Origin of the sequence: Xanthomonas sacchari (assembly GCF_040529065.1) — a bacterium.
In the GTDB taxonomy this organism is placed as follows: Bacteria; Pseudomonadota; Gammaproteobacteria; order Xanthomonadales; family Xanthomonadaceae; genus Xanthomonas_A; species Xanthomonas_A sacchari.
Genome location: NZ_CP132343.1, coordinates 1,766,596 through 1,824,266, shown reverse-complemented (window position 1 = coordinate 1,824,266; position 57,671 = coordinate 1,766,596). Strand labels below are relative to the sequence as shown.

At 69.8% G+C, this 57,671-nt stretch carries 39 protein-coding genes and 1 tRNA gene (1 of these 40 running past the window's edge); 10 read left to right on the top strand and 30 right to left on the bottom strand.

The genetic code is table 11. The annotated features are described in order from the left end of the window. The 18 genes from RAB71_RS07695 to RAB71_RS07610 form a co-directional block, all read right to left on the bottom strand. Positions 1–700, bottom strand: the beginning of a protein-coding gene (locus RAB71_RS07695; RefSeq protein ID WP_029562147.1) for a glycoside hydrolase family 127 protein. 1,715 nt of this gene lie to the left of the window's left edge; the window shows 700 of its 2,415 coding nt (coding positions 1–700); it begins with the start codon at positions 698–700; its stop codon lies off the left edge, out of view. 327 nt (positions 701–1,027) lie between these two features. Next, entirely contained in the window at positions 1,028–2,836 is a 1,809-nt protein-coding gene (locus tag RAB71_RS07690) for an Svx/AvrXca family virulence/avirulence protein (RefSeq protein ID WP_081481984.1), read from the bottom strand. A gap of 427 nt (positions 2,837–3,263) precedes the next feature. Further along, positions 3,264–4,859 (bottom strand): family 43 glycosylhydrolase, encoded by a 1,596-nt coding sequence (locus RAB71_RS07685; protein ID WP_040902078.1) that lies wholly within the window; start codon positions 4,857–4,859, stop codon positions 3,264–3,266. Continuing rightward, entirely contained in the window at positions 4,856–9,196 is a 4,341-nt protein-coding gene (locus RAB71_RS07680; protein WP_029562149.1) for an Ig-like domain-containing protein, read from the bottom strand. Before RAB71_RS07680 ends, RAB71_RS07685 begins: the two co-directional genes overlap by 4 nt. A gap of 5 nt (positions 9,197–9,201) precedes the next feature. Further along, a complete protein-coding gene (locus tag RAB71_RS07675) occupies positions 9,202–12,030 on the bottom strand; it encodes a TonB-dependent receptor (RefSeq protein ID WP_010343398.1) in 2,829 nt (942 codons plus the stop codon). A 332-nt stretch (positions 12,031–12,362) separates the two neighbouring features. Beyond that, entirely contained in the window at positions 12,363–14,729 is a 2,367-nt protein-coding gene (locus RAB71_RS07670; protein WP_104609481.1) for a Tat pathway signal protein, read from the bottom strand. A gap of 150 nt (positions 14,730–14,879) precedes the next feature. Continuing rightward, a complete protein-coding gene (locus tag RAB71_RS07665) occupies positions 14,880–15,188 on the bottom strand; it encodes a flagellar basal body protein (RefSeq protein WP_010343400.1) in 309 nt (102 codons plus the stop codon). A 718-nt stretch (positions 15,189–15,906) separates the two neighbouring features. Then, complete coding sequence (locus RAB71_RS07660; RefSeq protein ID WP_029562151.1) at positions 15,907–18,219, bottom strand: S9 family peptidase; 2,313 nt, start codon at positions 18,217–18,219, stop codon at positions 15,907–15,909. 148 nt (positions 18,220–18,367) lie between these two features. Beyond that, positions 18,368–19,939, bottom strand: coding sequence for an APC family permease (locus RAB71_RS07655; protein WP_010343402.1), 1,572 nt, complete (start codon positions 19,937–19,939; stop codon positions 18,368–18,370). Between the two features lie 513 nt (positions 19,940–20,452). Continuing rightward, on the bottom strand, positions 20,453–22,282 hold the full coding sequence (locus tag RAB71_RS07650) for a DUF885 family protein (protein WP_010343403.1): 1,830 nt from the start codon (positions 22,280–22,282) through the stop codon (positions 20,453–20,455). After that, on the bottom strand, positions 22,279–24,111 hold the full coding sequence (locus tag RAB71_RS07645) for a DUF885 family protein (protein WP_010343404.1): 1,833 nt from the start codon (positions 24,109–24,111) through the stop codon (positions 22,279–22,281). The genes RAB71_RS07650 and RAB71_RS07645 overlap by 4 nt, the downstream gene beginning before the upstream one ends. An 82-nt stretch (positions 24,112–24,193) precedes the next feature. After that, positions 24,194–25,402, bottom strand: a complete 1,209-nt coding sequence (locus tag RAB71_RS07640) for a Xaa-Pro peptidase family protein (RefSeq protein WP_010343405.1) — start codon at positions 25,400–25,402, stop codon at positions 24,194–24,196. Further along, positions 25,399–26,991, bottom strand: coding sequence for an aldehyde dehydrogenase family protein (locus tag RAB71_RS07635; RefSeq protein ID WP_010343406.1), 1,593 nt, complete (start codon positions 26,989–26,991; stop codon positions 25,399–25,401). The genes RAB71_RS07640 and RAB71_RS07635 overlap by 4 nt, the downstream gene beginning before the upstream one ends. A gap of 1 nt (position 26,992) precedes the next feature. Then, the gene (locus RAB71_RS07630; protein ID WP_010343407.1) at positions 26,993–27,898 is read right to left on the bottom strand and encodes a dihydrodipicolinate synthase family protein; all 906 of its coding nucleotides are present in this window, start codon (positions 27,896–27,898) and stop codon (positions 26,993–26,995) included. Then, positions 27,895–29,265, bottom strand: coding sequence for an FAD/NAD(P)-binding oxidoreductase (locus RAB71_RS07625; protein ID WP_104609480.1), 1,371 nt, complete (start codon positions 29,263–29,265; stop codon positions 27,895–27,897). Before RAB71_RS07625 ends, RAB71_RS07630 begins: the two co-directional genes overlap by 4 nt. Continuing rightward, on the bottom strand, positions 29,258–29,506 hold the full coding sequence (locus RAB71_RS07620; RefSeq protein ID WP_010343411.1) for a (2Fe-2S)-binding protein: 249 nt from the start codon (positions 29,504–29,506) through the stop codon (positions 29,258–29,260). The genes RAB71_RS07625 and RAB71_RS07620 overlap by 8 nt, the downstream gene beginning before the upstream one ends. Continuing rightward, positions 29,503–30,603 (bottom strand): FAD-binding oxidoreductase, encoded by a 1,101-nt coding sequence (locus RAB71_RS07615; protein ID WP_010343412.1) that lies wholly within the window; start codon positions 30,601–30,603, stop codon positions 29,503–29,505. The genes RAB71_RS07620 and RAB71_RS07615 overlap by 4 nt, the downstream gene beginning before the upstream one ends. Beyond that, a complete protein-coding gene (locus tag RAB71_RS07610) occupies positions 30,600–31,541 on the bottom strand; it encodes a 4-hydroxyproline epimerase (protein WP_010343413.1) in 942 nt (313 codons plus the stop codon). The genes RAB71_RS07615 and RAB71_RS07610 overlap by 4 nt, the downstream gene beginning before the upstream one ends. A 172-nt stretch (positions 31,542–31,713) precedes the next feature. On the opposite strand from RAB71_RS07610, the gene RAB71_RS07605 reads away from it, so the two are divergent. The 6 genes from RAB71_RS07605 to RAB71_RS07580 all read left to right on the top strand — a co-directional run bounded on the left by RAB71_RS07605 (position 31,714) and on the right by RAB71_RS07580 (position 36,526). Further along, positions 31,714–32,421 carry an AraC family transcriptional regulator gene (locus RAB71_RS07605; RefSeq protein ID WP_029562152.1) on the top strand — a complete coding sequence of 236 codons (708 nt, stop codon included), beginning with the start codon at positions 31,714–31,716 and terminating at the stop codon, positions 32,419–32,421. A 358-nt stretch (positions 32,422–32,779) separates the two neighbouring features. Further along, positions 32,780–34,147 carry a signal recognition particle-docking protein FtsY gene (ftsY, locus tag RAB71_RS07600; protein WP_104609479.1) on the top strand — a complete coding sequence of 456 codons (1,368 nt, stop codon included), beginning with the start codon at positions 32,780–32,782 and terminating at the stop codon, positions 34,145–34,147. 241 nt (positions 34,148–34,388) lie between these two features. After that, the gene (gene mutY, locus RAB71_RS07595; protein WP_010344223.1) at positions 34,389–35,447 is read left to right on the top strand and encodes an A/G-specific adenine glycosylase; all 1,059 of its coding nucleotides are present in this window, start codon (positions 34,389–34,391) and stop codon (positions 35,445–35,447) included. Positions 35,448–35,488: 41 nt separating this feature from the next. Next, complete coding sequence (locus RAB71_RS07590) at positions 35,489–35,767, top strand: oxidative damage protection protein (RefSeq protein ID WP_010344222.1); 279 nt, start codon at positions 35,489–35,491, stop codon at positions 35,765–35,767. Positions 35,768–35,911: 144 nt separating this feature from the next. Next, positions 35,912–36,118, top strand: a complete 207-nt coding sequence (locus tag RAB71_RS07585) for a CopG family transcriptional regulator (protein ID WP_010344221.1) — start codon at positions 35,912–35,914, stop codon at positions 36,116–36,118. A gap of 42 nt (positions 36,119–36,160) precedes the next feature. Next, positions 36,161–36,526, top strand: a complete 366-nt coding sequence (locus RAB71_RS07580) for a hypothetical protein (protein WP_040902301.1) — start codon at positions 36,161–36,163, stop codon at positions 36,524–36,526. A gap of 27 nt (positions 36,527–36,553) precedes the next feature. On the opposite strand, the gene RAB71_RS07575 is transcribed toward RAB71_RS07580, so the two are convergent. From RAB71_RS07575 to RAB71_RS07565, 3 genes are all read right to left on the bottom strand, one after another. After that, a complete protein-coding gene (locus tag RAB71_RS07575; protein WP_010344219.1) occupies positions 36,554–37,000 on the bottom strand; it encodes a DUF6491 family protein in 447 nt (148 codons plus the stop codon). 119 nt (positions 37,001–37,119) lie between these two features. After that, positions 37,120–38,028: a M48 family metallopeptidase gene (locus RAB71_RS07570; RefSeq protein WP_010344218.1), complete on the bottom strand. Its 909-nt coding sequence runs from the start codon at positions 38,026–38,028 to the stop codon at positions 37,120–37,122. 56 nt (positions 38,029–38,084) lie between these two features. Continuing rightward, on the bottom strand, positions 38,085–39,950 hold the full coding sequence (locus tag RAB71_RS07565) for a formylglycine-generating enzyme family protein (RefSeq protein ID WP_234006646.1): 1,866 nt from the start codon (positions 39,948–39,950) through the stop codon (positions 38,085–38,087). Between the two features lie 139 nt (positions 39,951–40,089). On the opposite strand from RAB71_RS07565, the gene rnd reads away from it, so the two are divergent. Next, complete coding sequence (rnd, locus tag RAB71_RS07560; RefSeq protein ID WP_010344216.1) at positions 40,090–41,175, top strand: ribonuclease D; 1,086 nt, start codon at positions 40,090–40,092, stop codon at positions 41,173–41,175. Between the two features lie 66 nt (positions 41,176–41,241). On the opposite strand, the gene RAB71_RS07555 is transcribed toward rnd, so the two are convergent. Further along, positions 41,242–41,646, bottom strand: a complete 405-nt coding sequence (locus RAB71_RS07555; protein WP_010344215.1) for an H-NS family nucleoid-associated regulatory protein — start codon at positions 41,644–41,646, stop codon at positions 41,242–41,244. Positions 41,647–41,881: 235 nt separating this feature from the next. Between RAB71_RS07555 and RAB71_RS07550 the strand changes: the two genes are divergently transcribed. Next, positions 41,882–41,957: transfer RNA gene (locus RAB71_RS07550), tRNA-Ala, on the top strand. Positions 41,958–42,146: 189 nt separating this feature from the next. On the opposite strand, the gene RAB71_RS07545 is transcribed toward RAB71_RS07550, so the two are convergent. From RAB71_RS07545 to RAB71_RS07525, 5 genes are all read right to left on the bottom strand, one after another. After that, on the bottom strand, positions 42,147–42,329 hold the full coding sequence (locus RAB71_RS07545; protein WP_010344214.1) for a hypothetical protein: 183 nt from the start codon (positions 42,327–42,329) through the stop codon (positions 42,147–42,149). A gap of 84 nt (positions 42,330–42,413) precedes the next feature. Next, positions 42,414–42,935 carry a chemotaxis protein CheW gene (locus RAB71_RS07540; RefSeq protein ID WP_010344213.1) on the bottom strand — a complete coding sequence of 174 codons (522 nt, stop codon included), beginning with the start codon at positions 42,933–42,935 and terminating at the stop codon, positions 42,414–42,416. Between the two features lie 11 nt (positions 42,936–42,946). Then, positions 42,947–44,629, bottom strand: a complete 1,683-nt coding sequence (locus tag RAB71_RS07535; RefSeq protein WP_010344212.1) for a methyl-accepting chemotaxis protein — start codon at positions 44,627–44,629, stop codon at positions 42,947–42,949. Positions 44,630–44,711: 82 nt separating this feature from the next. Further along, entirely contained in the window at positions 44,712–46,379 is a 1,668-nt protein-coding gene (locus RAB71_RS07530; RefSeq protein WP_010344211.1) for a methyl-accepting chemotaxis protein, read from the bottom strand. A 434-nt stretch (positions 46,380–46,813) separates the two neighbouring features. Next, positions 46,814–51,157 (bottom strand): DEAD/DEAH box helicase, encoded by a 4,344-nt coding sequence (locus RAB71_RS07525; RefSeq protein WP_041500061.1) that lies wholly within the window; start codon positions 51,155–51,157, stop codon positions 46,814–46,816. Positions 51,158–51,700: 543 nt separating this feature from the next. Here RAB71_RS07525 and RAB71_RS07520 point away from each other — a divergent pair. Beyond that, positions 51,701–52,021: a DUF3175 domain-containing protein gene (locus RAB71_RS07520; RefSeq protein WP_010344208.1), complete on the top strand. Its 321-nt coding sequence runs from the start codon at positions 51,701–51,703 to the stop codon at positions 52,019–52,021. 108 nt (positions 52,022–52,129) lie between these two features. Next, the gene (locus RAB71_RS07515) at positions 52,130–53,473 is read left to right on the top strand and encodes an EAL domain-containing protein (RefSeq protein WP_010344207.1); all 1,344 of its coding nucleotides are present in this window, start codon (positions 52,130–52,132) and stop codon (positions 53,471–53,473) included. Between the two features lie 362 nt (positions 53,474–53,835). Here RAB71_RS07515 and pnp read toward each other — a convergent pair whose 3' ends face one another. From pnp to truB, 3 genes are all read right to left on the bottom strand, one after another. Then, positions 53,836–55,944, bottom strand: a complete 2,109-nt coding sequence (pnp, locus tag RAB71_RS07510; protein WP_010344206.1) for a polyribonucleotide nucleotidyltransferase — start codon at positions 55,942–55,944, stop codon at positions 53,836–53,838. A 164-nt stretch (positions 55,945–56,108) separates the two neighbouring features. Then, complete coding sequence (gene rpsO, locus RAB71_RS07505; RefSeq protein ID WP_003467392.1) at positions 56,109–56,369, bottom strand: 30S ribosomal protein S15; 261 nt, start codon at positions 56,367–56,369, stop codon at positions 56,109–56,111. Between the two features lie 204 nt (positions 56,370–56,573). Next, positions 56,574–57,500: a tRNA pseudouridine(55) synthase TruB gene (gene truB / locus RAB71_RS07500; protein WP_010344205.1), complete on the bottom strand. Its 927-nt coding sequence runs from the start codon at positions 57,498–57,500 to the stop codon at positions 56,574–56,576. Positions 57,501–57,671 lie beyond the last annotated feature (171 nt).

The following is a 57,671-nucleotide window of genomic DNA, read 5'->3' as shown; positions in this document are numbered from 1 at the left end:
GCAGGAGCACCTCGAGCGCCTGCTTGCTGCCGGCCAACGCATGCGCGTCGAGCAGGCCGGCGAACAGCTTGTGCTGGGTGTACAGCGGCGACCAGCTGCCGTTGAGGTTGAACTTGCTGCCCTTGATGATGCCGCGGCGCACATCCTCCAGCACCGCCTTGCCGCCCTCGATCTCGCCCTTGTCGTTCTTGCGGGTGAAACCGCCGACGTAGCCATCGGGATCCTGCGCCTGTGCACGCGCCAGCTCGGCGACGATGTAGTCGATGCGTTCGCGCAGCACCGGGTCGCGGGTCTGCGCATGCATCTTCGCCAGTGCGCTGAGGTAGTGGCCCAGCGTGTGGCCGGCGATGGTGTCGCCCTCCCAGCCGCCGTACACCGCGCCCTTCGGCGGTAGGCCGGCGTACTGCAGGAAGTTGTGCAGCAGACGGTCCGGCTCCAGTTCCAGCAGGTAGCGGCGGTTGGTCTGCAGCGAGTCCAGGAACAGCGAGGGTTTCAGCGTGACCTGCTGCAGGGGCAGCGCCTGCACCCGCCCGGGCGTGGACGCGGCGGCGTCCAGCGGGAAGCGCAGCAGCCCGGCGGCCACCGCCAGTGCGCTCCATTGCAGGAAGCGGCGCCGCGAAGGATCCAGCGCGGCCCCAGCCGCGTCGGCAGCAGCGTGCGCGCAGGCGGTGCCATGCCGATGCATGCCCTGCCCGCTCATCGCCGGCCTCCCGCGTGCGAGGCGGCATGCGGGAAAGAAACGCATCGAGGCATGGACTGCTCCTGTGTGAGATGTCGGGACGCCGACGCCGCAGGGCAACGACCAGCGGATCCATGGTCACTGTGTCATCCGGGTGACAGCGCGTCTTGTCCCCACTGATGCGTGCAGATGCGGATTTCTGCCGAATCACCCGCATCGCCTGCCGCAGGCGACCACGCCCTGCGGGCAGCGCCTGCGAACGCGAACGGCGCAGGGAAACTGCGGCAGTGTCGCAGCGGATGCACCGTGCATCCGCCACGACACCGCCTGGCAGTCATTGCCGGTCGATCATTGCGGCTTCGCCGTGACCTCTGGCACCGCGTCGGTCAGGTCGGCGCCATAGTCGGGGTTGGTCACCGTATCCGCATCGACGTATCCATAGAACACGCCCTTGCTGGCCGACGCGCCGCGCTGCTCGACGTCGCCACGCAACTGCGCGGAGCCGGACAGCGTGAACCCGCCGAACGCCCCCGCCGGCTTGAACACCGTATGCAACTGGGCGCGATCCTTCACCGTCACCCCGTCCTGCAGCAGGCTCAACCCGCCGACCACGGCGCCGTCCTGCACCTGCCCGCCCAGGATCGTCGCATGATCCTCGATGCGCGCATCGCCCAGCACCTTGCCCCCCAGCACCCGCGCATGCGGGCCGACATAGGCCGTCGACGCGACGTACGCGTTCTGGGCGACCCAGCCACCGCCGTTGGGGTGACGGCCGCCCACGCGCGTCGGCGTCGGCGCCCCGGGCTGCTGGCCCGACGGATACGCGTTCTCCAACGTGACGCTCCACGGGTAGCGGTAGACCGAATAGTAGGACTGATCCCACTTGATCTTCTGCATCTTGCTCGGCGTCCCCATCACCACCAGATACAGGTCGCTGTCGCCGCTGCGGAGCTGGAACGACAGCGCGGCCTCGGCGCCTTGCTGCAGCGCGCTGTAGCGCGGCTTGCCGTTGGCATCGATCGCGACCAGGCCCCAGCGCCAATCCGAGTCCGGCGCGCCGATGCGATCAGGATCGTTCGCCAGCCCAGGCAAGGTGTCGACCGCCGACGCCTGCTGCACGTCGCCATGGAATCGCACCACGACCGCCTCGGCGCCCTGCGCGGGAATCAGCCGGACCAGGTTGTAGCCCCAACGCTGCGGCGCCCAGTCGAACGGCACTCGGTAGACGCCTGTCTGGCCCTGCACCGGATCCAGCTGGGTCAGGCGCAGTGCGCGATCGCGATTGGTCTCATCGGCCAGGTTTTCCGGATCGAACGCGGTATTGCTGCCGTATTGCTGGCGCATCACGGCGCCATGGTCGCGGCCGTCCGGGTCGGTGTAGTCCCACTGCACGTTGTGCATGGCCCAGTCGCCGAGCACGTCGTTGAGCTGCGACTGGCTCCAGCCCATGTTGTCGCGAATGATCGAGAACGGATCGGCATCGGCCTGGCGCGAATCGCCGGGCTTGGGCGCCTTGGCCCACAGATCGTTGATGATCGCGTAACCGAAACGATCCTTGAGGTACTCCATGAACTGCCAGTTGCAGTAGCGGTCGCGGGTCGAGCCAAGATAGAGATACGGGTAATTCACCAACATCTCCGAGCACTGCACGTCGTCGTGGAAATACTGATGCGCCATCCAGTTGGCATGCGATTCCCAGATCCAGCCGACGTACGGCGAGTCGCGCAAGCCGCCGGTGCTGCCCTGCAAGCCATGGGTCAATTCATGCGCCAGGCCCCAGTGATAGCCCAACTGGTCCGGATTGATCCACATGCCCATGCCGCCGCTGGCGGAGGTACCGCCGTTCAGGCCGAAGCTGTGGTCCAGGTAGACGCTGACCTTGTACTTCGTTGCCGTATTGCAATACGGCTCGGGAAACCCGACGCGCCTCATGTAGTCGTCCCAGATCAGCTCCAGCTCCTTGGCTGCGGACGTCACGTCGTCCTGCGAAACCGCTTGTCCGTCCTTCCAGCGGAACGCGAAGTGCTGGGTTTCGTAGCGAACGGCCGGCATGTCGGTGTCGTCGGGATTGGCGATCCATTGGCCGGCGGTGCATGCGGCCGCAGCCGCCGCATGCGCATACTGCGCAGCCAGCGCCAAAACGGCCGACAGGCACACCGTGGACACCAGACGCACGAATCGAGAAGCAGCAATTTTCACGGCTCCACACTCCTCTTGTTCGATGACAGTGGATGAGTTGGGCGAGCGACACGCGATGCGCTGCAACAGCGTGCCTTGATGGATGATCCGCCATCACCCCGATGGCATGCCGGTAGAGGAACGCGGCCGGCGCAACGCCGACAACAGCGGCGTCAGCCACGCGCATATCGCTAGCCCGTGGGCAGACTAATGCAGTGAAACGCAATCCACCTTACGGTTATCCCCACGGAATCGGGCTAATTCCGCACACATTGCGAAAATCAAACTGACGTCACGACAGGAACATGATGCGGCCGGCAACTGCGGCCGATGTCTGCAGCGGGCTCGCCACTGGAACGCATGCGAAGGTCGGCGAAGTTGGCGCAATCGGCATCCCCGCTTCGCCTCAAGGCGTGTCGCAGCGCTGCGCATCCGCCGCGGTGGCCTGCGGCAGGCGCTGCGCCTGCGGCGCCAGCATCTCCCACTCCTGCACCGCCAGCGCCGCGTAGCGCTCGCCGCCGCCGGCGGCGTCCAGCACCGCGCGCACGCAGCGCGTGGTCACCGGCGTGAAGCGCAGCGTCTGCCAGCGGCCGGCGACGGGTGCGCGCGCACTTTCTGCCAGCGGCCACCAGCGGCCGTCGCGACGGTACTCCAGCCGCCAGCGCGCCGGCGGCGCCACGCCGCTGTCCGCGCCCGGCGGATGATCGGCCCAGAACAGGATGCGACTGCCCTGCAGCGTCACCGGTTGCGCCCAGCTGTACTGCAGCCATTGCTGCGGTGGGTTGTGCGGCGTCCAACTGCCCCATAGCTGCGGCGGCAACGGATTGCGCTTGACCCGGCCGTCGTTGAGCGCGGCGATCCAGTACTGGTGCGGGATGTCCGGGCCATTGGACGCGCTGGCCTGCGCATAGCGGGCGAGGTTGCGCTGCGGCGGCAGCGGCGGTTGCGGCCGCCGCGTGGCCACCACCGGCAGGATCCGCGCCGGCTGCCGGGTGTCGTCCCACTGCAATCGGTCGATCGCCACGCTGCGGCGGAAATGCCCGCCGCCCTTGGCGTCGGCGGTGTGATAGACCAGGTACCACTGTCCCTTGAACTGCACGATGCCCGAGTGCGAGGTGGTCGAGGACACCGGCGGCAGAATCACGCCGCGGTAGGTCCATGGCCCCAGCGGCGACGGCGCGCTGCCGTAGGCGAGGCACGCGTGGTACAGCGTCGGCGTGCAGTCCGAATCCGGACCGGCATGGTTGCCGGCGTAGGCCATGTAGTAGGTACCGTTGCGCTTGAACAGCCACGGCGCCTCGAAGTAGCCGTCCAGCGTGGTCACCGCCACCGGCTGCCCCTTCGGCGTCACCATGTCGCGTTCCAGTTCGATGCCGAACAGCTTGCCGAAGGTGCCCCAGTACACGTACACGCGCCCGTCGTCGTCGACCAGCACGGTCGGGTCGATGTTCTGGATGGCGTTGGGCGTCGGCAGCGATTGCGACAGGATCGGTCCCTGCGGATGCGCGTCGCGCCACGGCCCCACGGGGCTGTCGGCCACCGCCACGCCGATCGCGAACGGGTCGGCATTGCGCGACTGCGCTTCCTGCACCGGCGCATACAGGTAGTAACGCCGGTCCGGGCCCTGCACGATCTGCGCGCCGTAGGCATGCCCGGGCGCGGCCCAGGCGAACACCTGCTGCGGACGCAGCAGTGCCGGGTAATAGGTCCAGCGACCGCTGCCGACGTCGTCGGTGACCAGCAGTTGCCAGCGGTCCATGACGAAGTCGTTGAGCTCCGGCGGCGCCTCGTCGCGGCCGGCGATGATGTAGAGCTTGCCGTCGGCGACCAGCGGCGCCGGATCGGCCGCATAGTCGCGGCCGTCGGCCAGGATCGGATTGCCCGGCGCCTGCACCTGCCGCGACCGCGGCACTGCCGGTGCGGCAGCCGCGACCAGGCCGATGCAGCCAACGCATGCCAGCAACAGACACACAGCGGCTCTGCGCAACGGCTGGCGACTCATGGCGCCTCCGCCTCGATCACCAGTTCCAGCCGCACCGGCAGTTCGCCGCTGCCCTCGCGCCCCTGCGCCTGCCCGACCACGCTCAGGCGACCAGGTTTGGCATAGGCGGCCGACGCCAGCGGCGCCCAACGTACCGGCACGCGCTCGCGCGAGCCGTCGTTGTACTGCACGGAGACCAGTTCCGGCAGCACCGGCGTCTGCCCGGCAGGCACATGCAGCGGCGGCGGCGCCTGCACGGTGGTGAGTTGGCCCGGCGCGGTCGCGCGGACCCAGATGCTGGCCGTCACCGGCACGCCGCCGTCGGCCAGGCCCCGCACCTGCACGCGGCCCTCGCCGGCCAGCGCCGCCGCATCGACCTGCGACCAGCGCACGCCCAGCCAGGCCCAGCTGCCGTCGGCGAAGTAGCCGGCAATGCGTGCCGGCAGCGTCGTCGCCTGCCCGGGCGCGATACGCACGTCCACCGCTTCGGTCGCCACCGCGCGCTCGGCGAACACCTGCCATTCGTCCAGCCCGACCGCGTAGTGACCCTCGCCCTGCGCCGCGGTCTGCAGCACCGCGCGCAAGGCCGTGGTGACCACCGGCGCGAACGTCACCCGGCTCGGCGCGCCATCGCCCTGCACCGGATAACCGCCGCGCACCGCGATGTCGCGCCACTGCGTGTCGTCGCGGTATTGCAACGTCCACGCGCGCGGCAACGCCACCCCGCCCTGCGGCTGGTCGTCCCAGAAATACAGCGCCGCCGCGTTCAGCCGTTGCGGTTGCGGCCACTCGTACTGCACCCACACCGAGGCCGGCTGCGCGCGCCCCCAACTGCCCCAGCGGCGGTCGGCGGCCGGCACCTGGCCCGGCGCCGGCAGCAGCCCATCGTTGAGCGCCTGCAGGCGGTGATGGCCGGCGGTGAACTGCGCGCTCGGCGTGGCCTCGCCCTGCACCTGCAGGGTCTGCCCGGCCGGAGCCGCCGCCGCGATCACCTTGACCTCGGCGTGCCCTTGCAACGCGCCATCGGCGGCCTGCAACTGCAGGGTGTAGGCGCCGGGCGCGGTGAAGCGCACCTGCGTGGTAGCCGCCTGCGGCTGCTCGAACAACGCCGCGCCACCGGGCGGTGCCTGCAGCATGCGCCAGTGCAGGGAAAGCCTGCCGTTCGGCAGCGCGTCGTCGCCGACCCGCCCGGCCAGGCGCACCACGCCGCCGGCACTGCTGCCGTCTTCCTGCCAGACCTCGACCTGCGGCGCCTGGTTGCCGTGCGCCGCCGGCGCCGGGACGCCGCTGGCATAGGCCTGGATCTCCTTGATGCCGGTGCGCAGGGGGCCGGCATGCGTGACCTGCACGCGCCAGCGCTGCGCGCGCAGCGGCGGGAAACGGATGCGGTTGCGGTTGCCCTGTGCGATCGGCGCATCGCGCACCTGACCCGGCACGGTCTTCCACACGCCGGCGTCGAAGTACTGCAGCACGTACAGCCACGGCGGCGCGTAGCCCGCGCGCGTGCCCGACGGGAAACCATGCTGTTCGCCGGGCGGCGAGGAACTGCGATAGAAGTACACGCGCACGTCGTCCAGGGTCTGCGGGCGCTGCAGATCCAGTTCCAGCCAATCGCTGCTGCTGCTCGAACCGGCGGTGCCCCAGAACGGCTCGTTGGAGGTGCTGCCGTCGACCGCGGCCGTGGCCGGAAATCCGTCGACCGCATAGCTCGCGCTGACCGCCGCACCCTGCGCCAGATTGCGCGCGCCGTGCGGCAGCGCGATGTCGAGCCCGGCATCGGCGAGTACCGCACCGATCCGCGCCTGGCCTGGAAACCGCACCTGCTGCGGCGCCTGCAGCGCCAGCCGATGCGCGGCCAGCACCTGCATCTGCGCGGCACCGGCATTGACCACATCCGGCAAGGCCTGCACGCGGCCGCTGGCCGGGTCGTACAGCACGTGCGCCAGGCGGTCGACGGTGAAGGCCAGGTGGCCGTCCAGGTACAGCGAATAGCCCTTTGGCGCCGCTCCGCCGTAGCGGCGGCCGTCGCGATCCCAGACGATGCTCAGGTCGCGATCGCGATAGCGCAGGCGGTCGGCGGCGAAATGGTCCCAGCCGATGTCGATGGGATACAGCTCGATCAGGGCATCGCTGCGCGGGCGCAGGCCCATCGCATCCTCGATCACGGTGAAGTTGGTGGCGCCGAGCTGGGTGTGGTGGATCCACGAGCGATAGCCGATGTGGCCGCCATCGGCGGCGCTGCCCTGCGCCCAGAATTCGTTCTGGTCCGGGTAGCGGTTGTCGCCGTCGATGTAGTGCGCCCACGCGTTCCAGTACAGCAGCTTGCGGTAGCTGGACGCATCCAGGTACGGGCTCGGGTAGTCGCGCAACACGCTGCCGAGCAGGCGGAACGCCACGGTGGAATTGATCACCGAAAAATTGTTGCTGCCGCCGGCGCCGCGCGCCTGCGCATCGGTCTGGTTGGCGGTATAGAACGGAAACAGCGGGAACTGCCGCGCATCGGCGAACAGGCGCAGCGCGCGCACGTACTTGGGGTCGTCGTCGGCATCGCCGTGCTTGGGCATCAGGCCGACGCTGAAGGGGTAGTAATTGTTGGTTTCCTTCCAGTCCACCGGCAGGCGCGGCCCGTCGGCCTGGCGCTGCTTGAGCAGGTCGCCGTGCAGGCCCATGCCGTCGGCCTGTGCACTGTGGTCCTGCCACAGCACGTCCAGCACAGCGCGGCGGATCTTCGTCGCCAGCGCCTGCATGCGCGTGGCCGTGGCGGCATCGCCGGCCAACTGCGCGGCCTGCGCGGCGGCCAGCGCATTGGCGTACACGTACGCGCTCTCGCTGCGATCCATGCGCGGCGCGCCATGCCGCTTGGCCCAGTCGAAGGACACCGCGTCGGCGTCGTTGCCGGTCATCGCCGCCCAGTCGTATTCGATCAGGCCGTTGCCATTGTGGTCGTAGGCACGCAGCAGCGCGTCCACGTCGTCGCTGGCGTAGCGCGCCAGTTGCCCGGCGATCGCCGGCGGCCCGCCGTGCACCTGGTAGGCGCGCCAGGCGGCAGCGCTGAGGTACTGCGCGTAGGAATTGGACCAGTTCTCCGGCGCGCCGGGATTGTCCACGTATTTGCCGCCGCCGGCGGTCTCGCCGGCGCCGAGCCAGGAGCCGTAGGCGTAGAGCGGATCGCGCAGGTACTTGAGGTCGTCGATGAACATGCCGGTGGTGAGCACGATGGCGTTGTCGTAGCCGAGCACGCCTTCGATCGCCACCGGGAACTGGTAGTCGTTGCCGGGTACCGCCGCGTCCAGGAAATTGAAGCGCAACAACCACCAGCGGTAGAACAGGGTCTTGTCGAGATTGTCCTCGGGCGTGTCCAGGTACGGCAGGTTGTCGGCCCACCAGCGGTTGTAGGCGACGACGTGGTCGCGGTAGGCCTGCTGCGGCGACTGCGCGGCGATGCGCCGGTATTCCTGCTGTGCGGCCGGCAGTTCGCGCGCGATCAGCCCCAGTTGCACCTTCAGCGTCGGCGCGGCACCGTGCGCCGGCACCGCCAGCGGCCGCGCGATGCTTGCGCCATCGACCGCGAAGCCGTCGCCGGAGAGCCGCGGGAACAGCGTGGTGATGGCGTTGTGGGTGACGAAGGCGCCAGTCAGCTCGGCACCGTCGGGATGCGTAGCCATCGGCGAGACCGCGCGCACGGTCAGCGCATGCGCCGCGCCGTCAGTGCTGGACACGGTGAGCTCGGCCACCGCCACGTTCTGCTCGCTGATGAACTTGACCAGTTGCAGGCGCACGCCGCCGCCTGCGTACACGCTGCTGAAATAGCTCGGCGTCTGCCGCCGCTGCGCACTGTCCTCGACCAGCGCGATCGGCACGCCGTCGCGCTCCAGTTGCAGGCGGAACAGCGCGTCGTGGCCGGTCTTGTGCACGTAGGCCACGTCGCCGACGAAGCCGGGCTCCTCCGGCTTGTGCGTGTACAGGTAGGTGGCACGGCCGCGGGTGAACAGCCAGTTGTTGCTGTCGCCGAAGCCGCCGCCGGTGCCCTGCCGCGCCAGCAGGCGGTCGATCCAGAAATCACGGCCGGGCGCGCGGCCGGCACCCGCCGCCAGGTCGGCGGCGAACACGCGCTGCAACTGGCCCTGCGCCTGCCCCGGCGCGAACGCCACGCCGCTGTCCGGCAGCGGCTGCGCATCGCCGCTGAAGCGCGGCATCCCGATCGCGGCATTGCTGGGCTGCAGGCCTTCGCCATCGCGGTCCAACCGATCGCCAGCGTTGGCCGCCGCCGCCACCGCGGCAGCGACGCACAGCAGCCCCCCCAGGAGAACGGCAGCGCCGCGCCGCACGCGCGATGCGGCGCCACCGGGGACAGGCATGCGACTCAAAACTCGGTCCTGATCCGTGCCCAGAAGTAGCGCCCCAGCGTGTCGTAGGTGAACGCATCGGTGTTGGCCGCGCTGGCATAGCCGTAGTAGCGCGGCGGCGTGCGATTGCCGAGGTTGTTCACGCCCAGCGCCAGGGTGGTATGCAGGCTCTCGAACTTCCGGCTCACGCTGGCGTCGTGATAAGTCACCGCGCCGACCGGGAAGTACACGCAACTGCCGTCGGCGGCGGTGTTGACGCAGAAGTCCTCGTAGGCGCTGCCGACGGTGGTGCGCCCGATCAGGCGCGTGTTCCAGCTCGCGTGCCAGGGGCCGTTGTCCCAGTCGAGCGTGAAGTTGGCGCGCCAGCGCGGCATGTTGCCGTAGCTGGATTGTTCGCCCACGTAGTTGTGCGGATCGCCGCTGAACTTGTAGCTGGACAGGTAGGTGGCATCGACGCCGGCGCGGAAGCGGCCCCAGGCCGTCTCCGGCAAGGCGTACTTGATGCCGACGTCGTCGCCGCGGATGTCGACCTTGCCGCTGTTGATCGCGAACGGCACGGTGACGCTGACCAGTTGGCCGGTGGGGCCGCGCTTGATCAGCGGGCAATAGGCGCTCTGGCCGTCGTAGCAGTTCTGCAGCACCTGATCCAGGCCGGTGCCGTTGATCATGTCGTCCAGGGTGACGCGCCAGCTGTCCAGATTCAACGACAGGCCCTCGGCCCAGCCCGGGTCGTACACCGCGCCGATGTTGTAGGAGCGGCCCTGCTCGGGCTTGATCGCGAAGCCCGCGTTGGCCGAGCCGGTGGTGAGCACGGTGAAGGACGAGCTGTTGACGAAGCTGCCGTTGGTCGGCACGTTGGCGCAGGCCGCGGGGTTGCCGCCGCCGGTGTAGCCGTTGCACGGATCGGTGTAGGTCCCGGCGTCGTCGACCACGCCGTTGAACGGCGAGCCGTACAGATCGCCCAGCGCGGGCGCGCGGAACACCTGCGAGCCGGTGGCGCGGATCAGCAGGTTGTCGATCGGCCGCCATTCCAGCGCCACCTTGCTGTTGGTGGTGCTGCCCCAGTAGTCGTAGCGCGAGTAGCGCGTGCCCAGGTTGAGGTTCAGCGCCTGCGCGCCGGTCACGCCCTTGAGCAGCGGCACCAGCACTTCGGCGTAGGCCTCCTTGATGGTTTCGTCGTGGCCCTGGTTCATGATGCAACCGTCGTTGTAGTCGCAGTTGCCTTCCGCATCGGCCGCCGCCACCGGGTTGCTGGTGCCCTGCGAGAAGCCGTTCTTGCGGAACGACAGGCCGAACGCCGCCTGCACCGCACCGGCCGGCATCGCGAACAGGTCGCCGTTGACGCTGGCCTCGGCGAATTTCATCGTGCTCTCGTCGATCAGGTCGACCGCGCTCTGGGTGGCCTTGATCGCGGCGATGGTGGCCGGATCGTCCGGGTTGAACACGTTGATCGGGGTACAGCCGGCGATGACGTTGCCGGGCGTGCCGCACTTGATGGTGCCGTCGGTGTCGCGGAACGAGGCGCCGACCGCGTTGTTCAGTGCCGAGGTGATGGAGAAGCCGTTGCGCACCAGGGTGTCCTTGTAGTGCGCGTAGCCGGCCGCCGCGTCCCATTGCCAGCTGCTGTCGCCGAACTTGCCGCGCAACCCGGCGACGATGTTGGTCTGGTACATCGTCGAGGTGTAGACGCGGGTGTTGGCCGGCACCGAGCGCAGCAGGTAGCGGCTGAGCTGGCTGCCGAAGGGGTTGTAGTAGTTCTGCGCGGCGTTGGGCAGTTCCAGGCCGTAGGCGGTGAGCTGCGAGGTGGTCTCGCTGCGGGTCCAGAACATGTCCAGGTAGCCCTGCACGTTCGGGGTGAAGTCGAAACTGGCGTGCGCCGAGGCGTTGGTGCGCTGCACCGGGGTGATCAGGTACTGCCCGGTGTAGGAGTTGTAGCCTTCCACCGCCTGGCTGTAGGTGTGGAAGTCGCTGGCGGTGACCTGGCCCGGCGGCAGGTCGGCATTGGGGGTCAGCACGCTGCCGTTGCTGAGGAAGGCGCGGGTGCCGTTGCCGCGGCGCTCGACCACCTGGCCGTTGAGGTAGTTCTGCGCGGTGCGCGCGTAGTCGCGATCGCTGTCGTACAGCGCGTTCATCGAGCTGCGGCTCACGCCGAGGATCAGCCCGCCGCGCTCCCAGGTCTTGCCCCACTCCAGCCCGAGCGAGCGGCGGTTGCCGTCGCCGTGCGTGCTCAGGCCGTAGTCGGCGGTGGCGGCGAAGCCATCGTACTTGTCCTTGAGGATGATGTTGACCACGCCGGCTATGGCGTCGGAGCCGTACACCGACGAGGCGCCGTCGGTGAGCACCTCGATGCGCTCGACCATCGCCGCCGGAATCGCGTTGACGTCCACGCCGGGCGCGGCCGAGACACTGCTGGCCGGCCCGGCCATGCGGTGGCCGTTGACCAGCACCAGGGTGCGCTCGGGGCCGAGGTTGCGCAGCGACACCAGCGCGCGGCCATGGCTGAAGCCGGAATTGAGCGAGACGTTGGGCATGTTGCCGGCCATCGCCGGCAGTTGCTGCAGCAGCTGGCCGAGGGTGTCCTGGCCGCTGTCCTCGATGCGCTGGCGGTCGATGGTGATGACCGGGCTGGCGGTCTCCGCATCGACGCGGCGCAGGTGGCTGCCTGTGACGCTGATCCGTTCCAGGGTGGTCGCCTGGGTGTCCTGGGTCTGCGCCTCCTGCGCCTGCGCTGCCGGCGCGAGCAGGGCCAGGGCGGTGCAGATGGCCGCGGCCAGCGGACCGGGCTGCGGCGCGGCGCGCCAGGAACACGGGAGCAGCGGCGCAACGCGTTCGAGCAAAGACGGCATCGGAAATCTCCTGAGCGGCAGCCTGGCGTTCGTCGGAGCGCCGCCCTTCCCCAGGCGGGGCCCCGTCGCCAGCGCGTGTGGCGGATACGAAAACGGACGTGTCCACGCATGCGCCGCCGGACGGGACGATCCCGACGCCGCCTGCACGGCGACGCGCACGACCCATGCGCTGCGTCCCCGGTGACGTGCAACGAATCTCCCCCTGGACATTCACTGCACGGTCACAATGTGCGCGTAGGACGCGCGCGGCGTCTTGTCGTATTTATCGGGAAAACGTGCGGAATACCGCACTGCCCCGCGGGCCGGCGGGACGTTTCCGACTTTTTCGCCACTCAGCCGTAGACGGCCGAAATCGCCACCGTCGCCGCGCTGCCGGCCGGCACCAGTACGCGCTCGTTGTGCGGCCCGGACAGCACCGCCGGCTGCCCGTCCAGCCGCACTTCCTGCAGGCGAGTGCCGGCCGGCACGCGCAGGGTCAGCCAGGTGCGTGCCGGCCGCTGCGCCGGCAGCGTCACGCTGCCGTCGATGCGCTTGCGCGCCGGATCCGCGTGCAGCGCCAGCGACACCCTGCCCCAGCGCGTCGGCGCCGCGTCGATCGCGATCGTCTCGCCGCTGCCCAGCCAGTCGCGCGGCACCGCCCGCGCCAGGAACAGTTCCTCGCCGGTGCTGTCCTCGAACACCAGCATCCAGCGCAGCAGCAGCGGAATGGTCAGCTGCGCCGGGATGCAGAACAGCGGCATGCCGCCGGTGATGCCGCTGACCTCGCCCGCGGTCCAGCTGCCGCGGGTATGCACGTGGAAGCGGTGCGCGTACAGGAACAGCAGGTATTCCTCGATCCGGTCCAGGCGCAGCAACTGCTGCGCGTAGCCGTAGGAGATGAAGCCGAGCAGGTCGCGCGCCTCCGGGGTCGGCGCGGTGATGTTGCCGACCACACCGAGGCTGGTGCCGCCGTGGCCGCGTACGCAGTCGATGACCAGGTGCGCCAGGTCGTCGGGCAGCACGTCGGCCTGCAGCAGTTCGGCATAGGCGCGGTGCGGCCAGCCCTGCTCGCTGGGATGCTCCTGCTGCAGCGACTGGCGGAACGTCAGCTTCACCCCCGGCAGCGGGCCGATGTAAGGCGGCTGCAGATCGCGGCGGATGTTGCCACGCAGCGTGCGCAGCAGCTGCGCAGAGAGTTGCTGCGCACGGCGCTGCCATTGCGCCGCGGCGGCCTGCCCGCCCGGCCCGGCGATGTCGCTCCACACCGCCGCCAGGTCCTGCCAGCCGCGCACCGTCAGCGCGCTGTTGGCGTAGTACGGCTTCCACCACACCTGCGGATCGGGGAACAGGCAGGCATCGGATTCGTTCCAGCCGTGGAGCAGGCCATGCCCCGGTGCCGATGCCGGCAGGCGCAGGCTGGCATCGTGCAGTTCGACCAGCACCTGCGCGGTGGCGGCGATCTTGTCGCGGTGCTTGCGCAGCAGCGCGGCATCGCCGGTGTAGCGCAGGTAGCGCGCCAGCAGCGACAGGGTCAGCCCGAACTGCCCGGTCTCCGGGCCGCGCATGTTGACCATGCCATCGGCCTGCACGAAATCGCTGAAATACCCGTCCAGCACCGCCGCGGCCTGGGCGAAGCGGCCCCACTCCAGGTTGGCGTACAGCGAACTGGTGAAGGTGTCCTGGAAACCATCGTACTCGTTGCCGTAGTAGTCGCGGTCCACCGCGCCGTACTTGGGATAGGTTCCGCCCGGGCGCACCACCAGTTCGCGGGCGAAGGCGAAGCGCGCCATGTCGCGCCAGCTCGCATCCGGAGTCTGCGCCTGCACGGTGTCGGCGAGCTGCGCCTGCCAGTAGCCGGCGAAGGCGAGCAGGCCGCGGTAGAAATCCTCGGCGCTGCGCGGGCCGCGCCGCGGCGGGTAGTCGGGATAGCTGTAGCCGTACACCACCTTGCTGACCTTGCCGTGCTCGACCAGCGCACTGCGGTGCCAGGTCTGCACCACGAAGCGATCCTCGGCCAGCACGTCGGCGAACAGCAGGATGTCGTAGTAGCGGCCCTCGCCGGCCGGCACCACCTTGCGCACCGCCGGCATCCAGCCGCCGAGCAGGCCTTCGCTGCGGCGCCGCACCAGTTCGTCCTTGCCCAGTTCCGGGAACGCCTGGATCGCGCGGTAGCAGCGGGTGCGCCCGTCCGGGTACACCGGCATGGTGTCGGCGCATTCGCGGGTACCGACGAAGGTGGTCCACGGCAGGCGCCCGTTGTAGTCCTTGGGATCCAGTTGCGAGGCCGGCGGCGGCGCCACGTCGCGCACCTCGTCGGCGCGCGGATCGCCGTCGCGCAGCAGGCGGTCGGCGAGCAGGTCGGCATCGGCCATCGCCACCTCGGCCAGGGCCATGCCGAAATACGGCGCCTGCGCCGCCGGGAACACCGCTTCGGTGCGCTTGCCCAGCACCAACGCCCCACCCGGCCCGCGCAGGGTCAGATCGCCGTCGGGCTGGCGCAGGTCTTCGTACACCTCCCAGGTCGCGCCGGCCTCGACGAAACGGCATTGCAGGGTATGCCCGGCCAGCGCGTCGGCCGCCAGCGGCTGCAGTTGCGGCGGCGCAGGCGCACGCGCGGCGCTGGCCGCTATGGGTGCCGCGGCGGCACGCCCGGCCAGCGCTTCCACGCCGGCAACCGCGCCAACGGCCAGGCCCTGCCGCAGGAAATCTCTCCGATCCATCTACCGTCCCCGATGCAATGCGATCGTCGCATCGTGCGCTGCGCGCGCCGCAGCGTCTTGTGCGCTGTGCCGAGGATGGATGCGGAAAACCGCACAGCCGCGGGGTCGCGCCGATGCTGCGTTGCGGGAGCCCGGCGCGTCAGCGACGGCTTAGGCGAGCACGTCGAGCAGACTGCCGATGCTGTCGTCGGCCGCACGCAGCACGCGCGCGTTGGCCTGGAACGCGGTGCGTTCGGTCAGCGTGCCGACCATGTCGTCGACCAGATCGCTGCCCTGCCCGTCGGCCTGCTGCACCTGGCCGACCACGCCACCGCCGGCGCTCGCCTGGTTCACCGGCACCGAACGCTGGAACCCGTCGGTGGCGAGATTGGCGATGTTGTTGGCACGCACCTGCAAGCCGGACGTCGCCGCGCGCATGCCGGACAGCGCGATCGAGGAACTGGGAGCGATGGCGGTCATGGCGGGCCGGGGCGCAGGGAGACTTGCCGGGTTATCGGCGGAGTTGGCGGTGGCTTTAGGGTGGGATTGGGGAGTCGGGATTGGGATTGGTAAGAGCGGGCGCGTCTGCGCTGACAGCGAAAGCCCCTCTCCCCCCGGGAGGGGGTTGGGGTGAGGGTACGGAGCCGCGCGATGCCCCAGAACCTGGCGCATCTCCCGTACCCTCATCCGCCCCTGCGGGGCACCTTCTCCCGAGGGGAGAAGGGAAAAGCCAAAGCCCCTCTCCCCTCGGGAGAGGGGTTGGGGTGAGGGTACGGAGCCGCGCGATGCCCCAGAACCTGGTGCATCCCCCGTACCCTCATCCGCCCCTACGGGGCACCTTCTCCCGAGGGGAGAAGGGAAAAACCAAAGCCCCTCTCCCCTAGGGAGAGGGGTTGGGGTGAGGGTACGGAGCCGCGCGATGCCCCAGAACCTGGTGCATTCCCCGTACCCTCATCCGCCCCTACGGGGCACCTTCTCCCGAGGGGAGAAGGGAAGAGCCAAAGCCCCTCTCCCCTCGGGAGAGGGGTTGGGGTGAGGGTACGGAGCCGCGCGATGCTCCAGAACCTGGTGCATCTCCCGCACCCTCATCCGCCCCTGCGGGGCACCTTCTCCCGAGGGGAGAAGGGAAAAGCCGAGTCCTGCGGGAACAAGAGCCACCGCGTCTTTACGAATCCCCAATCTCAAATCCCGGCCCCACCTACAACCGATTCCACGCCGGCGTCGGCTCCCCCAACAGATGCCGCACGAAGAAGTCGTACTGGCGACGCTGCACATAGTCGATGGGGCCGGTGGAGCGGCCGACGGTGTGTTCGCCGCCGGGCACGACCAGCAGGTCGAAGTCCTTGTTGGCCTTGATCAGCGCGTCCACCACCTGCCCGGTCGAGGCCGGGTCGACGTTGCTGTCCTGCTCGCCGACGATCAGCAGCAGGTCGCCACGCAGCTTGGCAGCATTGTCCACGCCGGAGGCGCGTGCATAGCTGGCGTCCACCGGCCAGCCCATCCATTGCTCGTTCCAGCTGATCTTGTCCATGCGGTTGTCGTAGCACCCCGCATAGGCCACGCCCACCTTGTAGAAATCCGGATGCCGCTCCAACGCGCCCAGCGTGCTCTGTCCGCCGGCCGACGCGCCGTAGATGCCGACGCGACCGATATCGTAGGACGGATCCTGCGCGGCCATCGCCTTGTGCCAGGCGATGCGGTCGGGGAAGCCGGAATCGCCGAGGTTCTTCCAGGCCACGTCGTGGAAGGCCTTGGAACGGTTGGCCGTGCCCATGCCGTCGATCATCACCACGATGAAGCCCAGGTCGGCCTGCGCCTGCATGCCGATCTGCTTGTCGCCGCCGGAGTGGTAGCCGAACGGCCAGAAGGTCTTGGGCACGAAGGAATCGTGCGGGCCGGCGTAGATGTTCTCGATCACCGGATACTTCTTGTGCGGGTCGTAGTCGCGCGGGCGCACCACCATGCCCCAGATGTCGGTCTTGCCGTCGCGGCCCTTGGCGACGAAGGTCTGCGGCGCGCGCCAGCCGGCGGCCTGCAGCTTGCGGATGTCGCCGCGTTCCACCACCTGCAGCAGGCGCCCGTCGATGGCATGCAGTTCCATCACCGGCGCCATGTCCGGACGCGAGTACACGTCCACGTAATGGCGTCCGTCGTCGGCGATGGCCACGTCGTGGTCGGCATCGGCCTGGGTCAGCCGGGTCAGGTGGCCGCCGTCGAAATCCACCGCGAACAGTTGCCGGTAGTACGGATCCTTGCCCGCATCCATGCCGCTGGCGGTGAACCAGATGCGCCGCTGTGCATCGTCCACGCGCAGCACGTCGCGCACGATCCACTCGCCCTTGGTGATCTGCGTCTTGATCCGGCCGCTGGCACCGTCGAACAGGTACAGGTGGCGCCAGCCGTCGCGCTCGGAGATCCACAGGATTTCCTGGCCCAGGCCATCGACATCGTGGTGGTAGCTGCGGTCGGCGTACACGAAGGTCTTGGCGTCCTCGCCCACCGCCACATGCGCCTTGCCCGTGGCCGCGTCCACCGCGATCGCGCGCATGCGCTGGAAGCCGCGCTGTACGTAGTCGAACACGAAGCTGGCGCTGTCGCGTCGCCACTGGATCGGCGAGAGCTGGTACGGGTTGGCGAACAATGCATCGTCGATGTCCACACGCCTCGGCGCACCACCGCGCGCCAGCGCGCCGAGGTCGAACAGCACCGGTCGCTCGATGTCCACCGCATCGCCGGGCTTGGGATACAGCTGCGTGCGCACGATCGGCTGGCCGCCGCCGGGCGGCGCCGCCTCCACCCGGGTGACGCGGCGGGGAAAGCCGGGCTTCACCCGGTACAACGCCAGCCGCTGCGAATCCGGCGACCACGCGATGGTTTCCGGATCGTAGAAATCGTCGCTGCGGCCATCGTCGGCCAGGCGCAGCGTGCGCCCGTCGGCCACCGCGCGCAGCATCACCGCGTTGCCGTCGACATAGGCCTCCCAGCGCCCGTCCGGCGAGCGCCGCGGGGTGGCGTCGGCCGGCACGCTGAGATCGCGCACCACGCCGAACCCGCGCGGCCGCGGCTGCGGACCGCTGTCGGCGCGCGCACAGACGTAGGTGGTGAGGGTGCAGCGCCACGGCAGTTCGTCGAGCTCGAAGACGATCGCCGCCTGCGCCTTGCCACCCTCGGCGACGTAGGCGAAACGCACGAACGGCAGGCGCAGCGCCGGGTAGGCGGTGCCGGTCGCCGCGCTCAGCGCGCGCGCCAGCCGCTGCTGGTCGAACGCCGGCTGCTTGCGCTGGCTGGCCACGTCCTCGACCACGAAGGCGAAGCCGCCCGGCACGGTCTTGCGGTAGTAGAACGCGCCGTCGTCGCGCCACTGCGCCGGCCAGGTCACGTTCTCGGTCAGGCCGATCCAGGCCTCGCGCAGGCCCAGCGAGCGCTGGTAGTCGGCGACGCTGGGCGCAGCGTGGGCGGCGCCGGCGCAGCAGGCCAGTGCCATGACGAGAGACACAAAAAACTTGTTCATGCGGTTTCCAAAAAATTTCATGACGTGCTTGGTTTCCGTAGGAGCGGCTTAAGCCGCGACGGGCGTTCCCGATAACGTCTGTCACAACCAATCACAACAAAGGGGACAAGCGCCGCTCCTACGCACACGCACACACACACGCGGCCGGCTACTCCCCGTCATCCTCTTCCAGTGCCAGTTCCTCCGGACGCAGGCCGCTGCGCGCGCCCCAGTGGTAGCAGCCCAGCGCGATCGCGGCCACGCACAGCGTGTCCCAGGGATGCGCGATCCAGCCGCTGCCGCCGAAGGTGCCCAGACGCGACACCACCAGCACCAGCGCGAAGAACACGATCAGCCACAGCACGCCGCGCACCTGCCGCCACAGCCGCGCGCGGCCGGCCGCGTTGGGCAGGCGGTACAACACGTACAGGGCGAACATCGCGATCTGCAGGCCGAGCAGCCACGACAGCGTGTTCCAGGTCGACCAGTACACGATCAGGCCTGCGACGATGAACGACAGTGGCCCGAGCACCGCCATGCCGCGCAACCGGAACGGCCGCGGCAGCTCCGGCGCGCTGCGCCGCAAGGCGGCCACGGTCACTGGCGCCACCGCATAGCTCAGCACCAGCGCCGCCGACACCACGTTGATCAGCGCCTCCCACGAGGGGAACGGCAGGGTCCAGAACACCGACAGACCCAGGCTCAGCCACAGCGCCGGGCGCGGGATGCCGGAGGTGGCGTCCACTTTGGTCAGCACCGGCAGGAAACCGCCGCTGCGCGCCCAGCCGTAGACCACCCGCGGCGTGGCGTTCATGTAGATGTTGCCGGTGCCGCTGGGCGAGATCATCGCGTCGCAGATCACCAATGCCGCCAGCCAGCCCATGCCCAGCGCCAGGGCGATGTCGTGATATGGCAGCGAGAACGCCTTGTCGATGCCGCCCCAGCCGTTGGCCAGATGCTGCGCCGGCACCCCGCCGAGGAAGGCGAGCTGCAGCAGCACGTAGATCACCGTGGACAGCGCCACCGACAGGATCAGCGCGATCGGGATATTGCGTTGCGGATCGCGCACCTCGCTGGCCACCGACACGATCGGCGTGAGTCCGAGGTAGGCGAAGATGATGCCGCCCGCGGAGATCGCCGCCTCCACCCCGGCCGCACCGAACGGCGCGAAGCCCTGCACGTGCAGGTTGCGCGCATCGAAATGCGCCATCAGCAGCACGATCACCAGCACCGGCACCAGGAACTTGAACACGCTGACGATGTTGTTGGCGGTGGCGAAGGTCTTGACGCTGTAGTAGTTGAGCAGGAAGAACGCGACCAGCAGCGCCAGTTGCAGCAGCCAGCCGGCGACGCTGGGATGGGTGCTGCCGGCCTGGTTGAGCCAGGGGAACCACGCTGCGGCGTATTGCCGTGCTGCTTCCACTTCGATCGCGATCAGGCTGGAGAAGGCGATCAAAGTGATGAAGCCCATCAGCCAGCCGAGCAGCACACCGTGCGAGTACTCCGGGTAGCGCACCACGCCGCCGGCACGCGGCAGGGCGGCGCCCAGTTCGCAGTACACCAGCCCCAGCAGCAGCACCGCCACGCCGCCGGCGATCCACGAGACGATGCCGGCCGGCCCGGCGATCGCCGAGACGTGGCTGGCCGAGAACAGCCAACCGGAACCGAAGATCGAGCCCAACCCGATGAAGGTCAGATCGGTGAGGCTCAAACGCTTGTGGAACTTGCCTTGTGCGGCCATGGCGTCTCCCGCTGGATTGGTGTCACTGGCGATTCGATGATCTGCGCGTTCCCTACTCTCACCCCAACCCCTCTCCCGGAAGGAGCGGGACTCGGCGTTTCCCTTCTCCCCCGGGAGAAGGTGCCCCGAAGGGACGGATGAGGGTCCGAGCGAAGCCTCATGCAGCTGAAACACCGCACGCGCTTCGCGCCCCGACCCTCACCCCAACCCCTCTCCCGGAGGGAGAGGGGCTTAGCACTCCCTTCTCCCTCCGGGAGAAGGTGCCCCGAAGGGGCGGATGAGGGTCCGGGCGAAGCCTCATGCAGCTGAAACACCGCATGCGCTTCGCGCCCCCACCCTCACCCCAACCCCTCTCCCGGTGGGAGAGGGGCTTTTACGTCCCCTTCTCCCTCCGGGAGAAGGTGCCCCGCAGGGGCGGATGAGGGTCCGGGCGAAGCCTCATGCAGCTGAAACACCGCATGCGCTTCGCGCCCCGACCCTCACCCCAACCCCTCTCCCGGTGGGAGAGGGGCTTTACTTCGCCGCCTCCTTCGACCAAGGCGATTTCCCACCCTCGGCAATGAACCGGTCGATGCGCTGCTCCAGCACCGGCAGCGGCACCGAACCGGTTTCCAGCACCGCGTCATGGAACGCGCGGATGTCGAACTTCTCGCCCAGCGCCTGCTCCGCCTTGCGCCGCAGCTCGAGGATCTTCAACTCACCCAGGTAGTACGACAGCGCCTGTCCGGGCCAGGCGATGTAGCGGTCGACCTCGGTGGTTACCTCGTGCTCGCTGAGCGCGGTGTTGTCGCGCAGGAACGCCTGCGCCTGTTCCCGCGTCCAGCCGTCGTGGTGGATGCCGGTATCGATCACCAGCCGGCACGCACGCCACATCTGGTAGGTCAGGTAGCCGAAGCGGTCGTACGGGGTGTCGTATATCCCCATCTCCTGCCCCAGGTATTCCGAGTACACCGCCCAGCCCTCGCCATAGGCGGAAATGAAGGTGTAGCGGCGGAAATCCGGCAGGTTGTCCTGCTCGGCCGCCAACGGCATCTGCAGCGCATGGCCAGGCGAGGACTCGTGCAGGGTCAGCGCAGCGAGGTTGTACAGCGGCCGCGACGGCAGGTCGTAGGTGTTGACCAGGTAGATGCCGGGGCCACCGCGCCCGCCCGTATAGAACGGCGCCAGGTCCGCGGGCACCGGCTCGATCGCGAAGCGCTGCCGCGGCAGCCGGCCGATGTAGTCGCCGATCTTGCCGTCCACGCGCTTGGCGATCCACGCCGCGTCCTTGAGCAGTTCCTCCGGGGTCTTGGCGTAGAACTTGGGATCGGTGCGCAGGTAGTGCAGGAACGCCGGGAAGGTCTGCTGGCCGGGCGGGGTCTTGAAGCCGCTGTCGACGATCGCCTGGTCCATCTCCTTGCGCAGCCGCGCCACTTCCTCCAGCCCCACCGCGTGGATCTGCTCGGGGCTGAGATCGAGCGTGGTGTATTCGCGGATCTGCGCGCGGTAGTACGCCGCGCCGTCGGGCATCGATTCGGCGGCCAGCGCCGGGCGTGCCTTGGGCAGGTATTCCTCGCGCATGAAACGCAGCAGCTTGGCGTAGGCCGGTACCACCTGCTGGGCGATCGCCGTGCGCGCCTGCGCGCGCAACTGCGCCTGCAACGGCGCCGGGATCGTCGCCGGCATCTGCTTGAACGGGGTGTAGAACAGATTGGTCTCGCCCGCCGCCTGCGCGACCTCAGCGATCGACTGGTCGCGGCCCTGCAGGATCACGCTGGGCTGGGCGAAACCGCGCGCCAGGCCGGCGCGCATGTTGGCGATCTGCTCGTCGAAGTAGCGCGGGATGTCGGCAAGCTGCCCGAGGTAGCGCTGGTAGTCCTCGCGGTTGCGCAGGGTGGCGCGCGCAGTGAATCCCAGGTCGCTCCAGAACGCGGAATCGCTGTTGAACGGCATTTCCCAGACGCGGAAACGCTGCTGGTCGAGCAGCACCTGCAACTGCTGGCGATAGACCTGGTAGTTCACCTGGTCCTGCGCCGCCAGCTGTGTCGGGTCGATCGCGTCCAGGTCGCGCAGCACCTGCTGCCAGTACGCGGTGCGCTGCGCCTGGGTGGCCGGATCGACCTTGGGCAGGTGATCGGCTGCCTGCCCTTGCGCGTCTTCGTCGTCGGCGCCGGCGAATTGCTCCTGGCGCCATTTCCACTCGCGTTGGTACAGCGCCTTGAAGCGCGCACCGGCATCGTCGGCAGGCGCGGCGGCCGCTGGCGCCGCGCTCTTTGCCGGCGCGGCATGGGCGGCCCCCTGCCAGGCCAGGGTGCAGGCGATAGCCAGGGCCAGCGCGGTGCGCAGTCGGGAATGAGCGGTCATCGCGAAGTCTCCGGAGTGGCGGGAGCGCCGGTCTGGACCTGGGCGATCCAGGCATCGATGCGCGCGTCCAGCAGGTCCAGCGGCATCGCGCCGCCGCCGAGGATGGCATCGTGAAAGGCGCGGATGTCGAAACGATCGCCCAGCGCGCGCTTGGCCTTCTCGCGCAGCGCCAGGATGTCCAGCTCGCCGAGCTTGTAGCCCAGCGCCTGGCCCGGCCAGACGATGTAGCGATCGGTCTCGGCCTGGATGCTGGGTTCGTCGTCGGACGGATGCGCGTGGAAAAAGTCGATCATCTGCTGGCGCGTCCAGCGCTTGTAGTGGACGCCGGTATCCAGCACCAGCCGGTTGGCGCGCAGCAGTTCGCCGGCCAGGCGGCCGTAATCGCTGTACGGATCGCGGTAGAAGCCCACCTCCTTGCCCAGCCGCTCGGCGTACAGCGCCCAGCCTTCCACATAGGCGTTGTAGCTGGATTGCTGGCGGAACGGCGGCAGCGGCAGGGTCTGCGCCAGCGAGATCTGCAGGTGATGACCGGGCACGCCCTCGTGGTAGGCGGTGGCTTCGATGTTGACCAGGGTACGGTGCGCGTAATCGCTGGTGTTGACCATCACCAGCCCCGGCTTGCTGCCCTGCGCATCGCTCTGCCAGTACTCGGCACCAGGCGCGGTGGCGCGGAACGCGGGCATCGCGCGCACCTCCAGCGGCGTCTTTGGCAAGGTGCCGAACAGCTTGGGCAACTGCGGCTGCATCTGCGCGATGTCGTCCCGGTAGCGCTGCAGGATCTGCTCGGACGAACTGGCGAAGAACTTGCGGTCATGGGCCACCGCCTGACGCAACGCCGGCAGGTCGGCGTAGCCGAGCTGCTTGGCGATCACGCCCATCTCGCCCTCGATGCGCGCAACCTCGGCAAGGCCGGTCTGGTGGATCTGCTCGGGCGACTGATCGGTGGTGGTCTGGGTGTGGATCGCGTAGCGGTAGCGGCGCTCGCCATCGGGCAGCGACCACAGGCCTTCGTGGACGCGGCCCTGCGGCGCATATTCGTTGGCGACGAAATCGGCGAGCTTGCGATAGGCCGGCCGCACCTGCTGGTCGATCGCCGCGATCATCGCCGCGCGCAGCCGCGGCCGCTCGGCCTCCGGCACTGCCGCGGGGAACTGCTGCAGCGGAAGCGCGAACGGACTGTCGGCACCGGCCGGTGCGGCGATCTCGCGCACCTGCGCGGGAATACGCTCTAGCAGGTATTTCGGCTGCACCAACCCGTCCCTGGCGCCGGCGCGCGACAGCGCCACCACCTGGTCGAGCAGCGCCGGGATCGCCTGCAGGCGCTTGATGTAGTCCTCGTAGTCCTTGACGCTGGCGAACGGAAACGCCTGCGCATAGCCCGGCAGCGCCACCTGGATGCCGCCGACCGGCTCCAGCGGCATCTCGTCGTTCTTCAGCGCGATTGCCTCCAGCCGGTCGCGCAACTGCCGCTGCATCATCTGCAGGCTCAACTGCTCCTGCGCCGACAGCGCCTTGGCATCGACCGCATCGAAGCGCGCCAGGAACCCGACGGTCGCCTGGCGTTCGGCTTCCAACGCGGCCGGCGCATAGTCGGTCCAACGGTCGTTGTAGCGGCTGTCGCCGATGATGCTGGCGAACTCGGGATGGTGTTCGAGCTGGTACTGCCACTGCGCATCGAGCAGCGCGGCGAAGGCCTGCGATGGCGAGGTGGACGCCTTGTCCGGCGCCGTTGCCGCCGGCGTGGAAGGCGCCGACGGTGTCGACGGCTGACAGGCGCTCAGCAGGGCCAGCGCCAGGATGCTGGCGACGGGCAGACGCATGTGCTTCATCGTGGAACTCCGCAGGGCGACATGCACCCGTGACACACCGCGGCGGCCGCCGCGCAAACGTGGCAGGCGGCCGCCCTGCGCATCAGGCGAACGGCCGGTCGATCGCCGGCGACGGCGGCGTGAACCACTGCGCGCCGTCCTCGGTGACGTAGAAATGATCCTCCAGGCGCACGCCGAACTCGCCTGGCACCACGATCATCGGCTCGTTGCTGCAGCACATGCCCGGGGCTAGCGCCAGCGCATTGCCGCGCACCAGGTACGGCGCCTCGTGGATGCTCATGCCGCAGCCGTGGCCGGTGCGATGCGGCAGTCCCGGCAACTGGTAGTCCGGGCCGAGCCCGGCGCGCTGCAGCACCTTGCGCGCGGCCTCGTCCACTACGGCGCAGGCCACGCCCGGCCGCACCGCGGCGAAGGCCGCCGCCTGCGCATCGTGTTCCAGCTGCCAGATGCGTCGCTGCTTCTCGCTGGGCTCGCCGAAGATGTAGGTGCGGGTGATGTCGGAGTGGTAGCCCTGCACCGTGCAGCCGGTGTCGATCAGCACCAGCTCGCCCGGGCGCAGCGCCTGCACGCCGGGAATGCCGTGCGGATACGCGGTGGCGTGGCCGAACTGCACGATGCAGAAGGTCGAGCCGTTGTCGGCGCCGAGCGCGCGGTGCGCCTGGTCGATGAAGCGGGTCAGTTCCGCGGTGGTGATGCCCTCGCGGATCAGCCCGGCGGCCAGCCGCTGCACCTGCAGGGTCATGTCGCAGGCCTGCTGCATCAGCGCCAGTTCCGCCGGCGACTTGCGCATGCGGCAGCCGTCGACGATCGCCGCCGCATCGCGGATCGCGATCCTGCCCAGCACCGCCGTCAGCCCGGTGTGCACCGCGAAGGCCACGCCCGGGTCCAGCGCCAGGCTCTGCGCGTCCAGTTCCAGCAAGGCCTCGGCGACCAACGCGTGCGGATCCTCGTGTTCCTGCCACAGGCGCTTGCGCACCGGCACCGACAGCACCGCGTCCAGCGAGCCTTCCTCGAACGCCGGGCAGATCAGCAGCGGATCGCCTTCGGCGGTGAGCAGCATCGCCACCAGGCGCTCGCTGGCGCCCCACGGCACGCCGGTGAAGTAGCGCAACGAAGCGCCGGCACCGATCAGCAACGCGTCGGCGCCGTGCGCGCGCATCAGCGCACGCGCGTTGGCCAGGCGCTGCCGGTACTCCTGCTGCTGGATCGCCGGCGCGCGGTGCGGCCACGGCGACAGTTGTGCGTGCGCCTGCTCCAGGGTCAACCCGCCGATCTGGGCCTGCTCGCTCATGCGCGCGGCTCCACGTCGGCGGTGCTCCAGCTGCCGTCGATCAAGCGCTGCACGCCGCCGGGATTGCGATCGCGCAGCAACGGCGGCAGCAGCGCGTCGGGCACGCCGTCGTAGCTGTGCAGCGCGGCGAAGCGGCGGATCGCCGCGGGCATGCCGACGGCCGTGAAGCCCGGATGGCCGGTGCTCGGATACGGGCCGCCATGGTTCATTGCCGGGCTCACCGCCACGCCGGTCGGCATCTTGTTGCAGATCAGGCGACCGACACGCGGACGCAACGCCGCGGCCAGCGCGGCGAAGGCCATGTCGTCGCTGCCATCGGCGGCGCGATAGAGCGTGCCGGTGAGATTGCCCTCGAAGCTGCGCGCCAGGGCGGTCAATTGCCCCAACCCGCCGCCGCGCACGATCAGACTGACCGGGCCGAACGCCTCGGTCTGCAGCGCCTCCGGCTGCTGCAGGAAGGCCTCGGCCGACACTTGCAGCAGCGTCGGCGCATGCCGATAGCCGGGCCCCTTGTCGGCCTCGCCACCGGCCAGCACCGTGGCGCCGGCATCGCGCAGCATGCCCACGCTGCGCTGCAGATGCTCCAGCACGCCGCGCGAGAACAGCAGCGCCGGCGCGGCCGCAGTGAAATGCGCGGTGGCTGCGGCAACGAAGGCATCGCCGGCCTCCCCCTCGGGCACCACCACGATGCCCGGGTTGGTGCAGAACTGGCCGCTGCCCATGGTGCAGGAGGCGAAGAACTCCTGCGCCAGCGCGGTGCCGCGTTCGGCCAGCGCGCCCGGCAGCAGGAACACCGGATTGACGCTGGACAGTTCGACATAGGCCGGCACGCCAGCGCGGTCGGCGGCGGCCTTCAGCGCCAGCCCGCCGGCACGGCTGCCGGTGAAGCCGATCGCGCCCAGCCGCGGATCGCCGGCCAGCTCCAGGCCCAGCGTGCTGTCGAAGTGGTAGAGCAACTGCACCGTCGCCGCCGGCAGGTCATGCGCCAGCAGCGCCTGGTGCGCGAGCTGCGCCAGGCGCTGGCTGGTGGCCGGATGCGAGGGATGCGCCTTGGCGATGACCGGGTTGCGCGCGGCGATGGCCGAGGCGAAATCGCTGCCGGCCACCGCGTTGAACGCGAACGGGAAATTGTTTGGCCCGAACACCAGCACCGGCTTGTGCAACGGCCCCAGCTGCGCGCGCAGCCCCGCCGCGGTGTCGATCACCGGCTGCGCCCAGCTGTGGCTGCGCACCGCCTGCGCGGCCTGGCGCAGCTGCCCGCTGGCGCGCGGCAGTTCCACCTTGGCCAGGCGCGGCTCCACCGGCAGGCCGGTTTCGGCATGCGCCAGCGCCACCAGCCGCTCGACGTCGGCGTCGATCGCGTCCGCGTACGCATCCAGGAACCCGGCGATGCGTTCCGGTGCGGCCGCGGCCAGCGCATCGGCGCTCAGCGCCGCCGCGCTCAGCGCCGCTTCCAGATCGGCGGCGCCGCTGATCGGGAACGACGGGCCGAACTCGCTTCCGTCGCGCGGATCCTCGGCGCGGAAACTGCCGCGCTCTTCCAGCGAGGCCTGCCAATGGCCGGCCAGCAACAGCGGTTGCGTACTCATCTCAGTGCCCGGGGTGGGTGGCGATGGCGTGGTCGATGACCTTCAGCGCGGCCTCGCGCTCGGCGCCTTCCAGCACCAGCCGCGGCGCGCGCACGCGCTCGCTGCCCAGGCCGACCTTCTGCTGCACCAGCTTGATCAGCTGCACGAACTTGGGCACGGTGTCCAGGCGCAGCAGCGGCAGGAACCAGTCGTACAGCGCCTTGGCCGCCGGATAGCCGCCGTCGCGGGCCAGCTCGAACAGCTTCACCGACTCCTTCGGATACGCGTTGACCAGGCCGGCGATCCAGCCCTTGGCGCCCATGCTCAGACCTTCGACGATCGCATCGTCCATGCCCACCAGCAGCACCAGGCGGTCGCCGAGCAGCTCGCCCAGCGCGGCGAAGCGGCGCACGTCGCCGGAGGATTCCTTCACCGCCTGCAGGTTCGGGAATTCGGCCGCCAGTTCGGCGATCTGCGCCGGGCTGAAGTCGGTCTTGTAGGCGATCGGGTTGTTGTACAGGATCGCCGGCAGGTCGGTGGCGGCGATCACCGCGCGCATGTGCGCGCCCATCTCGCGCCAGTCGGTGGAATACACGTACGGCGGCAGCACCATGATGCCGCCGCAGCCGACCTGCTTGGCCGCCTGCGCCAGGCGCACGGCTTCGTCGGTGGACAGCGCGGCGATGCCCGGCACCACCGGGATGCGGCCGTCGACCGCCTGCACCAGGGTCTTCAGGATCGCCAGCTTGTCGTCGAAGCTCAGCGTGGCCGCTTCGCCCAGCGAGCCCAGCGGCACGATCGCGGTGCAGCCGGCGTCGACCATGAGCTGCGCATGCTTGGCCAGGAACGCGTGGTCGATGCTGCCGTCGGCGTTGAACGGGGTGGTGATGGCCGGCAGCACGCCGTACCAGAAGGAAGCCTTGCTCATGGAAGTACACCTTGTGGAGAGTTGCGAAGGGAGGCCGCGCACGAGGGCGCGGCGGAAGCGGCGTCCGGACCGGGATCCGGACAGGGATGGGCCAGCGCGTCCAGACGCGCCGGGAACAGCGGCGGCCGGCGGCCGTCGTCGGAAAAATCGGCGGCGCGCGCGGCCAGCCCCAGCTCGGTCAGCGCACTGCCGCAAATGCGGCCCTGGCAGGCGCCCATGCCGCAGCGCGAGGCCAGCTTGGCGTCGCGCAGGTCGGCATGGCCCTGCAACGCGGACAGCGGCACGTCCTCGCAGCGGCACACCAGCGTATCCGGCGCGGCCAGCGCATGGATGCGCGGGTCCAGCGCGAACTGCCGCTGCAGCAGTGCGGCAAAGGCGCGCGCGCGGCGCCGCTGCGGTTGCAGCGCCTGCGCATCGGCGTCCTGGCCGGCGGCCAGATGGCCGGCGATGGCACCTTCCACCCGCGCGCAATCGCGCCCGCCGATGCCCAGCGCCTCGCCCGCGGCATACACGCCGTCGACGCTGGTGCGCAGTTGCGCATCCACCGCCACGCACGGATGCGCGCCGCTACGGCCCAGGCGACAGCCCAGCAGTTGCGCCAGTTCCACGTTCGGTACCAGGCCGTAGCCCACCGCCAGTTGATCGCAGGCGAGACGGCGGCGGCCGCGCGGGCCGTCGATCTCCACCTCCTGCACGCGGCCCTCGCCATACGCGGCCAGCACCACGCTGCCGGCGTGGTAGCCGACCCCGGCCAGTTGCGTGCGCAGCGCCAGCGCCTGCAGCGCCTTGTCCGGCCAGCGCAGCGGCAGCTGCGCGGCGAACGCGGCCAGCGCGCGCCACGGCGCCTGTTCGACGATGCCCAGCACCTGCGCGCCGTGGCGATGCAGCGTCGCCGCCGAGGCCAGCAGCAGCGGCCCGCTGCCGGCGACCAGCACGCGCCGCCCGGTCAGCGGCCAGCCCTGCTTGGCCAGCGCCTGGGCGCCGCCGGCGCCGGTCACCCCGGGCAAGGTCCAGCCCGGGAACGGCAACAGCAATTCGCGCGCGCCGGTGGCCAGCACCAGCGCGTCGTAGCCCAGCCAACGCGGGCCATCGGGTCCATCGGTGAGCAGTTGCCGGTCCTGCGCCAGCAGCACCTGGGTCTGCGGCAGAAAGGTCACGGCGCTGGCCGCCAGTTGCGCCAGCGCGCGCGCGGCCAGGCGCGGCGGTGCCTGCGCCACGTCGTGGCGCCAGATCTGCCCGCCGGCACGCGCCTGCAGATCGACCAGGCCGACCCGGCGGCCATGCCCGGCCGCCGCCAGCGCCGCCGCCAGCCCGGCCGGGCCGGCGCCGATCACCAGCACGTCGTAATGGGTGCGCGGCTCAGCCATCGGTCCACACCTGCATGCCGTCGCGCGCCGGGGTGATGCAGGCGCGCAACTGGCCGACGCGGTCGATGCGCACCCGGCACTCGGCGCACACGCCCATGCCGCATAGCGGCGCACGCGGCTGGCCGCTGCGCGAGCGGCGGAAATGCGTGGCGACCTGCGCCACCGCCGCGGCCACGCTGCTGCCGTCGAGCACTTCGACATCGCGGCCGTCGACCTGCAGGCGCAGCATGCGCGCGCTCATGCCAGCGCCCGCGCCGGCGCGTACGGCGCCGGGTCGATGGCCGCAGGCCGCTGCAGCAACTGGTCCAGCAGCAGGCGCGCACTGCCCAGCGCGGTGGTCACGCCCAGGCCCTCGTGGCCGGCCGCGACCCACACGTCGCGCCGCTCCGGCACCGCGCCCAGGTAAGGGCGCCCGTCCGGGGTGGCCGGACGCAGGCCGGTCCACACCCGAATCGCCTGCAGTTGCCGCAAGCCCGGCAGGAACGCGAAGGCGCGCTCCAGCATCCGCTGCAGCATCGGCATCGACACCGCACGGTCGGTCGCATCGAATTCGCGCGAGGAGCCGATCAGGATCTGCCCGGTCGGCCGCGGCTGCACGTTGAACGCCACGCTGCTGCCGTCGCTGCCGTGCGCGCTGTCGGCATAGCCCAGTTCCAGCAATTGATGGGCGACGAAACCCGGGTAGCGGTCGGTGATCACCAGTTGCCCCTTGCGCGCGCGCATCGGCAGCTCCGGCAACAGTTCCGGCACCGCGCAGCCGGTGGCGACCAATACCGGGCCATGCAGCGCGCTGCCGTCGTCCAGGCGCACGCCGGCATCGGCCAGCGCGGTGGCGCGACGCCCGGCGTACAGCTGCGCGCCGGCGGCGCAGGCGCGCTCGACCAGGTAGCGCGCCATCCGCGGCGGATACACCACCGCCTCGGCGGCCACGCGCATGCCGCCGGCCAGGCCCGGCACCAGCGCCGGCTCCAGTTGGTACAAGCGCTGCGCATCGAGCGCTTCGGCGTGCACGCCGGCTGCGGCCAGGCGCTGGATCTTGGCCGGAATCGCCTCCAGTTCGCGCGCCTCGCGCGCCACCCACAGCGTGCCGCAACGGCTGAACTCCGCCTCCGGCAGCGGCGCGAATTCTTCCCACAGGCGCAGCGAGTACGCCGACAGCGCCAGTTCCGCAGGATCGTCGTCCATCGCCACCAGATGCCCCATCGCCGCGGCGGTGGAACCGCCGCCGATGCTGCCCGACTCGACGATCGCCACGCGCAGGCCGGCGGCCGCCGCTGCATCGGCGCAGGCCGCGCCGACGATGCCGGCGCCGACGACGATCAGGTCGAAACCGCTCATGCGGCGCCGATGCCCCAGGCGAACGGGTCCTGCGGATCGATCAGCAACTGCGCGCGCGCAGTGATGTAGGCCTGCCCGGTGATGCGCGGCAGTACCCCACGCGATCCGGCCGTGTAGCTGCCCTCGAACACGCTGCCGAGGATGCCCTGCTGCCGCCACACCTGGCCCGGCGCCAGCTTGCCGTCGGCGGCCAGGCACGCCAGCTTGGCGCTGGTGCCGGTGCCGCAGGGCGACCGGTCGTAGGCCAGGCCTGGGCACAGCACGAAGTTGCGCGCATCGGCGCTGGCGTCCGGCGCCGGCCCGTTGATCTCGATGTGATCGATCTCGCCGCCGTCGGCGCCGCGGATGCCCGCCGCCTCCAGCGCAAGCCGCACCGCCTCGGTGTAGGCGGTCAGCGCGCGCTGGTGGCGCAGCTCCAGCGCACACGGCGTCTGTTCGGTGATGAAGAACCAGTTGCCGCCCCAGGCCACGTCGCCACGCACGCGCCCGTACTCGGGCACCTGCACTTCGACGCCGGTGGCATGGCGGTAGCTCTCGACGTTGTCGACCGAGACGCGGCCGTCGGCGTGCAGTTCCACGCCGACCGTGCCCACCGGCGTCTCGATGCGGTGCGTGCCCGCGCTCAGCCGGCCCAGCTCGGCCAGCGTGCGTACCAGGCCGATGGTGCCGTGGCCGCACATGCCCAGGTAGCCGACGTTGTTGAAGAAGATCACCGCCGCGCACGCATCGGCGGCCACCGGCGGCAGCAGCAGCGCGCCGACCATGGTGTCCGAGCCGCGCGGCTCGCAGGCGATGGCGCTGCGCCAGGCGTCGAAGCGCGTGCGGAACAGCTCCCGGCGCTCGGCCAGGGAACCGGTTCCCAGATCGGGGAAGCCGGAGACGACGACACGGGTCGGTTCGCCGGCGCTGTGCGAGTCGATGACATCGAGTGTATGCATGGAGCCATGCTCACATTCGGCACCGCCGCCGGCTAGCAGCGTTTGCCTGTCGCCAATGCGGAAGTTCGCACAACCCGGCGACGCCCGCCGGTGCCGACTTAGGCTAGCATCGGCATTCGGGGGACGCGCGGCGGCGCGCCCGCACCGCCGCCCACTTCCGCAGGTGAACGCCATGGACACTCTGATTTCGGCACTGGAACTGCAGACGCTGTTCGACGCCCTGCCGGACGTGGTGTTCTTCGTGAAGGACCGCGACGGCCGCTACACCCACGTCAACCTGACCCTGGTGCGGCGACTGGGCAAGAAATACCGCGCCGATCTGATCGGCAAGTCGGCCGCGGACGTGTTCCCGCTGCCGCTGGGCGGCAGCTACCTGATGCAGGACCGGCGCGTGCTGTGCGGCGAGGTGATCGAGAACCAGTTGGAAGTGCACCTGTTCCCGAACCGCACCCCCGGCTGGTGCCTGACCTTCAAGCGCCCGCTATGCGAGGGCGAGGACGTGATCGGCGTGGTCGGCATCTCCCGCGACCTGGGCCAGCCGGACAGCCGCCATTCCGCCTACGAGCGCATCAGCCGCGCCATGGAACACATGCAGGCGCACTACGGCGACAACCTGCGCGTGCAGACCCTGGCCGACCTGGCCGAACTGTCGGTGGCGCAACTGGAGCGGCACTTCCGCCGCGTGTTCCAGCTGACCCCGCAGCAACTGCTGACCAAGATGCGCATCGAAGCGGCGATGCGCCTGCTGCACGGCGACGACAGCATCGCCAGCATCGGCCAGCTGTGCGGCTTCGCCGACCAGAGCGCCTTCGCCCGCCAGTTCAAGGCCACCGTCGGCATGACCCCGCGCGACTATCGGTCCATGAAGGGCAAGCTGTGAAGAGCTGGGAATGGGGAATGGGGATTGGGGAATCGTTTTTTGCTGAATGCGGGCGTTGAGATCGCGGCGCTACGAATGCAGAGCCCCTCTCCCCCCGGGAGAGGGGTTGGGGTGAGGGTCCGGCGCAGCCGATCGCATCGAAATGCCATGAAACTTCCGCACCTACGCTGTGACCTTGCCGCACCAGAGATGCCCGGTCGCAGCTGATCCGGTGATGGGGCAAGCGCCGCGCCAATGCACGCGCACACGTTCACGGCGCACAAAATCCCACCCCGCCAACCACCCCAGCCAGCCCCGCTGCACCGGCCGCTCAGGTCGCAAGTGGTAGCATTCTTTGTTTCCGGTCCACGCGTCATCCATGGTCAGCCTATTCCGCCGCAACAAGCCCCAGGACAACGCCGGCGAGAGCCGCACCCAGCGCTACAGCATCGAGGAACTGGCCGCCGCCTTCCCCAAGCCGGCAAGCGCCGAGCCCGCTGCGCCTGCGCCGTCGGCGCCGCCTGCCGCTGAGGCAGCGCCCGCCGCTCCCGCACCCGCCGCCACACCGCAGCCGGCGTCCGCGCCGGTCGCCGAACATCCCGTGCAGGCGTCGGCCCCGGTCGCGGTCCCGCAGCCGCAACCGACGCCGCTTCCGCCCGCAGCGCCCACGCCGCCGCCGCAGGCCTATGTGCCGGCGCCGGCCGCCGCACCGGCACCGAGCGTGCCGACGCCAACGCCCGCCCCCGCGGCTCCAGCACCGGCCACCGCGTCCGTACCCGCCGCCGACGCCGACCTGGTCCGCAGCGACGCGCTGCCTGCCGCGCCGGCCGGCAAGCCCGGTTGGCGCGAACGGCTGCGCAACAGCAGCTTCGCGCGCAGCGTCGGCAGCCTGTTCTCGCGCAATCCCAAGCTCGACGATGACCTGCTCGACGAGATCGAGACCGCGCTGATCACCGCCGACGTCGGCATCCCCGCCACCACCGCGCTGATCGAGAGCCTGCGCAAGCGCATGAAGGCGCGCGAGTTCGCCGATGCCAGGGCGCTGCAGCAGGCGCTGCGCGCCGACCTGCTGGCGATCCTGCAGCCGGTGGCCAGGCCGCTGCAGATCGACCGCAATGCCAAGCCGTTCGTGGTGCTGACCGTCGGCGTCAACGGCGTCGGCAAGACCACCACCATCGGCAAGCTGGCCAAGCGCTTCAAGGACGAAGGCCACAGCCTGATGCTGGCCGCCGGCGACACCTTCCGCGCCGCCGCGGTGGCGCAGCTGCAGGCCTGGGGCGAGCGCAACGGCGTCACCGTGATCGCGCAGGGCCAGAACGCCGACGCCGCCTCGGTGGCCTTCGATGCGCTGCAGGCCGGCAAGGCGCGCGGCACCGAAGTGCTGATCGCCGATACCGCCGGCCGCCTGCACACCCAGACCGGGCTGATGAACGAACTGGGCAAGATCCGCCGCGTGCTCGGCAAGCTCGACGCCAGCGCCCCGCACGAGGTGCTGATGGTCATCGACGGCACCACCGGCCAGAACGCGCTCTCGCAACTGCGCCAGTTCCATGCCGCAGTCGGCGTCACCGGCCTGGTGGTGACCAAGCTCGACGGCACCGCCAAGGGCGGCGTGGTGTTCGCCCTGGCCCGCGAGTTCGGCATCCCGATCCGCTTCGCCGGCATCGGCGAGCGCCCCGAAGACCTGCGCGTATTCGACGCCGAGGCCTTCGTCGACGCGTTGCTGCCCGACGCCCTGGGCGCCTGAGATTGAAGCCCCTCTCCCTCTGGGGCGACAGGGCACGGCTTGCGCGCCACTGGCGCGCGTGCCCTGGAGCGCCCGCGCCGCAAGCGCGGGCCGGGGCGCGGAGCGGGGGTTGGGGTGAGGGTACGGCGAAGCCCGCCATGCCGGCATGCGCACTACCCAAACCGCACCAGGCTTCGCCCGTACCCTCATCCGCCCCTTCGGGGCACCTTCTCCCGAAGGGAGAAGGAACTCAGATGCCAGCATGCGCCAGCCCGACACCTTCCCCACCCGCCTGCTCGCCTGGTTCGACCGCCACGGGCGCCATGACCTGCCCTGGCAGCATCCGCGCAGCCCGTATCGGGTGTGGCTGTCGGAGATCATGCTGCAGCAGACCCAGGTGGCGGTGGTCATCCCCTACTTCCTGCGCTTCCTGCAGCACTTCCCGACCCTCCCCGACCTGGCCGCCGCCGACAACGACGCAGTGATGGCGCAATGGGCCGGGCTGGGCTACTACGCCCGTGCGCGCAACCTGCATGCCGCCGCCAAGCGCTGCGTGGAACTGCACGATGGCGACCTGCCGCGCGATTTCGAGGCCCTGCACGCGCTGCCCGGCATCGGCCGCAGCACCGCCGGCGCGATCCTCAGCCAGGCCTGGAACGACCGCTTCCCGATCCTCGACGGCAACGTCAAGCGCGTGCTGACCCGCTACCACGGCATCGCCGGCTACCCCGGCCTGCCAGCGGTGGAAAAGCCGCTGTGGGCGCTCGCGCACGACCACGTGGCCGCCGTGCCGGACGGACGCATGGCCGACTACACGCAGGCGCAGATGGATTTCGGCGCCACCCTGTGCACCCGCGCCAACCCGGCCTGCGTGCTGTGCCCGTTGCAGGACGACTGCGTGGCGCGCCGCGACGGCCTGGTCGAGGCGCTGCCCACGCCCAAGCCGGGCAAGACCCTGCCCGAGCGCGAGGCGCTGGCGCTGCTGCTGGAGAACGCTGCCGGCGAACTGCTGCTGCAGCGGCGTCCGCCGACCGGCATCTGGGCCTCGCTGTGGACCCTGCCGCAGGCCGAGACCGACAGCGAACTGCGCGCCTGGTACGCGCGCTGGATGCGCGGGCGCGCCTACGACGACGCCGAAGCACTGCCGCTGATCGTTCACACCTTCAGCCATTACCGCCTGCACCTGCAGCCGCTGCGCCTGCGCAAGGTCGCCATGGGCGATGCCCTGGGCGACAATGCCGACCTGCGCTGGGTGGCGCGCGCCGACCTGTCGGCGCTGGGGCTGCCCGCACCGATCCGCAAACTGCTCGACGGCCTCTAGCGCGCCAGCGCGCGCCGCCGCACGCACCGCCAGGAATTGCCATGTCCCGCACCGTCTTCTGCCAGTACCAGCAACGCGACGCCGAAGGGCTCGACTACGTGCCGTATCCCGGCGAGCTCGGCAAGCGCGTGTTCGCGCATATCGGCAAGGCCGGCTGGCAGGCCTGGCTGGCGCACCAGACCATGCTGATCAACGAGAACCGGCTGTCGCCGCGCGACCCCAAGCATCGCGCGTTCCTGGAAACGGAACTGGAGAAGTTCCTGTTCCAGGGCGGCGCCGACAAGCCCGACGGCTACGTGGCGCCCGACCCGCAGGGCTGAACGAGCGTCGCGCGCCAGGCCCGACGCAGGGACCGGTCGCCAGGCCGGCGCCCCCGCTCCCCGTTCATGCCGCATATGGTTGAAATACGGCATTTCGCCACCTACGATGGTCGGGACACCCCGTCATCGGCGTGCGGAACGACCATGAGCGACTTCAAGAAAATCACCGTCAACCTGCCGACCGAGCAGGTCGAGTTCCTGCAGCAACTCGCGACCAAGGAAAAAGTCTCCGTGGTGGACGTGCTGCGCCGGGCGATCAACGCGGAGAAGTTCTTCGCCGACAACGAGGCGGCCAACCGCAAAATCCTGATCGAGGACGGCAGCCGGATCCGGGAAGTCATCCGCAGATAGGCCCAACGCGACAATCGCTGACGTCGCACAAGGAAGCGCACCATGTCAGACCCGCAACGCCAGGACGCGGCAGCGCAAGACCGTATTTCCGCACAGGCAGTCCCGGCCATGCCGGAGGCCAGCAGCGACACGCTGGACCTGACCGATCCCGACGCAGGCGACACCGCGGTCGTCGCGCCGCGACTGGGCAACGACTACGATCCGCGCCCGCACGAGGACCAAGCCAGGCGCCACATCGCCTACCTGCTGATCGGCCTGCTGTGGATCGTGGTCGCTGGCCTGCTGATCCTGATCGCCTGGGGCGGCATCCGGGTGCAGGACATCAAGGACTTCGCCGTGCTGCTCGGCCCGGTGGTCACCCTGGTCTCGGCCGCCACCGGCTTCTACTACGGCACCAAGTCGAAATAGGACCAGGCCGGCGCAGCCGCGCCCGGCTCATCCACCGGCCCGCTCCTGCACCTTGGCCTCGCGCAGTTCCTTCTCCGAGGTGCGCAGCGCCTTGACGTCGAGCGGGCGGATGCTGTCGATGCGGCACGGCAGGCGGATCGCGCCGGGCCCGCCGCCGAGCACCAGCACGTCGTCGAACTTCGCCGAGACCTGGCTGCCGAAATGGGTGATGGCGATGCTGGGCGCGAAATCCAGGTCCTGGCAGGGGCCGGCGAATTCCAGCAGATAGGCCTGGTTCGGCCGCGTCCACACCGCCAGTGCGCTGTCGCCGAGCGCGGTCCAGCCGCTGAGCCGGTTGAAGTACTGGAAGTCGCGCACCGGCGCACCGGCGTGGGCGCGGTACAGGGTCAGGCGTTCGTCGTCGCTGAGGCGATTGGTGGCGCAGCCGGCCAGCATGGCCGTGGCGAGGAGAGAGGACAGCAGCAGGCGTTTCATGACAGCGCTCCTGATGGTGTGGAGCGCATCATGCGCCCGCTGCCGTGCACGCGAACACACGCGCACGCACGGCGTTCAGCGCCAAGGCAGCCAGCGCCGCGCAGTGACGGCGCGCACCGTCACTGCGCGGCACCGCGCGCCGATTCGCAGAAGCGCTGCCGGTACTCCAGCGCCTTGGGCATCAGCGCCTGCAGGTTCTGGATGCGGGTGCCCGGATTGGGGTGGGTGGAGGCGAACTCCGGCGGGGCCTGGCCGCCGCTGCTTTCGCTCATCCGCTGCCACAGCGGCACCGCTGCGCGCGGGTCGAAACAGGCCGCCGCGGCCAGCATCAGCCCTACTTCATCGGCCTGGGTCTCATGGCTACGCGCGTACGGCAGCAGGTAGCCGTAGCCCATCGCCGCCATCGCCATCTGCTGCTGTTGCGGGTCCAGGCCGCCGGCGGCGCCGGCCATCTGCCCGATCTGGGTCAGCTTCTGCTGGGCCATGCGCTGCGCGCCATGCCGCAGCAGCGCATGCGCGATCTCGTGGCCCATCACCACCGCCATCGCATCGGCATTGCCGGCGACCGGGAACAGGCCGGTATAGACCGCCATCTTGCCGCCGGGCAGGCAGAACGCGTTGGCCTGCTCGGACTCGATCACGTTGACGTCCCAATCGAAGCCGCGCGCGTAATGCTTGGCCTGCATGCCGTGCTCGGCCGCCAGTGCGTCCTCGACCACGTCGACCTTGGCGATCAGCCGCTGCGCGATCGCGCGCACTTGCTGCGCCTGCGGCGCCTGCGGGTCCAGCGGCCGTTCCTGCGCCAGGATCTCCTGATAGGCCTGCAGGCCGAGTGCTTTCTCGTCCTCCACGTTCAACGAGCGGTCGATCAGCACCTGCTCGCCGGTATACGGATCCTCGCTGCGGTTGGAGAACCAGTAGTACCCGGCATAGACCGCAAAGCCCAGCAGCACCAGCCAGCGCACCCCACCCAGCGGCCCACGGCGGCCGCCCGGTTCGCCGCCCTGGCGGCCGAAGACGTCATTCATCCCACTCCCCTCCCTGACTGGTGAGGCAATCTAGCGTCGGCGCCGACGCGGCGGCGTCAAATGCCGCGGACCAGGCGGAAACCGACGCGCGCGCTGGTGCTGTCCGAATCCTGCATCAGCCGCCACGCCGCACGGGTCTGCTCGGGCGCGTTGGCCCAGTTGCCGCCGCGCACCACCCGCGAGCGGCAGCCCGGGTTGTACCAGGCCGCGCCGTCGGCCGGTGCGCGCCGGTAGCTGGCATGCCAGCAGTCGGCGACCCATTCGCTGAGGTTGCCGGCCATGTCGTGCAGGCCCCAGGCATTGGCAGAAAAACTGGCGACCGGGGCCGGCCCCCAGAAGCCGTCGGTGTAGCCGACGAAGGCGTTGCGCCAGTGCCGACCGCTGGGCGAGACGTCGCCGCCGCCGGTGAAGTTGCCGCTGCCGCGCGGCGGCGTGCCGGCATTGCCCCAGGGGTAGCGGCCGCGGTTGCCGGCGCGCAGGGCGTACTCGAACTCGGCCTCGCTGGGCAGCCGGTAATGGCGCCCGGTCTGCTGCGATAGCCAGGCCGCATAGGCCTCGGCGTCGCGCACGCTGACGTGCATCACCGGACTGTTGGGCGCCGCCCGCGCGCCCTGGTAATCGGACTGCCAGTCCACGCCGTTGCGGCGCACGAAGTTGCCGCTGCGCTCGTCGTAGACGGTGGAATGGCCGCGGCGGGTGGCGCGCGGGCGCGCATTGGTCGCCTCCACGAAGCGGCGGAAGTCGGCCACGGTGACTTCGGTGATCGACATGGCGAAGCCGCGGTCGAAGCGCACGTAGTGCTGCGGCATCTCCGCCGGCGAGGCGCCGGGTTCGCTCTCGGCCGCGCCCATGCGGAAGCCGCCGTGCGGCACCACGATCATCTGCGGGCCGCGCCCGCCGTCGTGCATGCCGTCGGTGAATACCTGTCCGGGGCGGAAACTGCCGTAGTGGGTGGCCAGATCGATGCGTTCGCGCAGCATCGCCGCCACCGGATCGCCGGGATCGGCGATGCGCAGCACATCGCCCAGGCGCTCGCGCGCCGACTTCAATCCCGCCGGCGTGGCCAGATCGCGCAGGCCGGCATCGCGCAAGGCGGCGATGCGCGCCACCCGCACCTGCTCCACCCGCACGCGCGCATCGCGCACCGTGGGCGCGTCCTCGCGGACCCGCGCCGCGCGTGCCAGCCAGCTGCCGGCGGCGGCGAAATCCGAGGCCGCCGCCGCCGTCTCGGCGCGGCGGATCAACGCGCTCTCCACCGCCGCCACGCCCTGGCGTGCGCGGTCGTCGTCCGCATCCAGCTGCAGCGCCTCGCGGAAATTGGCCAGGGCGCCGTTGCCGTCCTCGCCCAGGCGGCCGCCACGCAGGTCTTCCTCGCCGGCGCGGTTGTAGGCCAGTACCCGCGCGGCGGTCTCCACCCGCTGTTGCAGGCGCCGCACCGCCGGATCGTCGGCATCCAGCCACAGCGCCACCATCGCGATGCGCGTGGCCTGCTCGAGCGTGCGTTCGGAAAGATCCGGATCGCCCAGCGCCTGCGCGCCGAGCTGCAGCAACCGCCGCCGCGCCTTGCGCAGGCCGTCCTGGGCGGCGCGATCGTTCGGCGCCAGGCTGCGGATCGCCAGGTACAGCGGTATCGCCGATTGCGCATCCTCGAACAGGCGATCCTCGGCCAGCGCGCGCGCCGCCTCGCGTCGTGCCTGCGGCAGGCCGCTGCGGCTGAGGCTCGGCAACGGCGGTTGCCAGTGCGCCACGGTCTCGGCCGCATCTTCGCCGCCGATGGTGACGCTGGGCGCCTGCACCGGCCTGGCCGGTGTCGAATGCGCCGGGGCAATGGCCGTGGCGGTCGCAGGCGCGGTCTCGGCGGCAGGCGCCGGCGGCTGCCGCGCACAGCCGACCAGCGCCGCCGCGAGCATGCTCCAGACCATCACAACGCCGCTGCTGCGCACTTTTCCTCCGAACCATGGACCTTGCGACGCCATCCCGTCCGGCGCGCCGTGCGGCCGGCGGAGCGACGTTAGGCTATTCTCGCCTGCCTGAGCAAACCCTGCAGTCAACGGAAATCACGTGCCTTATTGGATCAAGCAACCCGCCGAGCTGAGCGAACGGCTGGCGCAGCGGCCGGCCCGCATCGGCCTGGACACCGAATTCGTCCGCGAACGCACCTACTGGCCGCAACTGGCGCTGGTGCAGATGGCGGTGGGCGACGAAATCCTGCTGATCGACCCGCTGATCCCGGGCATGCCGCAGGCACTGGCGCCGTGGCTGAGCGATCCGGGCATCCTCAAGATCATGCACAGCGCCAGCGAAGACCTGGTCGCCTTCAAGTGTGCCTGCGGCACCCTGCCGCGGCCGCTGTTCGACACCCAGATCGCCGCCGGCCTGGCCGGGCTCGGCGCCGGCATGGGCTACCAGAAGCTGGTGCTGGAGATCACCGGCGTGCACCTGGCCAAGGGCGAGACCCGCTCGGACTGGCTGCGCCGCCCGCTGTCGCCGGCGCAACTCGAATATGCCGCCGACGACGTGCGCCACCTGTTCGCGCTGCACGACGCGCTGCAGGCGCGGCTGCAGACCCTGGAGCGCAGCGACTGGCTGCACGAGGACGGCGAACGCCTGCTCGGCACGGTCGAACAGGACGACGGCGAGCGCTGGCCGCACCTGGGCATGCGCTCGGCGCAGTTCATGGACCGCCCGGCGCAACTGCGCCTGCTGCGTCTGTTGCGCTGGCGCGACGCGCAGGCCCGGCACAGCGACAAGCCGCGCAGCTGGATCCTGGACAACGAACTGGCCGCCACCCTGGCGCGGTTCCCGCCGCAGGACCCGCCGGCCATGCTGGCGCTGTTCGACAAGCACCCCAAGGCGCCGCGCAAGCTCAGCGACGCGCTGTGGCAGGCGCTGACCACGCCGCTGGCCGACGAAGCCGACGCGCCGCAGGCGCTGGCCGCCAGCGACGACAACAAGGCCGCGCTGAAGCGGCTGCAGGACGCGGTGGCCGCGCGCAGCGCCGAACTCGGCCTGCCCGACGGCCTGCTGGCCTCGCGCAAGCACCTGGAAGCCCTGCTGGAAAGCGCGCAATGGCCGCAGCCGCTGGCCGGCTGGCGCAGGCGCGAGCTGGAACCGCGGCTGCAACCGCTGCTGGCGGCCGCGCGCTGAGCGGGTGAGCCCGGGCCGCGATCGGAAATGAAAAAAGGCCAGGAATTCCTGGCCTTTTTCGTTCGCTCAGTACTTGAAGAGCGGGAACTTCAGATCCGGGTGGCGCGCCTTCCACTCGTTGTAGGCGGCGGTGCCTTCCCAGGCGGCGAACGCCTTCGGGGTGCGGCCGCGGCCGGACCAGGTTTCGCCGGTATGCGGCAACTGGTACTTCGGCTTGACCTCGCTGCGGCCACCGGCGGACTTGCTGCTGGCCGGCTTGGGCGCCGCGCTGGTCACGTACGCCGCGATCTCGTTGCGCTGCTTGGCGCTGAAGAACTCGGCGAACTGCTCCAGCAGCGACAGCACATTGGCGTGCGCCGCATTGGTTTCGCCCTCGCGCGCCTGCCGCTCCTGCTCTTCCAGCTTGCGCATTTCTTCCTGCAGCTTGGCCTTGGCTTCGGCGATCTGTTGCAAGTTGCGAACTTCCGTCATGTGTAAAAGACCTGTCTTTAGGTAAAAAGGTATGAGGCGGACGGTATATTGCGTCCGGAACGAAATCACTGCGGGAGATTTCGGCCGCCGAGTATATCGACTCCATGCGAGCGCTGTAGACAGCATGCTGAGCGCGTTTGCGATGGTGCCCGACCGGCCCCCGCCCCGGCGCGGCGATGTTGCACTGCCCTCTTGGCACGCGGCCCCGTGCCCAGTTACACTACGCGCCTGATGTGGGGCGGTAGCTCAGCTGGGAGAGCGTCGCGTTCGCAATGCGAAGGTCGAGGGTTCGATCCCCTTCCGCTCCACCATCTTGCCGTCTTCGACGGTGCAAACGAGGTCAGACAGCCATCAGGCTTTCTGGCCTTTTTTGTTGGCCGGTCTTGCACTTGGATGCGCTCGATCGCGCGACGTCGGCCATGTGTCGTGTGGCAGGGAATCCCGCGCCTTCGTCCTGACGGACGCGAAGCGGGAGCACTGCGCTCCCGCCGCCACATCGCTCAGTCCTGCGCGCCCTGCCCCGGCTCATCCTGGCCGGAACGCGGGCCGCGCTCGTGCGCCTCGCGCAGTTTCTGGTCTTCCAGGCCGGGTCGCTGCTTGGCGGTGTCGTCCTGGGCACGGTCCTGCCGGCCCTCGTGGATGCCCTGCTGCTTGCCGGACTGGGTGGTTTCGTCTTTTGCCATGGTCTGCACCTCGCTGGGGCGGATGCCCGTTTCAGGCCACCCTAACGAGGCCTCCGTGATGCATGGATCACGGCGTGGCGGGCCTCACGCCGCCAGCGCCGCTGTGCCGGCCTCGACGATGTCGTCGCTGCGCAGCAGCCGCGCGCGGTCCAGCAGGATCACCAACCGATCCTCCAGCTTGCCCATGCCCTGCAGCAGGTCGCGGCGGATATCGCTGCCGAAGGCCGGCGGCGCCTCGATCTGCTGTGGCGGCAGTTCCAGCACCTCGTTGACCGCGTCCACCAGCAGGCCGAAGGACTGCGCGCCGCCGCCCTCGTCGGTGGCGGCGGTGGCGATGACGATGCAACTGCGCCGGGTGACCTGGCTGGGCGCGCGGCCGAGCCGCGACTGCAGGTCCACCACAGGCACCACCGCCCCACGCAGGTTGATCACCCCGCGCACGCAGGCCGGCATGGTCGGCACCGGGGTCGGCGTGCGGTACTCGATGATCTCGTGGATGCCGGCGATGTTGAGCCCGAACAGTTCGCGATCCAGCTGGAAGGTCAGGAACTGGCAGCCGCTCTGCGGCGTGTCTCCGGCCGCGGTCTCGTAGCGATTGTTGTGCATGGTGTTCCCCTTCAGAAGTTGACGAACTGGCCTTCGTCCGGCGCATCCGCCAGCGCGTAGGCCGGCACCGGCCGCGCGCGCGGGCGCAGGCCCTTGCCGGCGTTGCGCAGCGGCCGGGTGGCGGCCGGCCTGGGCGTCACCGGCGCAGCGCGGCGTGGTGCGGCCAGGTCCTGTTCGCGGTTGAGGCGGAAGAATCCCATCGCCTGCTGCAACGATTCGGCCTGGGTGCTCATCTGTTCGGCGGTCGCCGCCAGTTGCTCGGAGGCCGCGGCGTTCTGCTGCGTGGCCTGGCTGAGCTGGGACACCGCCAGGTTGATCTGGGTGACGCCGGAGGACTGCTCCTGCGAGGCCGAGGCGATCTCCTGCACCAGATCCGAGGTCTTCTTGATGCTGGGCACGATGGTGCCGAGCAGGTTGCCGGCGCGATCGGCCAGGCCCACGCTGCTGGCGGCGACTTCGCCGATCTCCTGCGCGGCGACCTGGCTGCGCTCGGCCAGCTTGCGCACTTCCGCCGCCACCACCGCGAAACCCTTGCCGTGCTCGCCAGCGCGCGCGGCCTCGATCGCCGCATTCAACGCCAGCAGGTTGGTCTGGTAGGCGATGTCGTCGATGATGCCGATCTTCTGCGCGATCTGCTTCATCGCATGGGTCGAGGCCAGTACCGCCTCACCACCCTCCACCGCTTCCTTGGCCGCCTGCGCCGACATGCCCTCGGTGACCTTGGCGTTGTCGGTGTTCTGCGCGATGGACGCGGTCATCTGCTCCAGCGACGCACTGGTTTCCTCCACGCCGGAGGCCTGCTCGGTGGCGGCCTGGCTCAGCGACTGTGCGGTGGCGCTGACTTCCTCGGACGAACCGGCCAGCGATTGCGCACTGGTATTGACCTCGCCCACCACGTCCGCCAGACGCTCGACCATCGTCTGCAGCGCCACCATCGCGCTGGTGGTGTCGTTGGGGCGGGTCGGCACCTGCACGGTGAGATCGCCGCGGGCGATCCGCGAGGCCACTTCCATCACCGTGCTCGGCTCGCCGCCGAGTTCGCTCATCAGCGACCGCGCGATCAGGAAACCGATCGCCGACGCGCACAGCGCCGCGATCAGACTACCCACGATCAGGGTGAGGTTGGTGCGCTGCTGCAGTTGCTCGGCCTCGGCCGCGCGCACGGCCAGCAACTCGCTCTCGGCGCGGCGCACTTCGGCCATGCGGTCGCGCATCGCGTCCATGTAGGCCTTGCCCTTGGAAGCGCGCACCGAAGCGGCCAAGGCCTCCATCGTGGCTTGGCCCTGGTTGACGTCCTTGCGCAGCGCGATCTGAGGATGCACCGCCTGGCTGAGCCATTGCGCCTGGGTCTGCTTCAGCGCGTTCAGGCGCTCCTGCTGCTTGGGATTGTCCGCGGTCAGTTCCTGCGCGGTGCGCAGGTGGCTGTCGAAGCTGGCGACGCCGTCGCGGTAGGGCTGCAGGAACGCGTCCTCGCCGGTCAGCGAGAAGCCGCGCGTGCCGGTCTCGATGTTGATCAGGCTGCTGAGCGCAGCATCGACTTCGGCGATCACCTTGTAGGTGTGGGTGTTCCAGTAATTGGCCTGCGACAACGCGGACACGTTGAAGTAGGCCACGCCGGCCAAGGCCAGCAGGATGCACAGGACCACGGCGAAACCGCCGTAGAGTTTGGTGGCGATCTTGAGATTCTTCAGCACGGCACTCTCCCGACAATGGGGCAGTTGTGACAACGACAGCGACACGGAACTGGCGGCGCGACCGGCGCCGCCAGGGAATGGATCAGGCGCGGCCCAGCAACGCTTCGCCGCGATCGCGGCTGCTTGCGCCCGGGCGACGCGCGGTAGCGGAGGTGGCACGCGGCGCCCAGCGCGAACCGGCCGCGCGCAGCGGCAGCGGCGCTTCGCTTTCGTCCAGCGTCTGCGTGGCGCGGCGCGCGGCGGCCGACAGTTGGAAGAAGGCCATGCTTTCCTGCAACTGCACGGCCTGCGTGCTCATCGATTCGGCGGTGGCGGCCAACTCTTCGGAGGCGGTGGCGTTCTGCTGGGTGATCTGGCTCAGCTGCACCACCGCCACGTTGATCTGGGTGACGCCGGAGGACTGCTCCTGCGAGGCGGCAGCGATTTCCTGCACCAAGTCCGAGGTCTTCTTGATGCTCGGCACGATGGTCTCCAGCAATTGCCCGGCGCGCTCGGCCAGCTCCACGCTGGAACCGGCGACCTCGCCGATCTCCTGCGCGGCGACTTGGCTGCGCTCGGCGAGCTTGCGCACTTCCGCGGCGACCACGGCGAAGCCCTTGCCGTGCTCGCCGGCGCGCGCGGCCTCGATCGCCGCATTCAACGCCAACAGGTTGGTCTGGTAGGCGATGTCGTCGATGATGCCGATCTTGTGCGCGATCTGCTTCATCGCCGCCACCGTGGCCACCACCGCCTCGCCGCCTTCCAGGGTTTCGCGGGCCGCCTGCGCGGCCATGCCGTCGGTCACCTTGGCGTTGTCGGTGTTCTGCGCGATCGAGGCGGTCATCTGCTCCAGCGAGGCGCTGGTCTCTTCGACGCTGGCGGCCTGCTCGGTCGAGGCCTGGCTCAGCGACTGCGCGGTGGCGCTGACTTCCTCCGACGCGCCGGCCAGGCTCTGCGCACTGGCGTTGACCTCGCCGACCACCTGCTGCAGTTTCTCGACCATGCGCTGCATCGCCAGCAGCAACTGCGCGGTCTCGTCGCGGCCGCGCACCTCGATCGACATGCTCAGGTCGCCCTCGGACAGCGCATTGGCCACGCTGACCGCCTTGCCGATCGGCCGGGTCACGCTGCGGCTGATGAACACGCCCAGGCCCACGCCGAGCAGCACGCCGCCGATCACGATGGCGAGCATGGTGCGGGTGCTGCTGGCGTAGATTTCGTCGGTGACATCGTTGGCCTTGGAGGCATTGGCCTCCTTGATCTCGCCCAGTTCCGACATCAGCGCATCCAGTTCGTCGGAGCTGCTGCGCACGCCCTTGGAGAGTTCCGCGAGCTGCGCGTTGCCTTCCGGGAGCGGCTCGCGCATCACCGACTCGACGAACTGGCCGCGCCGCTCCAGGTAGGTCTTCCACACCTGGTCGAAGCGCGCCAGCTTGGCCAGCGTCGCCGGGTCGTCGAACGAGGTCCTAGCCTTGTCCATGTGCTCGACCACATTGGCGGTGTACTTGTCGATATTGGCCACGTGCTTGGCGCGGTCTTCCGCGGTGCTGGCCAACTGCAGGTTGGCGCGCGCGCGGCCGGCATTGATCAGATTGATGTTGGCCTCTTTGAGGTGCGACAGGCCGAGCAGCTCGCGCTCGTACAGCGCGGTGGCGTAGTCGTTGATCCGGCCCGAGTTGCGGATGCCGACCCAGCCGATGCAGGCGCCGATCGCCGCCACGATCAGGAATGCCGCCGTCAGCCTGACCCCGATTTTCATATTGCCCAACATGGTGTGTACCCCGATTTGTGTGTGTCCGCCTGCGCCGGGCGATGCGTCCGGCTGCGTGTCGCGGCGCCTCGCGGAGCGATGCCTCTGACTGAGTCGCCAGAGGACCGCTGCGCTGCAACGTCATGCGTGAGGGCTATCGGCGCAATCGAGGGCGCCTTTAAATCGCGTGAAAATTGCGGAATCCCGCATAAGACAAGCGCTTTCGCGACATTCGTGAATGCGCAAGAGGCATTGCGCTGCGGTGCTCAACGCGCAGACGAGCAGGCGCGGGTCGCACCGCACCGATGCCGCACTTGTTCTGCAAAGGCAGAACCCCCCGGTTTTGCACCGGAGCCAAAGTGGGATACCAACCCCTTTAATTTGTAGACAGAATGTGAAAGCAGCGCCGATATGTCACAAGCGCCATCGCGGCGGGCGGGCGCGGCGCATTGCCTTCACGCCATCTGCAGTGCCACAAGCGTGCGCCGTTCCGCCGCAGCGCCACCGCGCAACAGCCGCCGCGCATGCGCATGCTCCTCGGCATTCATGTCCTGCAGCGGCTCGAAGCGCTCGCCGACCCAGCTCGCCATCGGCACGCCGTCGCGGTACAGCACGCGCGCGCCCGCAAGCCGCGGCACCCGCGTGCCGGGCAACACGCTGCCGAGCAGATTGGCCGGATCGGCGGCGGCCACGCACAGCCACTTGCCGTCACCGGGCTGGCGGCGGAGTTGCCGCAGCAGGCCTATCGCCTCGGGCAGGGCGAACTGCTCGCCGGACAGGCCGTCGATGAAGCGCCCACCGCGGATCTCGCCGCGCGCCTCCAGCCGATGGTAGACGCGCAGCAGTTCGCGCCATGGCGGCAGCCACGCCGCCTCGCGCTCGAGCAGGCGCCAGCAGACCACGCCGTAGCGGCGCAGCAGCGTCCGTGCGACATGCTCGACCGCCTCGCTGCGTGCGGCCGGGTCGTCGGCCTCGGCGTCGGCACGCAGTACGGCCCAGCGTCCGGCGTCCTGGATGCCGCCGTACAGCGCCATGCGCGGCCGCCGCCGCGACAGCGCCGAGGGACGCTTCGAGGGCGGCACCAGCAGGGCGCGCAGGCCGGCGTAGCTGTCGCAATGGACCCGGCCGGCGGCGACCAGCTCGGCCAGCGCCGCCTCCAGTTCGGTGGACAGCAGGCGCGTCGCCTCGGCGATCTCGTCGAAGAACGAGGCGCCGTGCGCCTCGAGATGGTCGGCCACCTTGCGCGCGCGCGAGCCCAGCGCGCCGGCTTCCGGCGCTGGCGACAGCCGCGACCAGTGGCCGGCGCTGCGCCGCGGCAGCAGCAGGATCGGCGTGCTGCGCAGCGTCGGTGCGGCGCCGCCGGCGCCGGGGCGCAGCCGCGTCCACAGCGTGCGTCCGGCGCTGCAGGCCTCGTCCAGCCACGCCGGGCGGTAGTCGCGCACCCGCGCCGGCAACAGCTCCGCCTCCCACAGCGGCGCCGCGGCCTCCACGCCCTCCAACTGTGTCAGCACCGCACCCATGGCCTCGGCGCCGGCGACCTGCCCTTCCGCGTCTAGGTGCTGCCAGCGGAACAGGAAACGCGCGTAGTCGCGCGGCGCCACCGGTTCGATCTCGCGGCGCAGGCGGCCGAGGGTGTAGCGGTGGATCCGTGCCAGCAGATGGCGCTCGCACCATTCCTCGCCGTCGGCATCGGCGCTGAAGCGCCCGCCCAACACATAGCCATCCTGCTGCAGCGCCAGCAGTCCCGCCTGCACCTCGCGCAGCGGCAAGTGCAGCGGCCCGGCCAGCGCGGGCGCGGTGACCGGCCCCAGCCCGGCCAAGCGCCAGCGCATCAACTCGCGCAACGCGCTGTCGCGGTCCCAGTCGGCGATCGCATAGCCCGCAGGAATGGCGATGGGCGGCTGCGCACTGGCCTGCGGGTACAGCGGCGCCACCGCCGCCAGCGCCTCGGCCGCCACCCACAGCGCCGCCGTGGCGCCGTCGACGCCGTGCAGGCAGGTGGCGCGCGCGTCGACGGCCAGTTCCTCCAGCCACTGCCGCCACTGCGGCTGCGCAGCGGCCTCGTCCGCGCTCACCACGCCGAGCGTGAGCAGCGCTTCGTGCATCTCGTCGCGGCTGCGCGGCTGCGGCCAGGCCTCCTCGCGCACCGCGGCGATCGCCTGCAGGTCCAACTGGCCGAGATCGTCGGCGCTGTCCGGATCCTGGTAGCGGCGGCTCTGCACCGCCTGGGTCCGTCGTTCCTCCAGCGGTGCATCGTCGAGGAAGGCGTAGGGCCGCGCCTCCAGGGCCTCGGCCGCCAGCGGCGATGGCGCGGTCAGCTCGCGCGCCAGCACGCGCACGGCGCCGGCCTCGATGCCGTGCAGCAGCTGCAGCCAACCGGCGCTGTCCATCGCCTCGTCCAGGCAATCGCGCAGGGTCTGCGCCACCAGCGGATGCTCGGGAATCTCGCGCTCGCCGACCAGGTTCTCCGCGCAGGCCACCTGGTCGGGGAACACCGTGGCCAGCAAGTCCTCGGACTTCATCCGCTGCAGTTGCGGCGCGACCTTGCGCCCGCCGGTGAAGCGCGGCAGCGCCAGCGCGTTGGTGGCGTTCCAACGCCAGCGCACGCCGAACAACGGCGCGTCCAGCAGCGCCTGCACCAGCACGTCCAGCGCCGAGGCGGCGCGCAGGTAACGCGCCACCTCGTCCAGGGCGAAGCTGTGCCGGGTCGACAGCGACAGCACGATCGCGTCCTCGGTCGCCGCCGCCTGCAGTTCGAAATTGAAGGTACGGCAGAAGCGCTTGCGCAGGGCCAGGCCCCAGGCGCGGTTGATGCGGCTGCCGTAGACGCTGTGGATCACCAGTTGGGTGCCGCCGGTGGCATCGAAAAAGCGTTCCAGCACGATGCATTGCTGGGTCGGCAAGGCGCCCAGCGCCGCATGCGCGCGGCCCAGGTAATCGACGATCTGCTGCGCAGCGGCCGCGTCCAGCGCCAGCGGACCACACAGCCACTGCAGCGCCTGGGTCGCCCCGCCCTGCTGCAGCGCCTGTTCGAGTTCGGCACGCAGCCGCGACACGCCCAGCGACAACGCATCGCTGCGCCCCGGCGCTTCGCCGATCCAGAACGGGATATTGGGCGGCGCGCCGCGCGCGTCCTCCACCCGCACCCGCCCCGCTTCCACGCGCAGGATGCGGTAGCTGGCGTTGCCGAGCTGGAACACGTCGCCGCCCAGGCTCTCCACCGCGAAATCCTCGTTGACCGTGCCGATGGTCTGCGCCTGCGGCTCCAGCACCACGCTGTAGTCGCCGGTCTCGGGAATGGTGCCGCCGGAAGTGAGCGCGGCCATCCGCGCACCGCGGCGCTGGCGCACGCGGCGATGCACCGCATCGCGATGCAGGTAGCCGGCGCGCGGCCCCAGGCGCGTGCTGAAGCCTTCGCAGAGCATGCGCAGCACCGCGTCGAACTGCGCGCGCGGCAGCGCCGCATACGGCCAGGCGCCACGCACCAGCGCGTACAGCGCGTCTTCTTCCCACTCCTGGCAGGCGACCTCGGCCACCAGTTGCTGGGCGAGCACGTCCAACGGCGCATCGAGCATGCGCAGCGCATCCAGTTCGCCGCGACGCACGCAATCCAGCAAGGCCGCGCACTCGACCAGGTCGTCGCGCGACTGCGGGAACAGCCGCGCCTTCGGCGTGCCGCCCACCGCATGTCCGGAACGGCCGGCGCGCTGCAGGAACGCGGCGATGGAGCGCGGCGAGCCAAGCTGGCAGACCAGGTCGACGTCGCCGATGTCCAGCCCCAGTTCCAGCGACGCCGTGGCCACCAGCACCTGCAGGTCGCCGGCCTTGAGCCGGCGCTCGGCGAGCAGCCGGGTCTCGCGCGCCAGGCTGCCGTGATGCGCCGCCACCGCTTGCGTGCCGAGCAGTTCGCCGAGGTGGCGGGCGGTGCGCTCGGCCATGCGCCGGGTGTTGACGAACACCAGGGTGGTGCGGTGCGCGCGCACCAGCTCGGCCAGGCGCGTATACACCTGCTGCCACTGGTCGGCGGACATGGTCACGCTGAGCGGCGTCGGCGGCACCTCCAGCGCCAGGTCGCGGGCGCGCGCATAGCCGATGTCGACGATGGCGCAGTCGGCCACGCCGTCGTGCACCGCGGCGCTGCCGACCAGGAACCGCGCGACCGCCTCGATCGGCTTCTGCGTCGCCGACAGGCCGATGCGCAGCGGCGGCACCTCGCACAGCTGCTGCAGGCGCTGCAGCGACAGCGCCAGGTGGCTGCCGCGCTTGTTCGCCGCCAGCGCATGGATCTCGTCGACGATCACCGTACGCACGTGGCGCAGCGTCTCGCGCCCGGACACCGAGCCGAGCAGCACGTACAGCGACTCCGGCGTGGTCACCAGCACGTGCGGTGGGCGCCGCCGCGCCTGCGCGCGCTCGCGCTGCGGCGTGTCGCCGGTGCGCACCGCCGTGCGGATCTGCACATCCGGCAACCCAAGCGCCGCGAGTTCGTCGCGGATGCCCTGCAACGGCGCCTCGAGATTGAGCTGGATATCGTTTGAAAGCGCTTTCAGTGGCGACACGTACAGCACCTGGGTGCGGTCGGGCAGGCCACCTTCACGCAGGCCTTCGCGCACCAGCGCGTCCAGCGCGGCCAGAAATGCCGTCAAGGTCTTGCCCGAGCCGGTCGGCGCAGCCACCAGCGTATGCCGCCCGGCCTGGATCGCCGGCCACGCCTGTACCTGCGCCGGCGTGGGCGCAGCGAAACGCTGCTCGAACCAGCGTGCCACGGCGGGATGGAAGCGCGTTTGCGCCAACGACATGCGATCTCCTGGGCCACCGCCGCAACACATGCGGAGCGAACCGACGATGCCACCGCTGCATATTGTCCACGCGATTGTCTCGCGCCAGCGGCTCGACAATGAAAATGGTGACGTTATCTGCGCAATCAAGCGCATTCACACGCGAGCGCTGTTTTTACGGGCTTTTCTATTAAGCGTTCATCGAACGACATAATGTCTACCACTCGCTCCGCAGAGCGCGGTTATGTTGTCGACGGCATCACGTATCCCGGCCTAGCGTTTGCGCATGACGCACGAGCTTCGCTTCTGGGAACGGAATGCGGCACGGCAACATCAACGAACAACGGCATCGCCCATCACGCGCGCGGGACGCTCCACGCCCCGCACACGCGATCGCGGCGGCGCGTGTTCGCGTCGCCTCCGCCTCCGTCTCCCTTCGATGTCGATCTGTCGTCGCATTGTGGCGCACGGCAGCGATGGCGGCGGCATCCGCCATCGGGTCCGGCCCTGCCGGATCGCGCATGCCTCGTCCCTTTCCACCGCCATCGCCAAGGAGCATCACCAATGGCACAGAGCAGCCAGTCCCTCTCCAGCAACGACCTCGGCCAGCGCCGCGGCAGCGACGCGCAACAGTCGCTCGGCGTCTCGCCGAACGTGTTCGAAGGCAACGACCCGGCCGCGATCGCACGCGCGCTCAAGCAGTCGGCCGACCTGCACGCACGCCGCCGCACCGGTCCGTATCGCTCGGCCATGTCGATGCTGACCTTCTACATCAATCGCGCCGGCGATCAGTTGCCGGAGCAGCGCCGCAAGATCCTGGAGCAGGCCAAGGACGAGCTGCGCAGCCTGTACGGCAAGCCGCGCAAGGATGGCGCCAGCGATTGAGCGCAGGCGCGCGCGCAGCGTGATGGAGCGAGCAGTTCCGCACGCTGCCTACGCGGGGCGCGTGCCGCCCGATTGCCGTCCTCCAACGCAGTGCCACATGATGCGGACATGGCCAAGGCATCCGACATTTCGGACCTCATCCAGCACACTGCCGCCGCGACGCAGGACGACGCGGCGCTGCTGTCGCGCATCATCCTGGCGCAGGGCGAAATCGCCGCGGCCGGCGGCGATCCGCTGCAGGTGGTCGACGTGGTCACCCGCCGCGCACAGGAGCTGACCCGCTCCAACGGCGCGGTGGTGGAAATGTGCGACGGCAACGACATGCTGTACTGGTCGGCCAGCGGCGTCGCCGAGCGCCACCTCGGCCTGCGCCTGCCCAGCAACGGCAGCCTGTCCGGCCTGTGCATGCGCAGCGGCCAGGTATTGCGCTGCGACGATTCGGAAATCGATCCGCGCGTCGACCGCGAGGCCTGCCGCCGCATCGGCCTGCGCTCGATGCTGGTGGTGCCGCTGCGCTACGGCGACCGCAGCATCGGCGTGCTCAAGGTGCTGGCGCCGCAACCGAACGCCTACAGCGCGCAGGACGTGCGCACGCTGGAATTGCTGGCGACCCTGGTCGGGGCCACGCTGGCGCTGGCGATGGACCGCGCCGCGCTGCAGACCGACATCGCGCGCCGCCAGGACGTGGAAAAGCACGCCTTCCGCGAGAAGGCGGCGATCGCCACCCGCATCCGCGAAACCATCGCCGGCGCACGCCTGCAGATCGTCACCCAGCCGGTGCTGGCGCTGGCCTCGCAGCGCATCGTCGGCGTGGAGGCACTGTCGCGCTTTCCGGCCAACCCGGCACTGCCGCCGCTGCGCTGGTTCGACGACGCCAGCCGGGTCGGGCTGGCGCTGGACCTGGAACTGGCCGCCGCGCGCCAGGCGCTGGAGCTGCTGGCGCAGTTGCCGGCGCCGCTGTACCTGGCAATCAACGTGTCCGCGCAGACGCTGCTGCATCCGCAGTTGCAGGCGCTGCTGCACGGCCACGACCTGTCGCGGATCGTGCTGGAAATCACCGAGCAATTGCAGGCGCCGGACTATCCGCGCCTGTCCGAGCACATCGGCCTGCTGCAGCGGCAGGGCCTGCGCATCGCCCTCGACGATGCCGGCACCGGCTTCGCCAGCCTGCGCCACCTGCTGCACCTGGCGCCGGACATCATCAAGCTGGATCTGACCCTGACCCGCGGCATCGACGCCGAACCGCGCCGGCAGCGGCTGGCGCTGGCGATCCTGTCCTTCGCCGCCGAAACCGATGCCGACGTGGTCGTCGAAGGCATCGAAACCGAGAGCGAACTGGCGACGCTGCAGGCGCTGGGCGCGCGCTACGGCCAGGGCTACCAGCTCGCCCATCCCGGGCCGCTGTCGGCGCATCTGGCACGCTATCCGGCGATCGGCGACGGCAGCGGCTGAAGAACGCCCACGCGGGCGCGGCGCTGGTCCCTGGTTCGGGATCATTTCCCAGGCATTCCCAATAGATCACCACGCCGGCCTGGTCGCGGCTGAAGCCGCTCCTACGGAAGCGTGCGCCACGGGCGCGCGACACCCACCCTCGCCGACCCTGGGCCGCTGTCAGCGCATCTGCAGACCCTCTCCAGCGATCGCCAACGGCCTCGGCTGAGCCGCAGGTCAGGCGCTCCATCATCCTGTGCAGGGCAGCCTCAGCCGCGACGGGGCGTCACCTTTGACGCCGCGTCGCGGCTGTGCAAACGCCAGGCAAGAAAAAAGCGGGCCGAAGCCCGCTTTTTTCTGGAACGACGCTGGCAGCGTGCGGCTTACTCGGCCGACGCGCCCTCGCCTTCTTCCACGGCCTTCATCGACAGACGGATGCGGCCCTGCTTGTCGACTTCCAGCACCTTGACCTTGACCACGTCGCCTTCCTTCAGCTTGTCGCCGACCTTCTCCACGCGCTCGCTGGAGATCTGCGAGACGTGCACCAGGCCGTCCTTGCCCGGCAGGATGGTCACGAACGCGCCGAAGTCCATGATCTTGGCGACCTTGCCTTCGTAGATGCGGCCCGGCTCGACGTCCGAGGTGATCTGCTCGATGCGCGACTTGGCCGCCTGCGCGGCGATCGCGTTGACCGAGGCGATGACGATGGTGCCGTCGTCTTGGATGTCGATCTGGGTGCCGGTTTCCTTGGTGATCGCCTGGATGGTCGAACCGCCCTTGCCGATCACTTCGCGGATCTTGTCCGGGTGGATCTTGATCGTCAGCAGGCGCGGCGCGTAGTCGCTCAGCTCCGCACGCGGGGTGGTCAGCGCCTTGGACATCTCGCCGAGGATGTGCAGACGGCCGGCCTTCGCCTGCGCCAGGGCCTGCTTCATGATCTCTTCGGTGATGCCTTCGATCTTGATGTCCATCTGCAGCGCGGACACGCCGTCGGCGGTACCGGCGACCTTGAAGTCCATGTCGCCCAGGTGATCTTCATCGCCCAGGATGTCCGACAGCACCACGAAGTCGTTGCCTTCCTTCACCAGGCCCATGGCGATACCGGCCACCGGCGCCTTCACCGGCACGCCGGCGTCCATCAGCGCCAGCGACGAACCGCAGACCGAGGCCATCGACGAGGAGCCGTTGGATTCGGTGATTTCCGAGACCACGCGGATGGTGTACGGGAACTCTTCCATGGTCGGCATCACCGCCAGCACGCCGCGCTTGGCGAGGCGGCCGTGGCCGATTTCGCGACGCTTGGGCGCGCCGAAGCGGCCGCACTCGCCCACCGAGTAGGGGGGGAAGTTGTAGTGGAACAGGAAGTTTTCCTTGTACTCGCCGGAAACCGCGTCGATCACCTGGCCGTCGCGGGCGGTGCCCAGCGTGGTGACCACGATCGCCTGGGTCTCGCCGCGGGTGAACAGCGCCGAGCCGTGGGTACGCGGCAGCACGCCGGCCTGCACGCTGATCGGACGCACGGTGTCCAGCGCACGGCCGTCGATGCGCACCTTGGTGCTCAGCACCGAACCGCGCATGGTCTGGTATTCCAGCTCGCCGAATTCCTTGGCCAGGTCGGCGGCGACCCAGTTCTCGGCGGTGGCGCGCGGCGCCAGCTGCGCCAGCACATCCTTCTTGATCGCGGCGATGGCGTCGCGGCGCTGCAGCTTGTCGCGCACCTGGAACGCGGCGGCCAGCTGCTCGCCGACGGCTTCCTTCAGCGCGGCGATCATGGCCTCGTTCTTGGACGGGGCGACCCACTCGGACGGCTTGGTGCCGGCTTCGACGGTCAGCTCGTTGATCGCGTTGATGACCTTCTGCATCTCGCGATGGCCGAAGGTGACCGCGCCCAGCATCACTTCTTCCGACAGCAGCGCGGCTTCGGACTCGACCATCAGCACCGCGTTGGCGGTACCGGCGACGACCAGCTCCAGCTGCGAATCCTTCAGGTCCGACACGGTCGGGTTGAGGATGTATTCGCCGTTCTTGTAACCCACCTTGGCGGCGCCGATCGGGCCCTTGAACGGGGTGCCGGCCAGCGACAGGGCGGCCGAGGCGCCGATCAGCGCGGCGATGTCGCCGTCGATGTCCGGGTTCATCGACATCACCGTGGCGATGATCTGCACTTCGTTCTTGTAATCCTCCGGGAACAGCGGACGGATCGGACGGTCGATCAGACGCGAAATCAGCGTCTCCTTCTCGGTCGCACGGCCCTCGCGCTTGAAGAAGCCGCCGGGGATGCGGCCGCCGGCGTAGAACTTCTCCTGATAGTCGACCGTCAGCGGGAAGAAGTCCTGACCTTCGCGCGCGCTCTTGGCGGCGACGGCGGTGACCAGCAGTACGGTGTCGTCCATCTTGACGATGACGGCGCCGCCGGCCTGGCGGGCGATCTCGCCGGTTTCGAGGGTGACGGTGTGCTTGCCGTACTGGAAGGTTTTGGTGATTTTTGCCACGGGGTTTCCTTGGATGATTCTGTCTGCAAATGGACCGCTGACGGCCCATGCCGCTGGCGGGTGGCCGGGAGGATCCGGCCGGTGGCGCGGAGCGATCCCCGGGCCACGGTACTACCCAAAACAAAACCGCGGCGCATCGCTGCGCCGCGGTGGGGTTCGTTGACTCAGCGACGCAGGCCGAGCTTCTCGATCAGCGCCTTGTAGCGCTCGCCATCCTTCTTCTTCAGATAGTCGAGCAGGCTGCGGCGGCGGTTGACCATCTGCAGCAGGCCGCGACGGCTGTGGTGATCCTTCTTGTGGGTCTTGAAGTGGCCGGTCAGCAGCTCGATGCGGGCGGTCAGCAGGGCGACCTGCACTTCCGGCGAACCGGTGTCGGCAGCGCCGCGTTTGTTTTCTTCGATGACTTTCTGGGTGTCGATGGACATGAGGTTTTTTCTCTGAGATGCGGGGCCGGCAGGAACGTGCAGAGGACGCACCGCCTGGCTCGCCGATTGCGAAGGATTGCGCCGGAGCGCAGCGTGCCGGAAAGGCCGCGAAATTGTACCGGCCCCGGCCCGGAGGAACAAGGTGTTAAGACAGCGTCATGACTGAACGACAGTCAGGCACGGTCCGCCGCGGCCGTCTTGCGGTCACGGATTGAACATGCGCTGCGGCGCCAGCAGCCCGCTCGCATCGACCTGGCCCAGGCCCAGCGGGACGCCGTCGGCGTCGAACACCGCGGCAAGGCCGGGCGCCCAGGCCGGATCGCGCAGGCGCTGGCCCATGCGGAAGCGCTGCGCCGCAGCATGCTCCAGGCGCAGCGGCGGGAAATCGGCCAGGCCCGCGGCCAGCGGCAGCACCAGCGCGTCCAGTGCCGCCGGATCCTGCGTGGCCAAGTGCTGCAGATGCTCCAGGGTGACCATCTGCGGGTTGCGGAACGGTTCCACCCACAGCCGCCGCAGCGCAGCGATATGCGCGCCGCAGCCCAGCGCCTCGCCCAGGTCGCGGGCCAGGCTGCGGATATAGGTGCCGGACCCGCAGGCCACGTGCAGGCGCAGGCGGTCGCCGGCATGCGCGAGCACGTCGATCGCATGCACCTCGACCTCGCGCTCGGGCGCCTCGATCGCCTCGCCGCGGCGCGCCTTGACATACAGCGGTTCGCCGCCCTGCTTGAGCGCCGAGTAGATCGGCGCGCGCTGGCGGATGCGCCCGCGCAGCGGTGCCAGCGCCGCCTCCAGGGTCGCTGCGTCCAGCGGCGGCACCGGCCGGGTGCGCAGCACCGCGCCCTCAGCATCGTCGCTGTCGGTGGTGACGCCGAGCACGACCTCCGCTTCGTAGGCCTTGGCCGAGCCGAGCAGCAGCCCGGCCAGCTTGGTCGCCTCGCCGAAGCACAGCGGCAGCAGGCCGGTGGCGAGCGGATCCAGGCTGCCGGTGTGACCGCCCTTCTCCGCACGGAACAGCCGCCGCGCCGCCTGCAGCGCCGCGTTGGAACTCATGCCGATCGGCTTGTCGAGCAGCACGATGCCATCGAGACGACGGAAGACGATACGAGGCAGGCGCGGGCCGAAGACGGGCATGGGGGTTGGGATTGGGGATTGGGGATTCGGGATTGGCGGATCCGACCCCGGCATGGCGCGGGCGAACGGCACGCATGGAACAGCGTGACGCCAGACGGATGAAAAAGCGCCGCGATCGCGACGGCGAAACGGGCGCTCGCATTCGGCGCCCGCACTCAAACACTGGACGCC

Excerpts from the sequence above, each read along its gene's own strand:
- RAB71_RS07575 (WP_010344219.1), bottom strand. The coding sequence starts at position 37,000 with ATGAAACGCCTGCTGCTGTCCTCTCTCCTCGCCACGGCCATGCTGGCC.
- RAB71_RS07675 (WP_010343398.1), bottom strand. The coding sequence starts at position 12,030 with ATGCCGTCTTTGCTCGAACGCGTTGCGCCGCTGCTCCCGTGTTCCTGG.
- RAB71_RS07545 (WP_010344214.1), bottom strand. The coding sequence starts at position 42,329 with ATGGCAAAAGACGAAACCACCCAGTCCGGCAAGCAGCAGGGCATCCAC.
- RAB71_RS07585 (WP_010344221.1), top strand. The coding sequence starts at position 35,912 with ATGAGCGACTTCAAGAAAATCACCGTCAACCTGCCGACCGAGCAGGTC.
- RAB71_RS07530 (WP_010344211.1), bottom strand. The coding sequence starts at position 46,379 with ATGTTGGGCAATATGAAAATCGGGGTCAGGCTGACGGCGGCATTCCTG.
- RAB71_RS07580 (WP_040902301.1), top strand. The coding sequence starts at position 36,161 with ATGTCAGACCCGCAACGCCAGGACGCGGCAGCGCAAGACCGTATTTCC.
- RAB71_RS07620 (WP_010343411.1), bottom strand. The coding sequence starts at position 29,506 with ATGAGCGCGCGCATGCTGCGCCTGCAGGTCGACGGCCGCGATGTCGAA.
- RAB71_RS07610 (WP_010343413.1), bottom strand. The coding sequence starts at position 31,541 with ATGCATACACTCGATGTCATCGACTCGCACAGCGCCGGCGAACCGACC.
- RAB71_RS07540 (WP_010344213.1), bottom strand. The coding sequence starts at position 42,935 with ATGCACAACAATCGCTACGAGACCGCGGCCGGAGACACGCCGCAGAGC.
- RAB71_RS07670 (WP_104609481.1), bottom strand. The coding sequence starts at position 14,729 with ATGGATCGGAGAGATTTCCTGCGGCAGGGCCTGGCCGTTGGCGCGGTT.
- RAB71_RS07625 (WP_104609480.1), bottom strand. The coding sequence starts at position 29,265 with ATGGCTGAGCCGCGCACCCATTACGACGTGCTGGTGATCGGCGCCGGC.
- RAB71_RS07525 (WP_041500061.1), bottom strand. The coding sequence starts at position 51,157 with ATGTCGTTGGCGCAAACGCGCTTCCATCCCGCCGTGGCACGCTGGTTC.
- RAB71_RS07645 (WP_010343404.1), bottom strand. The coding sequence starts at position 24,111 with ATGAAGCACATGCGTCTGCCCGTCGCCAGCATCCTGGCGCTGGCCCTG.
- RAB71_RS07630 (WP_010343407.1), bottom strand. The coding sequence starts at position 27,898 with ATGAGCAAGGCTTCCTTCTGGTACGGCGTGCTGCCGGCCATCACCACC.
- rpsO (WP_003467392.1), bottom strand. The coding sequence starts at position 56,369 with ATGTCCATCGACACCCAGAAAGTCATCGAAGAAAACAAACGCGGCGCT.
- RAB71_RS07665 (WP_010343400.1), bottom strand. The coding sequence starts at position 15,188 with ATGACCGCCATCGCTCCCAGTTCCTCGATCGCGCTGTCCGGCATGCGC.
- RAB71_RS07615 (WP_010343412.1), bottom strand. The coding sequence starts at position 30,603 with ATGAGCGGTTTCGACCTGATCGTCGTCGGCGCCGGCATCGTCGGCGCG.
- RAB71_RS07515 (WP_010344207.1), top strand. The coding sequence starts at position 52,130 with ATGGCCAAGGCATCCGACATTTCGGACCTCATCCAGCACACTGCCGCC.
- mutY (WP_010344223.1), top strand. The coding sequence starts at position 34,389 with ATGCGCCAGCCCGACACCTTCCCCACCCGCCTGCTCGCCTGGTTCGAC.
- RAB71_RS07520 (WP_010344208.1), top strand. The coding sequence starts at position 51,701 with ATGGCACAGAGCAGCCAGTCCCTCTCCAGCAACGACCTCGGCCAGCGC.
- RAB71_RS07635 (WP_010343406.1), bottom strand. The coding sequence starts at position 26,991 with ATGAGTACGCAACCGCTGTTGCTGGCCGGCCATTGGCAGGCCTCGCTG.
- RAB71_RS07680 (WP_029562149.1), bottom strand. The coding sequence starts at position 9,196 with ATGCCTGTCCCCGGTGGCGCCGCATCGCGCGTGCGGCGCGGCGCTGCC.
- RAB71_RS07555 (WP_010344215.1), bottom strand. The coding sequence starts at position 41,646 with ATGACGGAAGTTCGCAACTTGCAACAGATCGCCGAAGCCAAGGCCAAG.
- ftsY (WP_104609479.1), top strand. The coding sequence starts at position 32,780 with ATGGTCAGCCTATTCCGCCGCAACAAGCCCCAGGACAACGCCGGCGAG.
- RAB71_RS07655 (WP_010343402.1), bottom strand. The coding sequence starts at position 19,939 with ATGGCCGCACAAGGCAAGTTCCACAAGCGTTTGAGCCTCACCGATCTG.
- RAB71_RS07685 (WP_040902078.1), bottom strand. The coding sequence starts at position 4,859 with ATGAGTCGCCAGCCGTTGCGCAGAGCCGCTGTGTGTCTGTTGCTGGCA.
- RAB71_RS07640 (WP_010343405.1), bottom strand. The coding sequence starts at position 25,402 with ATGAGCGAGCAGGCCCAGATCGGCGGGTTGACCCTGGAGCAGGCGCAC.
- RAB71_RS07590 (WP_010344222.1), top strand. The coding sequence starts at position 35,489 with ATGTCCCGCACCGTCTTCTGCCAGTACCAGCAACGCGACGCCGAAGGG.
- RAB71_RS07565 (WP_234006646.1), bottom strand. The coding sequence starts at position 39,950 with ATGGTCTGGAGCATGCTCGCGGCGGCGCTGGTCGGCTGTGCGCGGCAG.
- RAB71_RS07660 (WP_029562151.1), bottom strand. The coding sequence starts at position 18,219 with ATGAACAAGTTTTTTGTGTCTCTCGTCATGGCACTGGCCTGCTGCGCC.
- RAB71_RS07605 (WP_029562152.1), top strand. The coding sequence starts at position 31,714 with ATGGACACTCTGATTTCGGCACTGGAACTGCAGACGCTGTTCGACGCC.
- RAB71_RS07650 (WP_010343403.1), bottom strand. The coding sequence starts at position 22,282 with ATGACCGCTCATTCCCGACTGCGCACCGCGCTGGCCCTGGCTATCGCC.
- RAB71_RS07570 (WP_010344218.1), bottom strand. The coding sequence starts at position 38,028 with ATGAATGACGTCTTCGGCCGCCAGGGCGGCGAACCGGGCGGCCGCCGT.
- truB (WP_010344205.1), bottom strand. The coding sequence starts at position 57,500 with ATGCCCGTCTTCGGCCCGCGCCTGCCTCGTATCGTCTTCCGTCGTCTC.